The sequence below is a fragment of the Mycobacterium uberis genome (assembly GCF_003408705.1).
In the GTDB taxonomy this organism is placed as follows: Bacteria; Actinomycetota; Actinomycetes; order Mycobacteriales; family Mycobacteriaceae; genus Mycobacterium; species Mycobacterium uberis.
On sequence record NZ_QAYL01000012.1, the window covers coordinates 57,672 to 110,197 of the forward strand.

Sequence of the window (52,526 nt, forward strand, 5' to 3'; positions counted from 1 at the left end):
AGACTTTCCCGCGCCGTTGGCCTCGGTGACGATCGAAACTGACCTAGCGGCAGGACTACCTCGCGTAACGAGTGGTATCCGCGAATCTCCGCCGTCTGCAATATGCAACCGACTGTATGACCATATGCTGTCAATGTGTCTCGGCTGACGCTAGGTGGTGTGCTTAGTCGGTATCGGCTTCGTCGAGAAGCTGTACCTCTGCTAGACATAGATTCTGTCTGCAATTCGCGCAGCACGATGTTGTCGATGAGGTCCTGGTTTCGAAGGTCAGTAACGGACCGACGTTGGTGCTCGATTTAAACTGTCCTTTAACGGTGGATGGCGGATGCCAAGATCGGCGGTGCCACCGTTGTCAAGCAAGCTGGTCACGAGTTTGTCCTATCGATCTCTGGCTTGATGGGAGCGCCTGGTAACGAGTTTTTGGATGTTCACGGCGTTGGAGTCAGGCACTACGGCGATCGTCAACACCTATGTCAGCGTCGTGGGGTGGCGTTGCTGGGCCGGTGTGTACATTCACGGCCAAGGTGACGGTGCGATAATGAAGCGCAAGACGCCGTATTGTAGGGCGTGTGCGCTGGATAGTTGACGCGATGAACGTGATCGGGACTCGCTCGGACGGCTGGTGGAAGGACCGCCAAGGTGCAATAGTTCAGCTGGTAGATAAGCTTGAGCGTTGGGCGTCGACCAAAGGGGACGACGTGGCAGTAGTGTTTGAGGGGCCACTGTTGCCCCGCATTCGCTCATCGGTGATCGTGATCGCATACGCGCCAAAGGCATTTCCCAACTCTGCCGATGACGAGATCGTCCGGTTGGTGCAAGCTGACCTCGAACCTAAAGGAATCCGTGTCGTGACATCGGACCGCGCATTGATTGATCGGATCCAGAAGGCGGGCGCATCGGCCTATCCAGCGACACGTTTCCGTAAACGCATCGACTCGCTCGGCTAGGTGTGCTTTAGCATACCCGACAGAAGGCACTGTGCCGTAGGCGGTTTCGACACCGGTTTATGCACTCAACATCGGGATTTGATAGTGCGTATATTATACAAATCCCGCAAAAGCTTTACACCACCCGCCAGGCGATTGCGCCGAAGGTGTGGTTGGACAAAAGTGGCCCAAGTGAGACGCGTTAGACTACCCGCGATGACCGACTTCTGTTACCGTGCGAATGGCGGACCTGAACACCTTCCGTATCCTCGATACTCAAATTCCTTGTTCTGAATGAGCTTCGCGTTCGTTTATGCACTATTGGTGTCACGGTGGGTGGCCCGTTGAAGGCGAGCAGTCCATGAGACAGCGGCATTTGGTGGATTCAGCGCAAAATTATTGTCATGTGTGCGACTAGGTTTCCCGAAGCATGAATAGCATATCTCAGATCTGAGAGCGTCGACTCTTGGGACTCACGTTCGACGGAATCGTTTCTTGGGGTAGCTCTTCTTCAGGTGTCACACCGCATCCGGTGCAGCGCTGATCTTCACTACCGGCCCATCAGCCGGCGAACAGATAGGCATCTATCGGAGGTGAGCCTCATCTACCGTGCGAGCTTTGGCAGCATCCGGCCTGTTGTCCGACGAGCTGCGCAACATCGCTCCCGACGTTGGTATCAACGTCGGGTGTTAGCGCAATAAGGCAAACGCGGTTACGAACATGAGCACCAGCACCGATAGCCCGACAATGTGCACCTGGTGGCGGAGAGTGATGTGTGTGGGGATTGAGTGAGCATTCCGTTAATGATCGTTGGCGTTGTATGGCGATCACGTAAGAGCATGACGATACGCCAGTTGTCAATCTGGTGGGAATCAGCACCGTTGGTTCATTGGAGCCATGTAGGTTCTTGACCGTCAACATAGCACCAATGCCCAGCAACGCAACAGAGGCCCGGGTTCATGTCAGCGCGGTCCGTTCCGGCTGTAGTCTGGGATTTGGCCGACCGATCGTTGTTACCCGGCTCAATCCAGGCTGGAGGCCAGCTTGAAGCAGCAGGGCAATGGCAGGCCGTGGCGTATGGCGTGATCCGCCTGTTGCCAGCGCAATAGCCTCATTCCGCTGGTGAGACTGGCCAGTACCGCGAATCTCACGCCAAGGAAATGGCGCGTGTCTGGGACGGTTAGTGCCGGAACAAGCGAAACCGAGGCGACCACCGCGGCCAGTAGTCCCAGGCCCTATTGGCTGCTCGGCCAGGAAAGTGCGCTCGTTAGTCAGAGTGAACCGACAGTCAGGCTTGATCTCTGCTTCGCCGTTAGTGTGCTGTTCGGCCGGCAGGCGTGGTGGTGTTATCGGACACAAGTTACCTCGCCGGGTTTGTCAGGGGCTGGCATTGGCCGTCGACAAAGTTGACTCAACGGGATGACTTGCCAAGCCGTGTTCGCCGGAGGTCGGCATCGATGTGTGTTCGACCGCGATGACACCACGGGTTTGGCCGACTATGCCCCTGAACTAGCCGAACTAGATAGAGTCCATCACTGAAGTGTGCGAGCTGGGTAAGTCGTCCTGCTTCGCCACCGGCATTGACCCAGGATTCGCCAACGATCTGCTTCCTATGACGTTGATGGGTGCTTGTGCTCGGAGGCCCGTCGGGTCCGGACCCTGAACTGCTGTCCTACACCAACTACGAAGGCGATTACGAGACCGAGATATGTATCGGTTGTGAGCTTGAATCCACCTCGATTCTAGAACACCGAGACGTGTTGATCTTCGCGTGGGGTGCTACAATATTCAATACTCACTTAAGTTGCTGGCGTCGTATTCGATGAAATTGTCATCGTAGGGGACAGACGGGTGACTGTCATCGATCACACCACCGTGAGGGGCATGATCAAGCTCGACTACGTTGCCGCCGTCTGGTTCACCGTTACTGGCATCTACTAGGGGGAGATCTGCACTCAATTGGAACACGTCGACCGCACCAGGCACGATGTGGCCCTGGACTAGCCATCGGGCCACGATGACGATGTTTACCGGGTGAAGGGTCGACGGGACTCCAAGCATTTTTCAGGGGATAATGCTTCGGTTCGCCAACGTACCGGGCTGTGACCCGACCACTGCTGGGTGTCTGTCGACCAGGATGTGGGTGTTCAATGCGGTCCCGGCGGTCAACGAGTTGCAGCTAGGTTGGGTCACCCCGCTCGACCTTTCGTTGATCCCCGGTGGCGGTATGATTCGCTGACGTCGCGATATTGCCCGGCCGCCAGTGCGGTGTGACGTAACTTATGCCTGTGAGCTACTCGGAAAGCTCTCACAGTCGCCGGTAATCACCGTCGTTGCTGGCTCGTCTGGGCACTTTGGCTGGCGTGACATCATCATCGGCCGCCCCGTAGATGTCGCGAAGTTCGTAAAATGCGTCGCCCTCGGCCTACGGTGTGTCGGCTGCGTAGAGTGCGGGCAGAATCCCCTCGTCGATCTTCTGCCACGGGAGCAACGTGAAACACCATAATATTTTGTATAAACGCTCTATTGGTGCAGGCCTTTGCCGGCCGTACGAGGGTCCGCTGATCTGTAAGCTGGTCTTGGGCAAGCCGGGATGCGCGGCGTTGGATATGCTTCCCCAGCCCGCCTTGCTTCTGCAGTGATCCAGCTTACGGGCGAACATCAAGACTGCTCTATCGACTCAAAACACTAGCGGCGCTGCGAGATTTGGGAGCATTGGCTGAGGAGAAGTTCGAGACTGAGAAGCGTCGAATCCTGGCTAGCGGTTAACCCCGCTTGCCGTGAGCATGCATATCGGTACGACGATACGTCGGGACAGCTGGCATTATGCGCGCTTGCGGCTAGAATGGGCTCTAGCACCCGCGCGCTACCCACTCTTCGTAGTGGATGATCTCGTCACCTACCGTGGTGCTCTTACCGTGGCCAGTGTGGACAATGGTATGTGCAGGCAGCACGCCAAGCCGCCTTGAGATGGACTGCAAAATTGTCTGGAAATCGGAGAACGAACGTCCGGTAGCGCCCGGCCCTCCGGAGAATAAGGTATCGCCGCTAAACACTACACCCGTTCCGCGACCCAATTCAGGAGCATACCAGCACACCGATCCAGGGGAGTGGCCCGGGGTGTGTAGCGCTTGCAACTCGGTGCCGGCGACACGCACCGTATATCCATCGAAAACAGTGCGAAAGTCCTTGTTTGGATGCGTTATTTGCCACAGGATGTTATCGCCGGGGTGAAGCAGTACGGGCGCGTCGAGCGCCTCGCCAAGCTCGGGGGCCACTGTGATGTGATCGTTGTGGCCGTGGGTGCACACTACTGCAACTACGTTGCGGCCATCAACTGCTGCCACGATCGGTGCCGCGGTGTGGGCGGCGTCAAAAACTACGACTTCGGTGTCGTCACCGACAATCCAGATGTTGTTATCGACTTCCCAACTGCCACCGTCGAGTTCGAAGGTCCCGTGGGTGACCACCCGTTCAATCACAGCACCACCACCGAACGCAGCACCTTACCGTCGTGCATCTTGTGGAATGCTTTTTCGACGTCGCCCAGCCCGATGCGTTCGGAAACGAACTTGTCCAATGGAAGCCGGCCCTGCAGATAGAGGTTAATTAGGGTAGGGAAGTCGCGTTCGGGTAGACAATCGCCGTACCATGATGACTTCAGCGAGCCGCCATGAGAGAAGAAGTCTAGTAGCGGCATTGTTAAGCGCATGTCGGGTGTTGGGACACCCACCAGAACAGCGGTTCCGGCAAGATCGCGAGCGTAAAAGGCCTGCGTCCAGGTTTCAGGCCGGCCGACCGCGTCGATCACCACGTCGACGCCGAAACCGTCGGTGAGGTCCTGGATGGCTTTGACGACCTCAAATTTGCGGGCGTTAACGGTGTGGGTGGCGCCAAACGTACGAGCCCACTCCAATTTCATGTCATCGATGTCAACCGCGATGATTCGCTTGGCACCAACCAGCGCGGCGCCTGCGATCGCCGCATCTCCCACGCCGCCGCAGCCGATTACCGCGACGGTGTCGTCTCGGCTCACGGCGGCGGTATTTATCGTGGCGCCTAACCCGGCCATTACCCCGCAGCCCAGCAGGCCGGCGACCGCCGGATCGGTAGCGGGATCGACTTTGGTGCATTGGCCGGAGTGCACCAGCGTCTTGTCGGCGAGGGCTCCGATGCCCAGCGCCGGGGTAAGTTCGGTGCCGTCGGTCAGCGTCATTTTCTGTCTGGCGTTGAACGTGTCAAAGCAGTAGCTTGGCCTGCCGCGTTTACAGGCTCGGCACTGCCCGCACACGGCGCGCCAGTTCAGGATCACGAAGTCGCCCGGTTCGACTGCGGTCACGCCCGGTCCGATGGCCTCGACGGTGCCGGCGGCCTCGTGGCCGAGCAGGAACGGGTACTCGTCCTTGATGTCACCTTCACGGTAGGTCAGGTCGGTGTGGCACACCCCGCACGCGATGACGTCGACCACAGCCTCCCCGGGCCCGGGATCGGGGACGACGATGGACACCAATTCGACGGGTTTCCCCTTCTTTCGCGAAATCACGCCGCGCACTGTCTGACTCATGGCGTCCAACCTACGGTGTAGCGTCGCTGAGCATGACGGCACCCGAAACTGCCTCCGAAACCACTGAAGCATTCACCGAACGGATAGTTGCGGCCATCGACAGCGCCAGTCTGGTGCTGCTCATGAGCGTCGGACATCAGACCGGTTTGCTGGACGTGATGGCCAGACTACCGCCCGCCACCAGCACCCAGATTGCCGACGCCTCCGGGCTCAACGAGCGCTACGTCCGAGAGTGGCTAGGTGGCATGACCACCGGAAATGTCGTCGAATACGACGCTGATACCGCGACCTACTTGTTACCAGCCCACCGCGCGGCCGTGCTGACGCGGACGGCTGGGCCAGATAATCTCGCTCTGATGGCTCAATTCATTCCGCTGCTCAGCGGGGTCGAGCAGCAGGTCATCGGGTGTTTCAGCGACGGCGGAGGCGTCCCCTACAGCGAATTTCCGCGCTTCCATTCGTTGATGGCCGAGATGAGCGGTGCGGTGTTCGATGCAGCACTCGTCGATGTGGTGCTCCCGTTGGTTGACGGCCTTCCCGAACGGTTGCGGTCAGGAGCCGACATCGCAGATTTCGGTTGCGGTAGTGGTCACGCGGTCAACGTCATGGCCCGGGCTTTCCCTGCGAGCCGGTTTACTGGTCTCGACTTTTCCGATGAGGCTATTGCAGTCGGCACCGCAGAGGCGGCTCGCCTAGGTCTGAAAAACGCGACTTTTGAGAGCCGCAATGTGGCCCAGCTAGATAAGACTGACGTCTATGATGTTATCGTTGTTTTCGACGCCATCCACGACCAGGGGCAGCCGGCCCGGGTGTTGGAAAACATCTATCGTGCACTGCGGTCCAGCGGCGTGCTGCTGATGGCTGACATCAAGGCGTCAAGCCAGCTCGAGGACAACGTTGGCGTCCCGATGAGCACCTACCTGTACACGACCTCGTTGATGCACTGCATGACAGTGTCGCTGGCACTTAAGGGTGCCGGGTTGGGTGCGGTATGGGGGAGGCAGCTGGCAATCGCGATGCTTGCCGACGCCGGATTTGACGATGTTCAGGTGGTCGAGATCGAGTCCGACCCAATCAACAACTATTATATCGCTAGAAAGTGACCTGCCTAAACCTAATGACCGCTCTGGACGCAATTGACGACTGGCCGGTTTCCGTTGCTGCCGCCGCGGTGATTGGATCTGCTGGCGTGCTGGCCGCTCACGGCGACACTGAACAGGTGTTCGCGCTGGCCTCGGTTACTAAACCACTGGTGGCCCGCGCTGCGCAAATCGCGGTCGAGGAAGGGGTCATCGACCTCGATACCGCGGCTGGTCCGCCTGAGTCGACGGTCCGCCATCTGCTGGCGCATGCGTCGGGCTTGGCAATGCACTCCCAGTGCGTGATGGCCTCGCCTGGCACCTATCGTACCTATTCGAACTACGGCTTTCGGGTTCTGGCCGAGACTGTGCAGCGGGAGTCGGGGATCGAATTCGGCCGTTACCTTAACGAGGCGGTGTTCGAACCACTGGCGATGGCAGCCACCAAGCTGGAAAATGGAGCATGGGCTGCCGGGTTTGGGGCGACTTCGACGGTAGCGGATATGGCTGCATTCGCTAGTGACTTGCTTCGTCCCGTGACGGTTTCGGCGCAAATGCACACCGACGCGACGTTTGTGCAATTTCCCGGCTTGGAGGGCGTGCTGCCCGGGTACGGTATGCAGCGGCCCAACGATTGGGGGCTGGGTTTTGAGATCAAGGATTCGAAATCACCGCATTGGACCGGTGCCCTCAACTCGGTCCGAACATACGGCCATTTCGGCCGATCAGGTGGCTTTATCTGGGCAGATCCCGAGGTGGAGCTGGCGCTGGTAGTTCTCACGGACCGCTATTTCGGCGAGTGGGCGCTGCAGCTGTGGCCGAAGATTTCCGATGCCGTGATATCTGAATACGCCTGATAGAGATTGTAGACTAGCGTAACACAGGTCTCACAAGGCACAATCAACACGCAAGACACACAAATACTTGGCAAGCATCCTGTTCGTCGGGTTCACCAGGTCGTTGGGGAAGACGTCCCTCGTGGAACCGAAGGAGTAGCAGATGCGTGCGTCGAATCAATTCGCCGACGCCACGGCGGGCGTGGTTTATGTCCACGCCTCACCCGCGGCGGTATGCCCGCATGTCGAGTGGGCGTTGTCGTCGACCCTGCAGGCCAAGGCAAGCCTGGTGTGGACGCCGCAGCCGGCGATGCCCGGGCAACTGCGTGCGGTCACTAACTGGATCGGACCAGTGGGCACCGGCGCCCGGTTGGCCAATGCGTTGCGCTCGTGGTCGGTGCTGCGGTTCGAAGTTACCGAGGATCCCAGCCCTGGAGTCGATGGTCAGCGGTTTAGCCACACCCCACAGCTGGGGTTGTGGAGCGGGTCTATGAGCGCCAACGGCGACATCATGGTTGGGGAGATGCGACTGCGGGCAATGATGGCTCACGGCGCCGACACACTTGCTGCCGAACTGGATTCGGTGCTGGGAACGGCGTGGGATGAAGCGCTTGAAGTGTATCGCGACGGTGGCGATGCCGGTGAGGTGACCTTGCTTAGCCGTGGGGTTGGCTAACGGCATGGTGATCGCAAGTGTGGCAGAGCCGTGTATGGCGGGTCGCCACCATTATGTTTGCTGGTGACGAAGGATCTGCAGCGCACCGGTGACCACGGAGATCTCGGCGGGCAGCATATACGCGAAAGCGCCGTTGACATAGACATTGATACCGGGGTATTCGAGGTCGATTGACTGGGTGCGCGCCGTACTGACCGTGTTCAGCTTGATACGGGATGCCTCGCTTCACCATGGTGCTGTCGCGTAAGCCATCGCTGTGGTCGGCGTTGGGCTAGATTAGCAGCTCCCCACCGTAACTGGGGGTATTGGCGAAGACCGCAAGCGTGATCTCGCTGTCAACCTTATTGGGTTTCCGTCGAGGGCCAACCGATACGGCAAGAGTCGCAGTTGCGGTAGTTCAGCAACTATGGTCAGGTAATAGCGCAATCGCCCGTGTGGCCAGCGTATTCGGTTATCGCCATCGGTCACCATGGAATCGAATCTGGCGGCCGCTACAGTGCCGAACTACTTGTCCAATTTTTTTTCCGGCCCTCGCTGCACTGAATCCGGTCCAGGTCAACGTTTTCCGTTCAACCGTCGACGATGATGTCGGCAGCGACTTAGGGATCCTTTGTGGAAAGCTGAATTAACGATCAGGGTCACGACCGGATCCAGTCGGGATTATGCTCAGCGGAATGTCGTTGCTCGCCAACACCTGTAGTGCGTTCGAGATGACGCCGTTACCGCCCACCACCGCGACCGCGTCGGTGCCTTTCTCCAGTGTTACGTCGACTAGATGCTGCGCATCTTCGGCGTCATCGCCGATGATTTTCACGACCTCCATGCTGTGCAGCTGCAGCCGGGCAATCGCGCGTTACGCAGCTGTTATTGCACTGCCATGTCCTGAGAGGGGATTAGTCGGCACGGTCACTTGGGCGATTTTGCGCTGGCGTAATTGGGTCACGGAATCAGCTTGCCGGGATTGAGCATTCCGTTTTGATCCCGTGTCTCCTCGACCGCGCGCAACACCCGCATACCCAGACTGCCCACCTCATCGCGCATACAAGGCCGGTGGTCGGTGCCGGTCGCATGGTGGTAGGTTACAGTTCCGTCGGTGGCCATGATCCTATCCGAAGTGGCCTTCTTGACGGCACGCCACTGCTTTCCGCCGCCCGGCGATGATCATGAACTATAACGAAGCGCCGCTGGTATACGCACACGTGCTACACGTGACACATCACCAGAATCGGTATGCCCGATGCGATTAACGAGGTGGTCAGCACTTCGGCGACAGTGGCCTTCAAGCGCGGTAATGAATGTTGGATCGTTCGGTGGCGGTCTCGAGCGTCTCGCAGACCGCGCCCGCGGCTAGCAGAACGTTGCATAGGCATGGTGTGGCGAATCTGCTGCGCTCTCCGGTTTGTACAGGCCCCTCGCTCAGTAATGTGCCGTCATTAGCTTGCCGCACCGCGCGCGTCTTAGCACGTATGCTTTCGGCATGTTTCTTTGTGTCTTCGGACACGATGATTACCAAGCAGCTGCCGGCGATTTGGCTTTTGTCGATCGACTCGGTAATGGCGAGATTGACCACCGTCTGGACCTCATCGAGAGGCTGGACGACGGCTGGGCCGGTGTTGGTTTGGGCTACCACTCGCAGGGTCACAGTCCTGGTTGCGAAGTTGGAAAAGGACCACGTCTTGTAAGGGGAACGTTTTCCGCACCCGGCGGACTCGCAACTGGACTCGGGTTATGACGCCGAAGGTATCCGCCGGAGCTGATCAGTAGTTGTTGCAGATCGGTAACCGCGGTCGATTCGGGCACGCGGCCCGGGTCCAGCGTGCTAGCCACGGCATGTCCAGCTGAGTCCTGCCTGGACGACCGGGCCGCCGCGAAGTCTCTGATGGTGGCGAACTAAAGCTCTGTGGAAAGTGTCCGAGCGAGAAATTGTGTTCGCCGAGCAGACGTTCGGCCTCCGGTCCGGTTACGCCGGTGCCCAACTCGGCCGTGTCGGGCACCTCGTTGAGGGTGAGGAACTGATTGAAGCGCCGCAAATCTGAGGAAACCACGGCATCGAACGCGCCGCAGAATGGATCGAGCTCCTTGACGCCGTTGGTTCCACCTCCGAATGACATGATGGCGGTACCGTACTCGGAGCAGTAACGCAAAATGGTAGCGACGGTGTTTTCACATCTGGGGTCACCGGACAGCAACACAGGGTCGAGTGCGTTTTAGACCATTGCTTCTTGTCGCTGCAACATGTCCGGGGTTGACTTGCCGCCGGCACGCAACAGTCGGTCGGGATCGGAAGTGCGGTATTAGCCGGTGCCCGTGATCGTGGCTAGCGCATAGTGATCGGCTTCTGGTAATGCGCCTTCCGGTAATGTGCTTAGGGGCAGCTGCACCTGGTCGGGCTCGAGCTCGGTTTCTTCTCGCTCCGCGAGGTTCAGGGCCTGCTTCAGCAAAGACTGGATCCGCTTGGACAGTGATGTAGCTGCGGTCCAGCCTCCCCAATTACACATATGCTGTCAGTTAGTACTGTTCCATTGGAGACTGTGGAGCGGATACCGCTGGCAGTGGTCAACTGTGTCGTCAATTTCGGCGTGGACCAGGTGACCTTTGCCAAGTTAGCACGGCGCGTGGGCGTGAGCCGGTCAACGGTGTACCGACGATAGCCTGATACTCGGTCGCTCGTGGTGGCGCTACTGGCCAAGCGCATCACCGGCGTGCTGCGCGATGTACTACTGTTCGTCGACGATCGTTAATTGCTTGTATACCAGATCATTACGGTCGACAACCTGTTGCATCAAGACGCACTGGTGATGTGCTCGGAGTTGGTGCTGATCTACATCACCGAATGCATCGGTGTCAGTCAGTAGATGTTGATCGACGTTCTTGCAGACCGGTTGCAGGCGGCCCAATGGCACGGCAGCGTGATCCCTTGCAGATGGTTACAGTGGTGTTGCTGATTGCCCAGTCGACCATTCAGTCGAAACAGATCGTTCGTCCGACTCTTGACCGGCTAGCTGGCCGTCGAACGTGCCTACTCACTGAGTGGATACCTATCCTGACGACTAACCCAACGATGATCAACGCTGCGCGTCGCGCTGTCGAGTTGCAGACACTCGCCAACGGTGAGCCGTTGGATGTCAACGTGCTCTGAGGAGACATCACTGTCGTTGGGGTTGCCCTAGATGCCGCGTCGTGTGGCCTGCGGGTAGCGCTGGCAGAAAGACATGATTTGGTGTTTGGCACTAGCTGCTAGAGCTTCAAACTAGTTCATGGCGGTCTGCGCTACCTGACGATCGGCAACGTGGGAACCACTCGGCGCAGTGTCATCGATCGTGGAATACCGGTTGACGCGCAACGCCCTTCATCTCGTTCACGCGACGCCGCAGCTGGTTTCGTTGTTGCCGTCGACGGGTCACACCACGCGGGCGCTAGTGCATGCTGGATTCTTCGCTGGTGATACGCTGTGGATGCTTGAGGATGTACTACTACTATTAATGTTACCGCGATATCGTGCTAAGTGATGGACTTGTACAGTGGATTGCTGGCCTATGAAGGGCAGTTGATCGATGGCGCCTGAACTTGTCATCGCGGCTGCACTCTGCAGATCATCGGTGCCTCGGTACAGCTGACTTACCGGCGTGCCGTACAGTCGCTCGAGGTGTCGGTTGTTGCTGTCGTCAACGTCGCCAGGGTGTGGGCGGGCGAGATCGACCCGTCGTTGAAGTTGCAGCCTCGTCGTGGGATCCATCTTGTCTTCGATGTCCGCTTGCTTGCCAACCCGGCTGCGGCGCTGACGATTCTGATTCCTGGTGAGCTCAACCGTTTCGTATTTGCCATGCTTGTACAAGCTAAATCGAATCTACCTTGGGTTGACCGACGGGAGCTACTACAGGACCGATTCCCGATGTACCCGGATCGTCTTCAGAGGGGATCACGTTTCTGTTGAATACCGTGAACACCACGTTAGAGTGGGGCGCTATGGACCGCGGATGCCATCGGTTCTTACGCTGGTTTTGCGGCCGCTGATCGACACTGACGAGAGGCGCACCGTAGGTGTGTCGTGTGACCATACCGTGGTCGAGTTGCCCTCTGGCGTGATCAGTGTGATCGGCAGCGAGCTTACCGAATACCGTTGCATGGCACAGGAAGTCACCGGGTCAGGCTATCAGCTTGCGGCGCCTGCCCATCGTAAATTGTAGAAGGCGCATTTTACGGTTGATCGGAGCATCGACCAATCCCAGGACGCGCTGTTAGCTGCAATAGCGTTTGGGCGCTGGTGTGGTCGGGGTCGTTGGTGTAACGTCATGGAGCTGAGGCGCCCAACGTCATTGTGCGCGTAGCCGACTGAGCTAGTCGTCGACGGGTATCGACGTGATCCGAGTGAAGTTCGAATACGTGGTGACCCATGAGTGTGCATTGGGTGCCAATGGTATCCGTAACCGGCTGACTCGGATCGGTCTGATGCCGCGTGGTCGTGAGCAGGTTGTCGGTGTGGCCGACGATTTCCTATTCATGCTCAGCTAGAATGACAGGTGTTTTTAACGGCGTCTCGTTCGCATAAAACTTGGAGTACAGGACTCTACACCGCGTGATGTAAACCGCAAAAGCGATGTATCGCTTTTGCGGTTTACATCACGCGGTGTTTACAGCGGAATATTTTTGTGGTGGCCGCGACGCGCAGGCGCCTGAGCCAGTGCCTCGGTGAGCTTGCTGCGGGTATGTGCTGGGTCGATCTTCTCGTCGACCACACCGATGTCAATGGCATTGTCTACGCCACCGGCGATGCGCTCATGCTCGGCAGTCAACTCGTCGTGTAGCGCCTCTCGTTCGTGGTCCGGTGCTGCGGCTAGCTTGCGTTTGTGCAGGATGCCGACGGCCGCCTTGGCGCCCATAACCGCCACCTCGGTATCCGGCCACGCGAACACTTTTGTCGCATTCAACGAGCGAGAGTTCATCGCAATGTAGGCTCCGCCGTAGGTCTTTCGGGTGACTAGCGTCACACGCGGAACGGTGCACTCGGCGAATGCGTGTAGCAGTTTAGCACCGCGACGCACCACCCCGCCCCATTCCTGGTCGACACCAGGCAGATAGCCGGGAACATCGACGATGACCACCAGTGGGATCCCAAATGCGTCGCAGAGTCGTACGAACCGTGCTGCCTTCTCGGCGCTTTCGGAGTTCAAACAACCGCCCAGCCGTAGCGGGTTGTTGGCTAGCACGCCAACAGTGCGGCCGGACAGCCGGCCCAGCCCGACCACCATGGACGGTGCCCAGTTGCCCTGGAATTCGTCGAAGGGTATATTTTCGTCCAGGATGGCGGTCACGATTGGATGTACGTCGTAAGCCCGCCGGGGCGATTCGGGCAACAACGCATGGATATCGGTGTCACCGGCTTCGGCCTTACTACGGTCAAAATGCCCTTGCTGGCAGAATAATTCGACTAGCCGGCGGCCGCGCCCATAGGCGTCGAGTTCATCGTTGGCGACGATGTGGCATACGCCGGACTTTTTGTGATGGGTCTCTGGGCCACCGAGCGAGGCCATGTCCACGTCCTCGCCGGTGACGCTGCGCACCACGTCGGGCCCAGTGACAAACACTCGGCCTTCCGGCGCCATGACGACGACGTCGGTTAGCGCTGGCCCGTAGGCGGCGCCGCCGGCAGCGAAACCGACGACCACCGAGATCTGCGGAATGTATCCGGATGCGCGGGTCATGGCCTCAAACACCTGTCCGACCGCGTGCAGTGCCCGCACGCCCTCGGCTAGTCGGGCACCGCCCGAGTGCCAGATGCCCACGATGGGGCTCTGATCCTCAATAGCAGTGTCGTAGGCGTTGACGATGTGCGCGCAGCCTTCGATGCCCATCGCACCGCCCATAACGGTGCCGTCGGTGCAGAACGCGATGGTGCGTACACCGTTTACCGTGCCTGTCGCGGCGAATACGCCGGACCGGTCACGCTCGTGCAGCGGCTCGACGTGACCCTCGTCGAAGAAATTGCTCAGACGTAACAGCGGGTCACGGGGGTCAAGAGACTCGTCCACCACCTCTGGGGCCGTGATTGCCATCGCAGTTCTCCTGTGTAAGTGGTGTTCGGGTCAGTAACGGCCAAAAGCGATCGCGACGTTGTGACCGCCGAATCCGAACGAGTTGTTGACCGCATACCGATAATTACCCGGCCGTGGCTTACTCGCCACTACGTCCAAGTCAATACCTGGATCGAGGTTTACCAAATTCAGTGTCGGTGGGATCACCTGGTTCCGCAACGCGAGCACAGTCAAGATTGATTCCACTGCGCCGACTGCACCTACCGAGTGGCCGAGGGCGGATTTGGGTGCGTATACCGCCGGCCGGTTATTGCCGAAGGCGTTGTTGATGGCTTTGGCTTCGGCCAGGTCACCGACCTGGGTGCCGGTGGCATGGGCGTTGACGTGGTCGATGTCGCTTGGACTGAGGCCTGCGAGACTAACCGCACGGGCGATCGCATGTCCGGCGCGTTCCCCGTTGGGATCTGGTGCCACCATGTGGAAGCCGTCCGAGGTCATGCTGGCACCCATGATCCGGGCCAGGATGTTGGCGCCACGCGCCTTCGCACTGCCCTCGGTCTCGATCAACATGAGCGCGCCGGCCTCGCCAAACACGAAGCCGTCGCGATCTCGGTCGAACGGGCGACACGCACCGGCGGGGTCGTCGTTCTTGGTGGACATCACGATGCGCATCTGGGAGAACCCGGCGATCGGCACGGCTTCGATCTTTGTTTCCACGCCGCCACAGATCGCCGCGTCGGCTTCGCCGAGCACGATCTGTTGCCAGGCATGGGCGATGGCTTCGGAACCGGATGCACACGCCGATACCGGTGTCATCACCCCGGCCTTGGCGTGGTACTCCAGCCCGACGGCAGCGGCTGCACCGTTGGGCATGTACTTCTGCACGGCCAGGGGCGAGACTGCTTTCATTCCGCGAGCACGCATGTCGTCGTAGCTGAAGACCAGCTCTTCGGCCGAGCCCAAACCGGTGCCGATGGAGACCATCAACCGATTGGTGTCCAGCTCGGGCGAGCCGGCATTCTCCCACAACCGCCGGCTTAGCACGGTGGACATTCTCTGTAAATAACCCATCCTACGCAGCTCGACGCGGGTCAGCTGGTGATCGAATTCCTCCAGCAGATGTCCACCGATGCGAACCGGTAGGTCGAACTCCTCGACGAACGGGTCATCGAGCATACGAATTCCACTTTGGTTGTCGAGTAACAGCTTCCATGTGGTCTCCGCGTCTGTTGCCAGCGCAGTCGTCATCGCAATGCCGGTGACGACCACATCGGGAAAAGCTTTCCCTGTAACCAGCTTCGGCGATGTGGTCATGGGTCTAGCGACTATTCCTTCCCGTGCTTTAGTAGCGCCCAAAAGCGAGTGTCACATTGTGGCCACCGAACCCAAAGGAGTTATTGATCGCGTAGCGGTAGTCGCCGTAGCGAGGTTCACCTGCGACAATGTCTAGGTCGATCTCGGGATCTGGGGTTTCATAGTTCAGTGTGGGTGGGATGACACCGTCGCGAAGGGTCAGCACTGTCAGGACGGACTCAAGCGCTCCGACTGCGCCGATGGAGTGTCCCAGTGCGGACTTTGGCGCATACACCGCAGCCTGCTCGCAACCGGCGACTCGGATGGCGTTGGCCTCCGCGCTGTCGCCGATCGGTGTCGCTGTCCCGTGCGCGTTGACGTGGTCCACGTCCTTCGCCGACAAGCCCGCCAGTTCCAGCGACCGGGTCATGGCCCGCCCGGCCCGCACGCCGTCGGCCGCGGGCGCCACCATGTGGAAGGCGTCCGAGGTGATGCCCGCACCAAGCAGCCGAGCCAGCGGCTTGACGCCGCGGGCTTTGGCGTGCTCCTCGGTCTCGATGAGCATCAGGGCTCCGGCTTCGCCGAACACAAACCCGTCACGGTTCTTGTCGAACGGGCGCGATGCTCCTTCGGGCTCGTCGTTGCGGGTCGACATGGCCCGCATCATCGAGAACGCTGCGATAGGCAGCGCCTCGATTGGGCCCTCGACACCGCCACAGACGGCGACGTCGGCATCTCCCATGACAATCTGGCGCCAGGCGTGCGCAATCGCCTCGGAGCCCGATGAGCAGGCTGACACCGGTGTCATTACCCCGGCGCGTGCTCCAAGCTGCAGCCCGATGGTCGCTGCAGCGCCGTTGGGCATGATCATCTGAACGGCGAGCGGGGAAACCTTACGGGGCCCGCCCGCATTCATGAGATCGTAGCTTTCCACGATTCGCTCGGCACCACCCAAACCGGTGCCGACCACAACGGTGAACCGGTCGGGATCGACTTCCGGGCTGCCGGCAGACTCCCACAATCGACCGCTGAGCAGCTTGCCCATCCGCTGGACGTAGGCCATGCGCCGCATGTCCAGGCGACTCATGTGACTATCGACTGACTCCTTGAGGTGGCCGCCGATCTTAACCGGCAGGTCCCACTTGGTGATGTACTCATCTTCGAGTGCGTGAATGCCGCTTTCGCCGGCCAACAGACCCTTCCACGTGCTCTCGATATCCGGCGAAATCGACGTCGTCGCTGTGACGGCAGTCACCACAACGCCGGGGAAACCGCCATTAGCAGTGGAAGGTTTGGTCACTTGCTTTCTGCTTCCAGCCTTGCCTGAACATTCGCGGCGGCCTCGGGGTTCTCCGACACGATCTTGGCGCGCAGCGCCTCGGCGGCCTCGGGATTCTCCTCCTCGAGTTTCTGGATGTAGGCGACAACGTCACCAACGGTACGCAGACCGGCGAGGTCTTCGTCGGGGATCTTGACGCCGTATTTGTCCTCGGTCTGGACGGCGATCTCGACCATCGACAGCGAGTCAATGTCCAGGTCGTCCACGAACGACTTATCCGGGGTAACTTCGGACGGCTCGATACCGGTCACCTCTTCGATGATCTCGGCAATACCGGCAATAATTTCTTCCTGAGTGACAGCCACAATCTGCTTCCCTTCGTAATGTGTTGTGTGTACATTGGATTAATTTGCTGTTTAGATATGTGTGATTGTTCTGGTTTTGCAAATAGCCAAGTCAGCGGTTAGAGGTTCGCCAACTTGTCCAGGTCTGTTGGCGACTTGACGGCGCACGTCGTAACTCCCCGGAGCTCGCGTTTGGCGATTCCGGTGAGAGTGCCTGCGGGCGGGAGCTCTACGATCGCCGTGACGTTGTGCTCACGCAGCGTCGCGTTGCACAGATCCCAGCGCACCGGATGAGTCAGCTGAGAAATCAGGGTCTCCATCCCGGCCGCTGCCGACGCGACCGGTTTTCCGTCGCGGTTGGACAGCAGCGTCGCGATGGGCTCGGCGATCGTGATGGCAGCCGCCGCCTCGGCGAAGCCATCAAGGGCCGCGGCCATGAACTCGGTGTGGAATGCTCCGGCCACACCCAGTGTGCGTACCCGAGCCCTGGCTGGCGGGTCTTCGGCGAGTTTTTCCAGCGCGGTCAGTCGACCGGCGGCGACAATCTGATCGGCGGCATTGCGGTTCGCGGGGACCAGGCCAAACTCATCGAGGCGATTCAGCACGTCGGCTTCGTCACCCCCGAGCACGGCAGACATGCCGGTCGGTTCGATGGCACACGCCTTGGCCATCTCGGCGCCGCGGGTGGCAGCTAGTGCTACTGCATCGTCGGCGGCGATCACACCGGCGATCGAATACCCGGCGATCTCGCCGACAGAGTGTCCGGCCATGATGAGAGCCTCGGGAGAATTCTCAAACGAGGTACGCTTGGCCACCTCTTGATAAGCCAGCAGTGTGGTCGCAACAATCAACGGCTGAGCGAGGGCAGTATTGGTGATCTCCTCGGTTGAGGCGGTGGTTCCCAGACGGGCAAGATCTAGGCCACTCGCCTTAGACCAGGTTGCTATCTGGTCCGCGGCGCCAGGCAGTTCTAGCCACGGCGACAGCATTCCCTCGGTCTGCGAGCTCTGTCCGGGTGCAAGTAATGCAATCACGTGTCTAAGAGAACACTGTGAAGACGGTTTTGCGGGGTGTAATAGATTATGAACCTCATCATAGGTTTTTGTTAAAAACCTACAAAACGGCTCGGTAAGCTACCGGTTTGATATCACCCTGTGACATGCGATCTGGATAACTATCCTCCTGGTAATGTCGCGGTATCTTGCATGACCTGCAGTTGAACCTGGGGCAGGGTCTTGTGGCCGGCGTTTGAGTGATGCGTCGAGTAGTTGAGCTGTCCCACCGTCGTGGCCACTCGCAACACATATGCATCGCGTGGCAGGGTGGGATCGCGGCCGGTGAAATCTGTGATGCGCTTGAGCCGATACCGCACAGTGTTTGGATGAACGAACAACTTGCGGGCGCAGGCCTCAATTGCGCCGCCGCAATCCAGATACGCGTTGAGTGTCTCGATGAGCGTCGACCCGACATCGGCCAATGGCCGCATTACGTCGGTATGCAACGCCACGATCGCCGATGTATCCCCCATCAAGGCGCGTTCGGGCAGGAGTTCTCTGGCCTGCACAGGCCGGGGCGCTCCACTCCATCCGGCAACGGCGTTCATCCCGGAAATTGCCTCGCTTGCGCTGTGGTGGGCGGCAGTCAGCATCGGTGCTGTCGGTCCGATGACTACCGGACCGTCGGAGAACGCGTGCAGCAGGTCACTGAAAAACTTGTCGGTCGGCGCTAACTGGCCGGAGATGATCGCCACCAACCAGGTACCGTGTATGTCGGTCAACGCCGCGTGACCATGTCGGATCGCAGTATCACGCACTTCCTGACTGGCTCGTTCGCTGCTGACCTTGCCGTTTGAGTCGTCGTGGCCTGGCGCCGGGGTGCCGACCACAACCGTCGCTGGCGCGGTCGTGTCCCAGTTTAACGCGGCCGCGCGAGACAACAGCTCAGGTCCAGTGTCGCCGCGCACCACCGCGTCGACGACGCTGGCTTCCATTCGGCTGTCCCAGGTGCCGCGCGCTTCAGCCGCGTCGGCATACGCCGTAGCGGCGGTGAACGCCAGGTCGCGGCTGTACTTCAAGATGCCCACGGTGAGCGTCGTCAACTGCTCTTCGGAACGGGCCAGCAGCGGTACAACTTCTTCGAAGAACTCCATGGTGACTCGTACCATGTCCACAGTGTGGCGTAACGCGATTCTTCGAGTCAGATCTTGGGGCACCAGTTCGAACGCCTGCGCGGTGTAGCTCACGTCGCTGTGCGGGTCTTGCATCCACTCGACGAAGTTGACCACCGCTGTCTGCACCACTAGCGCCACGCTGGCACGCTGAGACGCTTCCAGGTCGGCGAAGAACGGCAACCGTTCTTGCATTGCCGTGACCGCTTCAGTGGCTAGCCGACCTGAGTACTGCTTCAACCGTCGCAGCAGCGAATCGGGCACGGTGTCCAGTAATTCCAGCGGCGACCTACGAGACGCTACAGGCACAAACTGATTGTCATTCACGCCTAAAAGCTACGCCAGGTTTCTGGAAGTTTCCCTCAAAGTAATGCTCGGCTCTATGCTGGTGTTTTACCGTGTGCTGGGATGGTTAAGTTTCCGGTCCCGGATCAAACACTTGCTCTAGGGCGGCGTGAACGTCGTCGATCTTGTATTGGCGTGCAGCAGCGACCGGCACCGCCGGGTCGATCTCTCCATCGCGTGCCAGCGCCTCCAACACCGCGACCACTTGCGATTCGGCGTCGGTGTTGAAATAGCGCCGGGCTGCCGGCCGGGTATCAGAAAAGCCGAACCCGTCAGTGCCCAGCGTAACATAGGTGCCCGGCACCCACGGCCGGATCTGTTCGGGCACCGCGCGCATCCAATCCGACACCGCGATTACCGGTCCAGCAAAGTCTGCGAGGACCTGGGTTACGTAGGGGACACCGGCCGGCTGGTCGGGGTAACGTAGCTTGGCCGTATCGACGGATACTCCGTCGCGATTCAGCTCGCTCCAACTGGTCACCGACCACACATCAGTGGCGACATCCCACTGGGTAGACAATATCTTGGCGGCTTTCAGCGCCGCGGGCATGGCCACTCCAGAGGCCAAGATATGCGCCTTGTGGGACAGTCGCTCTGTAGCGGTGTGGTAGCGGTAGATACCGCGCAGCACGCCTTCGGGATCAAAGTTATCTGGTTCGGGCGGGTGTGGGTATGGCTCGTTGTAGACGGCTACATAGAAGAACACGTTCTCCGGGTCCTCCCCAAACATCCGGGCCAGCCCGCTTTCCACGATGTAGGCGATTTCGTAGGCAAACGCGGGGTCATAGGCGACGACTGCCGGATTGGTGGCCGCCAACAGCAGCGAGTGGCCGTCGGCGTGTTGCAGCCCTTCACCGGTCAACGTGGTGCGTCCCGCGGTGGCCCCGAGTAGGAAGCCGCGTGCCATTTGGTCAGCTGCGGCCCATAGGCCGTCACCGGTGCGTTGGAAGCCGAACATCGAATAGAAGATGTAGATCGGGATCATCGGTTGGTTGTGCGTCGAATATGATGTGCCGACCGCGGTGAAACACGCTACCGATCCGGCTTCGTTAATGCCTTCATGTAAGATCTGCCCGACTTTGCTTTCCTTGTACGCCAACATCAGCTGGGCGTCGACGGCGGTGTATAGTTGGCCACTGCGGTTATAGATCTTCAACGACGGAAACCATGAGTCCATACCGAAGGTGCGCGCTTCGTCGGGAATGATTGGAACAATTCGCGGGCCGATTTCTTTATCCCGCAGCACTTCTTTAAATGTACGCACGATCGCCATGGTGGTGGCGATTTCTTGTTGTCCTGATCCCTTCTTAAGCGGAGCGTAGATGTCGCGGCTGGGAAGCGTTAGCGCATTCGATTTGGTTCGGCGCTCAGGCAGGAACCCCCCCAGGACGCGGCGCCGGTCGATCAGATAGCGGATCTCGGGGGCGTCGGGGCCGGGGTGATAATACGGCGGCAGGTAGGGATTTTCCTCTAGTTGGGCATCCGAAATCGGAATCCGTTGAGTGTCGCGAAACTCCTTAAGACCCTGTAGAGTCAGTTTTTTCATTTGGTGAGTGGCGTTGCGGCCCTCGAAATGCTTGCCCAGTGCATAGCCTTTGATGGTTTTGGCCAGGATCACCGTTGGCTGCCCCTTGTGGTCGACGGCGGCGCGGTAGGCGGCGTAAACTTTGCGGTAGTCGTGACCGCCCCGCTTGAGATTCCAGATTTCCTGGTCCGTCATATGTTCCACCAGGGCTTTGGTGCGTGGGTCGCGTCCGAAGAAGTGATCACGGACAAAGCGGCCGTTGTTGGCTTTATACGTTTGGTAGTCCCCATCAAGCGTGACGTTCATCAAGTTAACCAGGACACCGTCCCGATCAGCATGTAACAGTGCGTCCCATTCGCGGCCCCACACCACTTTGATGACGTTCCATCCGGCTCCGCGGAAGAACGACTCCAGCTCCTGGATGATCTTACCGTTGCCGCGCACCGGACCGTCGAGACGCTGAAGGTTGCAGTTGATGACGAAAGTCAGGTTGTCCAGGCCCTCGAGGGCTGCGACATGCGCGAGCCCGCGACTTTCGGGCTCGTCCATTTCACCGTCACCCAAAAAGCACCACACGTGCTGGTCGGAGGTGTCCTTGATGCCCCGGTCATGCAGATAGTGGTTGAACCGTGCCTGGTAAATGGCGTTGAGCGGGCCCAGGCCCATCGATACAGTGGGGAATTCCCAGAAGTCGGGCATCAGCCGCGGGTGCGGGTAGGATGGCAACCCGCCGCCGGGATGACTGTGTTCCTGGCGGAAACCATCAAGCTGATCCGCGCTGAGTCGACCCTCGAGGAAGGCGCGCGCGTAGATTCCGGGGGATGCGTGACCCTGGATAAGCACCTGATCTCCGCCGCCGGGATGCGATTTGCCTCGGAAAAAGTGGTTGAACCCGACCTCGTAGAGTGCTGCGGATGATGCGTAGGTCGAGATATGACCACCGACACCCGTACCCGGTCGTTGTGCGCGGTGCACCATAATCGCCGCGTTCCATCTGATCCAGGCGCGGTAACGACGTTCGATGTCCTCGTCGCCAGGGAACCACGGCTCGAGCTCGGTTGGGATGGTGTTGACGTAGTCGGTCGATGTCAGCGCCGGGATTGCCACCCGCTGCTCGTCGGCTCGTTCCAATAGCCGCAGCATCAGATATCGCGCCCGCGACGGCCCCGAGCGCTCCAGCAGTGCGTCAAAGGATTCCAGCCACTCCGACGTCTCCTCAGGGTCGGTATCGGGCAGATACGACGCGACACCTTCGCGGATCACCTGAATGCGGTCGGGTTCACTTGCGCTGCTCGGGGCTTTGGTCAGATCCGGGCGCGCGAACTCGGTTGTCAACGCACTACTCCTGTAGTTGGCGGGATACTGGCTAGGATGATGCTGTTGGGTTTATCTCGATCATCGCTCCATTATCGTGCCGCACCGGCATTTTGGGCCGTTAGCCGCTGGCCGATCGTCCTTTGAAGATCCCTCGAGTTAGGTGCGTGACGAGACCGTTGTCGACTTGAACCTGATGCGTCGTGGGCGCGGTGGGACTCGTGAACCGGCAATGTCACAGGCTGTGCTCACCGTACGGCGCGCCATTCCACGCAGGCGCTTGGGGGGACGGTCCTCATCTAGGCCTAAAGCGAGTTGCGTTGTTGCTCGGCTGTAGCGTGGCGGCCTTGATAGGCATTGTGGGCTGTACTGTCGTGACTGATGGGACAAGCAACACCGGACACCCGGACACCATGGTCGCTTCGGTCTATCCTTGCCTCCGTGTCCGCATCAGCGGTTAGTTCTAGTATCCGAGAGTCGCAGCGGCAACAATTGCTTACCACCACGTGCTTACCACCACGGCAATTCGCAGCGCATGTGATTCGCTTATTGCCCCCAGCAGCTCCGCAATAGACAAGGTGAACGCTTTTGTCGGGTCGTTCAATCAGGGCCACAACACCAGTTCTAACCGAAGGGCCGGCCATAGACGCGCTGAACAACAGCGCTTCGACGGTGGTAAGCGGTCTCACCAAAGCGTTGTCATCGCAGCTGCGTGATGCGCTCAACGCGTATCTCAATACCGCACGTACCGATGGCTAAAGCCATCGGTACGTGCGCCCTGACGTTGGAGTTCAACAGGTGGGTCGATCGGCTTAACGACACCAAGACCAAAGCATTGAAACTGTGCATGGCTTCGTTCTGAGGTAGCCGCCCGGGCCGAGGTCGGCTTGTGCAACGATAGTGCCCGTAGTAACGGCATGCAGATCAGTTTCGCGGATAGTTCTTAAAGGAGGCTCTACGGTGGTCGCGGCGGATCACGCCCCGAGCTTCGCTCGCAAACTGGGCATCCAACGGGGCCAAGTTGTCCAAGAGTGGGGCTGGGACGAAGACACCGACGACGGCATCCGTGCAGCGGTTGAAGAGGCGTGTGGTGGCGAATTGCTTGACGAAGATACCGACGAGGTGGTTGATGTCGCCTTGCTGTGGTGGCGGGACGGAGACGGGGATCTGGTGGACACCCTAATGGACGCGATCACCCCGCTCGCTGAAGACGGAGTGATCTGGGTGCTAACCCCTAAGACAGGAAAGCCCGGTTACGTATTACCTGCTGAGATCGCAGAGGCGGCCCCTACCGCCGGCCTGATGCCGACCTCGTCAGTCAACCTGGGTGACTGGAGTGCTAGCCGGTTAGTGCAGCCGAAGTCGCGGGCCGGGAAGCGCTGATGCTGAGCGTCGGAGCCACCGCTCCCGACTTCACGCTGCGCGATCAGAATCAGCAGTTCGTCACGCTCAGCGGCTATCGCGGGGTCAAGAATGTGTTGCTGGTGTTTTTTCCGCTGGCATTTACCGGGATCTGCCAGGGTGAGCTGGGCCAGTTGCGCGATTACCTGCCTGAGTTCGAAAACGACGACAGCGTGGCGTTGACCATTTCGGTTGGACCACCGCCCACACACAAGATCTGGGCGACCCAGAGCGGATTCCTATTTCCGGTGTTGTCGGACTTCTGGCCACATGGTGCGGTAAGCCAACACTACGGCGTCTTCAACGACACCGCAGGCTATGCCAACCGCGGTACCTTCGTCGTCGATCGGTCGGGGATCATTCGGTTCGCCGAGATGAAGCAGCCCGGTGAGGCTCGCGACCAGCGGCTGTGGACTCAGGCCTTAGCGGTACTGAGGGCTTGACGTTTTGGGCGGTTGACCTCCGGACGTGTAGCCTGCGGCGGGCAAGGGGCGCGTAGCTCAGTGGTAGAGCTCTGGTTTTACACACCAGCGGTCGGCGGTTCGATACCGTCCGCGCCCACGAGCGAAGCAACAGGCAGAGGTTGGTGGTTCGACTTTGGGATATGAAGCCTGCCAAACCCTCGTGAAGCCGGGAACAGGCCAGTGAGTATACGCAGAAATCAGAAATCTTCGCCGATAATGGTCCTGCCTCGGGACACCTGGGTCGTTGCCACATAAGACGGAACTCCGCTTCGCCCTTCATTACGTGGTTCATCGTTTCGGGTACGGACTACCGCTGCATTTGGGTTCGGCATGTATCCGACGAAGTAGGAGAGTTCGGACGGCGGTGCAACATGATTGGTGTTGTGTTCGAGGATGCCTGACAGCCACCGATACTTCCGGTTTGGCCACAGCCTCCTCATCAAACGTGGTCATCGGTCGATCTGATCATCGTCTTGAGTCGCTGGGTAATGGTTCTGCCCACACCCGGCGAGGCGTTCCTCATCAGCGTCCACAGCACGTTGGCGATGTTTATTCAAGTAAGTTAGGTAGATTGAGCACTCCCGACTCCGCGCCACTGATTGCCAAGCGAGCTAATCGGATCATCGAGCCAGGCTTTGTCGCTGACAAGCTTAAAAATTTGCCAGTAGAAGTCCTGAACGCGCTCGATTTGAAGCAACCCGTGCTCGCCGAGTGCGGTCTCTTCGGTAATCGCCGATAGATCTCGATCATGGAAGCCGGGGCGTGGTTGCTTCTCGGATCTGGATGATGAACTGTTGTCACCAAGGTCGGCGTCGGACGATGGAGTAGGTATATCGGCATCTGATTGACGATAATCGACGAGTTTACGTAGCCCATGCTTGCGGGGTTACTCAGCGGTTGCCGGTAGCACGCGACCGACCCATCCTGCCGGACGTCAGCACGTCGTCGTACACGTGACCGTAGACCTGCAGCGTGATTGCCGGGTCATGGCCCAGTCACTCGGCCGTTGTCGACTGTGTGGTGCCTCCGTCGAGCAGCCTTGTGGCGGTGGTGTGCCGGACATCGTGCAGTTGGATCACCAGCACTCCAGCTACCATGCAGTGAGTGGCGAAGGCCTTGAAGTATGTCTCGGGTCGTATGGCGGAGTCGTCGGCGTGAACTGCCATCAGATCTGTATCAGGTAAGCTCCCGCCGAGCGTCAGGTGCTCCTCGGCTTGCCGGGTCTTGAACAATCGCGGCATGGTGAGCACGTCACACGGTGTTGGCAGCGTCCGTGCCGACCGCGTTGACGGCGGCGCTCCCGTTACTGTGCTGTCGTAGACGACCATCCTGCCCTGAGCGGCGGTAGATCGTCCCAGCGTCGAGTCAACATCAGCCCACCGCAGTTTCAGAACCTCTGATCGGCGCAGCCCGGCCAACGTCAGTAGCCAGCACGCTGCCAGCCACATGTGGGTGGAACGTTGTGTCCTGCTCCGACGTCTACGTGGACATCTCGGCGGCTATGGTCTTGGGTCTAGTGGTACTCGGTCAGCGTGTTGGGTCGCATGTTTCGGTGACTGTCGGGCCATTCCGTTAGGAACACGCCGACGGTAGTTTTCTACCCTCGGGGCAGTGGATGATCGTGTGTTGCGACAGAAGGCCTGGCGCATTTGCGTATATCCGAGGTTGGTGCGCAGGCTAAACCTCTGACAATGGAGAATAGAGGATGACGAAGCATCCGACCTTCTGTCAACTCTCGTTGACGTTGTGCTGCCGCTTCCAAGCCTTATGAGTTCAGCCTCTATTTGGCCTGCTACTTTGGGCAACCGAGTTTTGCGGCGGTGAAGTGCGCATCGGAAAGCGAACAATTAGTGCGTGGCTGGGCAAGGGAACCCGCTCTAGTCAGGGTAACTCTCAGTACGTCACCGAGAAATTGAATATGCTCACCGAGATGGGCTTCATCGCCGTAGGCGGCACATCGTGGGAGAGAAATAGTACCGTGTTTTGTTGCCTGGGTCAGTTCCAGCCATTAGTTAAAGGTGATCGCAACGTCGGAGTCGCTAGAGCGAGAGCCGGACTACTTCACCGACCCGGCACTGCGGGGCCGAACTGATGGAGCGCGACAAATATAGAAAATATAGAGACAAATAGATTTGTCGCTGTTATGGCGAGGCGGTGATGGCGGCGACAGTAACCCCTCGACCACATACGGCCTCAGTCGCTTGGTGGGCCGAATACGCCCGAGAACTCTACCGCTGCTTGCCGGACCTGCAATGCGATCAAGTTGAGGCTGCGCCTACAAAGCGGCAGTATCCGACATACTCGCTGCCCTGGTGTGCAGAAGAACCGGGCAGAACTCGAGAGGCTAGAGGTTAGCAGGAATGTCCGGCAGGGTGATCCGCTTGGTGAGTAGGTACGAAGCGAGCTAGCGAGCGTATGTCTCAGGTAACACGCCCGGCTCCGGCATCCGCTGCGTAATCGACTTGACACTCGGGATCGTCTCAAAGACTGCTGCGAGTGGATCTGCCGCCTTCGGCCAGGTGTATGGTGAGGCCGACGGTCAGCAACGTCACCAGTACTGTGGTTCGACAACAACCACCTCGTTAACGGGTTCGGGCATCCGCCCTAGACGCAGTGTTGCTTGTCCTCGCCGACATCTAAATACGGCTGTTGGGCAAATCTGACCTGGGCGAAACGACTTCTCGATTCGATTGTTCGATACTGTGAGCCACCGCGTACGCTGGGGCGGATCTTCGCGGAAAACAACCATTAGGTGGAAAACAACCATTAGGTAGTGCGTCTCAACGGTCTGGTTGGTCAACGTGGTCGCGGTGTATCAACGCTCACGTTCGAAGGCGTCTACGGCATTCTGTCTAAACTGGCCGATCGTCTGTGTCAGCAGGGGGACCGCCTCTAAGTTGGCATTCTTGGTAGCTCACGAGCTCGTCCACAGACTGTTTCCTATAGTGGCAGGCCAATCAGCTGCCAGGTGGCAGAATTGCAACCGGATTGCTGCAAGCTCAGGATCGCCCATAGTCTATACACTGTAGAAAGCCAGTCGGTCCCGTCCGACTCGAACACCTGAGGTGCTACGCGGGTTTGGTGGGCATTTTCGCGCTGTTAAGAGCTAGCTTTGTTGCAGGAGAAGGCCGAGTGTCCGTTACTTCGAACGAATCCTCACTTAACTCCATGCGGGAGCTCAATTAGGACGCTAGCCATTCGCAGCAACCTCGCCTCTGGCGTGCAGGTTATTGATTGCGTGCGACTGCTAGTGGGTCTAAGGTGGAGGCCTGCTACCGGTTGATTGCGTCCAACACAGCCCTTCGTCGTTAGGTGGAAGATGTCGACGCGACGATCCTGCCGTGTCACTGGAGTCTTGGGCACCTCGTGTGGTTGTTCGCCGAAGCTTCGCGGTAGCAGTCCGGCTTGCTGCTTAAGCTCTTAAGGTATATTAGTCCCGCCAGCGCTGCCCGAGGGCCTTTGCCGCGGTGGACACCTTCATCACTATATAACGCTCACGGTTCCTGACCGGGGATGAAGAAGTAGTCATGCTCGTAGAACGACTGTGCCTCGTCGTCGATCGCATCGACGACGATAAGCTGCTCGCCGCCGATCTCGGATGCGGCGACGGCTTTCCCCAGTACATTCAGGAGCATATCTTTATCCATGCAGTGCCACTGCATAATTGCTAGACGAGCAATCAGGCGCCCGGCTATGGTTCCTGACACACCGTCATCTTTGCGTACGACCTCGGTGGACCAGATGGCGAAAGAGGCATAGACTTTCTGCTCCCCAGGCAGAGTCCACACGTACACGTGCGCTACTCTGCTGCCATTCGCGCGGCAGGCCTGCTTGACTAGCCAGGTATTGAGCGATTTGTTGCTGCAGTCGAACCCCTTTAGAGTCTGGCTATTGTCCGGTCGTGCGGACTTGAACACGCACCAGCGTCTCGTTAACGATCATAGATCTACGTGTTACTACCACCCGCCGCGGCGCAACGTCAGCAACGTTCAGCGGGGACATGAGCTTGTCGAGTTGTTCGGGCTTCATCACCGTTAACGACTCCTACTGCCGGACGTTCTCGGCGTGTTGCATCGTAGCTTTCCGGACGAACTCTGAGATCGGCTCATGTACAGCATTGGCGGCTGGCTGAATGCGGTCCACCGCTGTTTGCTCCGCGCGATGCGCTTCGTTTGACTGCTACGGTGCCACTTTACTTTCCATCGAACGATGGTACGTACATTGCTAAAGCAAATCTATGCCGGCATCGAGTCGGCGCTATCTTTATAGCGCCACGAGTGTGCCAAGATGGAGTATGGCACCGAGTGAAACGTGGTCGATGGCCTTGCCCAGGTTTACACACTAGCGGTTGGTGGTTCGATACTGTCCATGCCCGCCAATCTTTGCGCAGACAGACGGCGGTATTGGTGGGGCCCGTTGTCGGTGTTGAGTCGGTATGGCAATGTCGGGGGAGTGGACGAGCAATCTGGTTTTCAGAGCGGCAGGACGGTACCGAAACAAACAGCAGGGCGAGTACCGTCCGTCGGACCATTGTCGTCTGAGCAACAGCCGGCGACCAAGGCGGATCTGTATGCCGCAGTGGATGCGTTGCGCGCCGATATGCGCGAACTGCTAGAGAACGTTCGCATGTTGATTCAGACGGCTGATAGCCGGGTAACTGATCTGGAGCAGGCTCAGGGTGAGGTCGGGCAAAAGCTATCCGAGGATTGGTGATCCCGTACAGGCTTTTCCCGGTGAAGCCGTTTCGCATCCACGTTCCTGATGACGTTTTCGATGATTTTACACTTCACGCCTAGTGCGCACTCGATAACCTCAGGCTGAGTGTGTAGATGACTGGAGCCGGGGATACATCCGTGACATGGAAGTTTACTGGGTCGACGGACATGACTGGTGGTCTTGGGAGGCCACGCTCAACAGCTTTGACCAGTTCATTATCGAAATCTGCGGGCTGGAAATTCGTTTCATCCACCAACGGTCCCGGCATGAGGATGCCTTTTCGCTCGCTGCTGATTACCTGGGGTTGGTCGGGTTCGATTGTGGAGTTTCATAAAGTGGTCGAGCAGTTCACCGATCCGACAGCGCATGGTGGACGCGCCGAGAACGCATCCCACGTTATCTGTCCATCGTTGCCTGGGTGCGACCGTTCTGGCAAGCCTGCCTGCACCAGATGGGGGTTTCGAAAAGATTGAGGAGGCTTGGGAGATGCCTATGGTGCATACCGCTACAGCGACTGGGGCGCAACCGTTATACAACGCAGCTGGGCTATAACTGCGGGCACTGTGTGGTCATTCATCTGCACATCCTGATCGATCTCCCTGACGGAGACGCTCACCAGCCCAACCACCGAGGAGTAGCAGATCCTGGCCGGATTAGCGGAGAACCGCCGCACCGGCACCTGTTATTCCAAGCAGCAGTCGACCCGACTTTAGACATTGGTCTATGTGCTCCTCGATTTGCTGTTGGCACAATTGGTGTGGATCGTCGAGAAATTTTGGGCGTGGATGGACTGCGATGGAAATCCAGAAAACGTGCTCAGCGGAGATGAGCTCCTCGACAACGTAATGATTCATTGGGTGACCGGTACCAGGGCTTCAACAGTCCGCTTGTACTGAGAGAGTTACCATGCCTTCCAAACACCGGGTTAAGTCAAATTGCCAACGGACACCTAGGCCTTATCCCAAAGGGGATCCTGCGCCCGTTGAATAATTAATTCTAACTATTCTATCACTTCATACGCTAGATAACCATGCCGCGCAGCGGTTAGTTTGTTGCATTTGAACGGCCGGAGCTGTTTGTCGAGTACATCCGCGCGTTCTTGGGCACGCAGCGCTAAAATACTGCTGCTTGTTCGCGAAGTTCTTTGCGCCCACACGGCAGACTCGTATCGTCGGCGTGTTGGCTGGCTGCCTAGCTGATCTGGTGTTAGGTGACTCGCAACGCGATCATCCGGTCGCGGTGTTCGGTTGAGCGGCCGCTAAGTTGGAGTTAGTCACCTACTGCGACAGTAGGATTGCCGACGGGGTACACGTGGGTTTGTTGGTTGAGATAGTCAACTGGCTGGGTATGGCGCTGCAGTGCAGCGCTGGATGTCGTGGTCGGTTCTGGTCGATCGTTGCCACCACTACGGCCAGCGGGGTGTCACTAGGGGAACCTCTCTGGCATACACCGGCTTGGTAATGTCGCGGCTGCTGGATTGCGATGATATCTAAAGCTGCGCAGGCTGCTGCCATCGCTGTACGGGCGTGATCCGGCCCGGCTGAACGGCACGGGTCTAGTATGTACGGCACTTAAATCGATAGCGGAGAACACATCAGGCGCCGCGGTGGTGTCGCTGCTGTGGGTGAACGGCGGGCGGCTTTCCTGGGGGTTTGGTCTACCGAGTGGTCAACACCTCGGATTCGAGAATTGGTTACCGATCGCCCAGGTGTATCTAATTCGTTTGTGCCGCAGAGCACTTAGATAAATTGCCCAACCATGTTAGCGAATGAGTGATCGCGATGTCGGTGACGGTGTGCGCACCGGTAGTCGGCAGATCACCGTTGGATACGATGCGTGCCTGGTGCTGTGACGCGGCCCGGTATCCCAATCTCAACGCGCGCGTTGTTAAGGCGGCCTTCGTCGGGACACTCGGCGTGCGGCTGGGTGGACCCACCCAGTACTACCATGAACTGCAGATTCAGCCCACTCTCGGCGATGACCCGCAGGCAGGCGTCGCCAACACGCTCCGCGCGGTTGTGTTGTCGCGTGCGGTCCAGGTGGGGGTGGCTCTACTGACTGGGCTGTCGATTTACCGTCGGCGACTGTAGCGGTTTGCGAGTTTTTCTTCAACGGTTATCGGAACTGGTGGGCCCGGCGCCAGCTGCTTCTGCTTCTGCTGGCGTCGGGCGCAGATCTCTGCGTAGGCGAAATATCCCAATCCAATCGGCGCGAGGATGCCAAACGAGATCCACTGGATGCCATAGGAAAGAAACGGTCCCGCGTCGAGATGCGGTATGCTGATCACACCGAGCCCGCCGGGTTGATCGTCGATCAACTGCAGGTAGGATCCGGCCAACGGGACTTTTGTCAACCCTGCGACCTGTTCGATGTTAATCGAATATACTTGCTGGAAGCCGTCTCTGAAAAACGGTTCTTTGTTTTTCACGGTCGGTTCGGAGTCGCGCAGCCGGGCCGTGATGCTCACGTTCTCCGCAGGTGGGCGGGGGATTGGCGGCACGTGCGAGCCTGGTTCGGGACGCACGTAACCGCGATCGACCAGGACGGTCGGTCCACCGTCGACGACAAATGGTGCCAGCACCTCGAAGGCTTGGTCTTCATCAACCACCCGCAACCGGGCCAGTATTTGCACGTCCGGAAGATAGTGCCCGGTCGCTATAACCCGGCGCCACTGCTCCTTCGGTGCCGACGAATTCTGCTGTGGTAGTAAAGTTTTCAGCAATACCGGCGGCGTGTTAAGAGAGTATCCGATTTGGTTGTTTTCCCGTGATGCCCTGGTGTTCTTGCCTAGCTGCCAGGGTGCGAGCACCACAAAACACAGGTAGGTAAACGCGGTAACCACCAAGACCAGTGCGATCCAGCCTGGCCGCAGCAAGAACGCCAAACAGCGCATCAACCGTGTCCGTTCTGCGCGAGTCGTTCATTGAGCCAATCATGCAGGCCTGGCAAGGCAGCCTCGATGACGGCGAAAGTCTCTTCGAAATCGTCATATTCGCCGTAGTAGGGATCCTCGACGTCGAGGGCATAAGTACCACAGCTTGGGTCGAATGATCGCAGCATCCGTATCCGGCTGTCCTCGACCCCCAGCTGTTGTAATATCCGAACGTGGTTGCGGCCTAAGGCAATCACCAGATCGGCTGATAGGTGGTCGACATCGACTTGGACAGCACAGTGGTCGGTGGGGTAGCCATGTGTGCGCAGGATCCGGGTAACGCGTGTGTCGGCGCCTTCGCCCACATGCCAGTTGCTGGTACCCGCACTGGTCACCCGCACCGCATCGCCTAGACCGCGCCGCTGGAGCTGGTAAGCGAACATTTTCTCGGCCATTGGCGAACGGCAGATGTTGCCGGTACAGATGAACGTCACGTGCAGCGTAGCCAAAACAGACACCCAGTGCCCTCCGTAGCTCGTTCATGGTGTCGATACCGTACGCGCCAACGACGACCCTCGTAAATACTGGTCAAACTTGAAATGGGCAAGAATGCACCGAGCCATCGGTTCTAGGCTGTTTATCACTCAGCCCCGGGTGCAATACTCGGCTCGGTAGGCTACAATCGTATCCCTAGCTTGTTCACGCTGCAACAGCTCGCTCAGCAACGATACGTGAGTGTGATCGGGGATTGGTCTATATGGCCGTGCTGGTCATGTGACCATTGTCCTTGCTAGGAGCACCCGGGTGTGACGGTGTTCATGACAGGCCCCTAAGGCGACCAACTAGTGTTTTATGGGTGGCGAGTCTGGATCACAGCGTGGCGATTCGCCTTGCGCCGGCGCGCTATCGAGGTGATCAGGATGTCACGCCGGGCATGTTGAATTTCGCCGTCAACGTCCGTCATAACCAACTGCCGTATCGGGTGGTACAACGGCTGGCTGAGTGGCTGCCGGGTCTGGCCCGCTACCTGAGTGCCGACTATGTGCACCAGAGCCAAGATGTGGTCGCTGACCGTCATTGTCGAGTCCGCGATGAGGTGATGCCGCTGGCCTGGGTGGCGGAAGTGGTCGTGTTGTTACCCAGCCTGTGGCCGGTGCGGGCGGTGATCGTTGTGTCCGCATTCACCGAGCCGGTCGTTACGTTGACTACGGCCGGAGTGCCTGTGCACTATGTCGTGCTCGAGTTGCCGTTCGCTCTGAACGCACCCGAGGATGTTAACTTTGTTGTGGTAGGCAATCCGACCAGTCCCATCCCGGTGCTGCACGCCTGTGAGCAGCTGCTCGCGTTGAGCCGGCTCGGGCGGATTCTGGTGGTCGACGAGGCGTTCGCTGATTTGCTTACCGGCGGGGTGGAATCGTTGGCCGGTGACTCGCTGCCCGATGTGCTGGTGTTGCATGGTCTGACCAAGACGTGGTCGTTGCTGGGATTGCGTGTATGCTATACTTTGGGTTCGCTAGAACTGATGGTGCGGTTGACCACCCTACGGGTACATTGCCTGATAGGTATACTGCAGCAGACAGCTATCGCGGTCTGTTGTGCTGCGGCTGGTGCTGTGCGGTTGGTGGTTTTGAGCGCCGGAATGGCGGCCGGTTTACAATTGCTGGCTCCCAACGTCGTCTATGGTGCGATCCCGTTTGTACTGTTTAGCATGTCTAACACAGAATTGATACGAAAATTACTGCAGAACAAGGGAATTGCAGTTCGTCGGTGTGACACGTTCGTTGACCTCGACGAGCGGTATCTAAGGGCGGTTGTGCGCCCGGAGTGGCCATTGTTGTTCCAAGCCATTTTCGAGGTATTCGCCTATGCGGACAACCGGAGATTCTGATGAGTGTGCGGCTGGCCGACGTCATCGACGTGTTGGACCAGGCTTACCCTCCGCGGCTTGCCCAGTCTTGGGATTCCGTCGGTCTGGTATGCGGTGATCCCGAGGAGGTGTTAGAGTCGGTAACCATCGCGGTCGACGTTACGTCCACGGTCATCAATGAAGTCCCCGATGCCAGCCTGCTATTGGCCCATCATCCATTGTTGTTACGCGGAGTCGACACAGTGGCGGCCAACACGCCAAAGGGTGCGCTGGTACACCGTTTGATCCGTTCCGGGCGTTCATTGTTCACTGCGCACACCAACGCGGATTCGGCATCACCCGGTGTGTCAGACGCGCTAGCACACGCCCTTGGCCTCACAGTCGACGCAGTACTCGATCCCTTGCCTGGTGCGGCAGATCTCGACAAGTGGGTTATCTATGTGCCGCTCGAGTATGTAGCAGCTGTGCAGGCGGCGGTGTTTGAGGCTGGCGCCGGCCACATCGGCGACTATTCACATTGCAGCTGGAGGGTCACCGGCACCGGGCAGTTCTTGCCGCATGATGGAGCGTCGCCCGCGGTGGGCAGCATTGGTGTCGTCGAGCGGGTGGCCGAAGACCGTGTTGAGGTTGTCGCACCCGCGCACGCGCGGGCTGCTGTGTTGTCGGCGATGCGTGCCGTGCATCCCTACGAAGAGCCGGCGTTCGACATCCTTGCGTTGGTGCCCCCGCTTAGCGATGTCGGCTTGGGCCGTATTGGAACGTTGCCGCGACCAGAATCGCTACGTGCTTTTGTCTCCAGGGTTGGTGCTGCATTGCCGCAGACATCCTTAGGTGTGCGGGCCACTGGAGACCCCGACATGCTGGTATCGCGAGTCGCGGTGTGTGGCGGCGCTGGAGACTCGTTGCTGAGCCTCGCTGCCGCCGCGGATGTTCAAGCGTACGTCACGGCCGACCTGCGGCATCATCCAGCCGACGAACATCGGCGGGCTTCAAACATGGCACTGATAAACGTCGCGCATTGGGCAAGCGAATTCCCGTGGTGTAGTAAGGCCGCTGACGTGCTGCGATCCTATTTTGGTGCGACACTGTCGGTGCGGGTGTGCTCTGTCTGCACCGACCCGTGGAATCTAGAAGCAGGATTGAATGAAAGATATAAGCGATAGTTAGAGAGGTAAATCATGAGAGTCAAAGTAAAAAACAACTTTTTCTGCTAAAGCTGTCGAAACTGGATGCTGAGTTGTAGCGGATCGTGCACTGGGTCACCCATTTACTACAGTGGTAGGTCTGTGAGCGGATGCAGGTGGAGCATGCTGCTGTCAGTGATCAGCTGGCCGCTATGCGAATTGCGGCGGAGAATTTAGACGCCCAGGTGTTGTGACTTAAGTTGGAGATCGACGCGGCGCGACAGCGTGAAAACCGGGATCGGTCGCTGCTCAAGTTGGGGGCGATGGACACTAGGCAGTTGTCAGATCTACAACATGAACTGGAGACGTTGCAACGCCTTCAGGCCAGTTTGGACGATTCCTTGCTGAAGGTTATGGAGCGCCGCGAGGAGCTGCAGGCTCAACTGACTGCCGAGCTAGGGATAGTGGAGGAGATGCAGGCTAATCTGGACGGTGTTCAGCGGGCACTCGACGCTGCCATTGCCAAGATTGACCGGGCCCGCCAGCAACATTCTTCACGACGTGACGTGTTGACTGCGGAACTGGACCCTGGACTCTCCGTAGTGTATGAACGACAGCGTACCGAGGAAAGGCCGGGTGCCGGACAATTACACGGACAACGGTGTGGCTCCTATCGGATCGAGATCGGCTGCGGCGAGCTGGCCTGCATCTCGACGGCCGCCGACGACGAAGTAGTGAGATGTCCGGAGTGTGAAGTATTCCTGTTGCGGATCAAAGGATTCGATCAGTGAAAGTTATCATCGAGGCCGACGGTGGGTCGCGAGGAAACCCCGGACCAGCTGGATACGGCGTGGTGGTGTGGACCGCGGACCGTTCGACTGTGCTGACGGAGATTAAACAGACAATCGGCAAAGCGACGAACAACGTTGCTGAGTACCGGGCACTGATAGCAGGTTTGAGCGATGCCGTGAAAATGGGTGTTATCGAGGCCGCGGTCTTGATGGATTCCAAACTGGTTGTGGAACAGATGTCGGGCCGGTGGAAAGTCAAGCATCCCGACTTGATTGAGTTATACGCACAAGCGCAAACGCTAGCGTCGCAGCTAACGCGCGTCAGCTATACATGGATTCCGCGCAACAGGAACTCGTATGCTGATCGGCTAGCCAACGAGGCGATGGACGCTGCGGTTTGTCCTGACGGCCGGATAGAGAAAGCCGCTATGCCGTTTGCTCAGGCCGAGAAAACCGTTGTGACGGAATCACAGACAGTGCCCGGCTGGACGACCGCGCATGGTATGCCCACCCGGCTATTGTTGCTGCGACACGGTCAGACCGAGCTATCGGTGCAATGTCGCTATTCGGGACGTGGTAACCTGGCATTAAATGGCTTAGGTCGGCGGCAAGCTCAGGCTGCGGCGCGGTACTTCGCTCAGTGCGGCGGCATCGCTGCAGTGATCTCCTCGCCGTTGCAGCGGGCTTACGATACTGCGGCAATGGCAGCTGAACTGCTGGGTGTCAATGTGACGGTTGATGATGATCTAATCGAAACTGACTTCGGCGCCTGGGAGGGGTTGACGTTCGCCGAGGCTGCTGTGCGCGATCCGGAGTTGCATCGTCGCTGGCTGCACGACACCGCCGTGTTGCCGCCGGGCGGTGAAAGCTTCGATGATGTGCTGGCCCGAGTGTGCTTGGCGCGTGAACGGATCATCGCCGGATATCAGGGCGAAACGGTGCTGGTGGTGTCACACGTTACGCCGATAAAGATGTTGTTGCGGCTCGCGTTGGATGTCGGGGCCGGCATACTGTATCGGCTGCATCTTGACGTAGGCTCGTTGAGCATCGCCGAGTTCTACCCCGATGGCGCGTCTTCGGTGCGGTTGATAAACCAAACCGACTACTTCTGAAGCGTGTCAAAACGACCTCGAAACGGCTTAATCAACAGTCAGTTTGTGAATTGGTCGCCCTGGATCCACGGATTGCGTGTATGGGCAAGGGGGTCGAAGTAGTCACTCCGGTTCCCATGTCGATTGATTTGTCAGGTAATCGCGCCGACACCGATGCGATGCAATCGATCAGGGGCTTGCCGAGCATGTACGACCAGGCGGGTGTGACCGGGAGCTTCGCCAGCGTGAGGTCCATGGTACTGCCGCGACTGTGTACTGACTGCTCGGCGATGTACCCGTCGCGGAAGAGGGTCGACTTGTTGACGTGTGGGTCGAGCAGCTTTAATTAATCCGCTGATAATTGCGATCGTTGGCCTACGAGGCGTAGTCATTAACTGTGCACTGCGGACGGTAGCAACCGTACACTTTGAAGGCTTAGTGTCGCTGATCCAACTGTTGTTGTGCACGTTTGAGCCCTTCGGCCGCTGCACGAGTTAGAACACACGCTGCCATATCAGAGCTGGCGACTGGGTGGTCGGTAAAATTGTGCGCCATAAAGTAGCGGATGTCCTTGCTGGGTAGTCGGATCGATGTCCTGCAGCACCACAAAATCTATCGGTGCAACGGATTCCGGCTGTATTGAGGCCATACTGCCGGGCACAGTAGAAAAGAACGCGATCATTACCGCGAGGAGCGTAGCGATCTTGCAGTCAATGCTGATCGGATAGGGCATGGGTCGTCTTGATGACTGGATCTACAAATAGGCAAATCATCCCGCTGTCAATCTAACCAGTTCGAGTCGTTCGGTAGTGAACAACTTTCGCAAAGCGCTAGCGCATATGACATAACCGGCGGTTTTTCGGGCTCTGAGCGACGTAATCGGATGGTCTTCGGAACGTCGATACCGCTGCGTCCTAATTGTCTTGAAAAATGGGTAGTTATATGCTTGCGGTGTTCGAGTGGCTGGCGAGACAGCAACTGACGTTTTCAACTAGCGCGGGACCGGGTACCAACGAAACGTGTGTGCCTGGGTGGATGACCTGGCTTCCAGTGTATCCGTGGGTATCGCGACGACGGACCCGGGCTTGATCTCGAAAGTCGCCTTGGTGTGCACTTTACCGTGTTCTCGGGTGTAGAGCTCAGTGAATGCGAAGTGACTAGCGGATCGAACTGTTGGCTTGCTCGATGAACCCATCAGCTGGTCAGCCTGACCTGGCCCTGGCACCTCGCAACGAGTACCGTGTTCGTCGCGGACGAGTTGGCCGGGCGGCCGCGGCTCGTGCCGGTCTGAAGGGCCCGGTACCGAGTCGAGGAAAGTCCGGACTTCACAGAGCAGGGTGATTGCTAACAGCAATCCGAGGTGACTCGCGGGATAGTGCCACAGAAAACAAACCGCCACCCTCGTGGTGGTAAGGGTGAAACGGTGCGGTAAGAGCGCACCAGCATCCTGGGTGACCGGGGTGGCTTGGTAAACCCCACCCGAAGCAAGGCCAAGAAGGCCGCACCACAAGTGCGGCCGCGCAGGCGTTCGAGGGCTGCTCGCCCGAGCTTGCGGGTAGGCCGCTCGAGGCACCCGGCAACGGTGTGTCCAGATGGATGGTCGTCGCCGCGCCGCCGTTGGCTGTGCCGCGGCGGCGGGGAACAGAATCCGGCTTACAGGCCAACTCGTCCGCCTTGCTTTTGGTTCGATGGCCCTTCTCAACGCCGTGCTCTGTGGACCGCCTTGTCAAGTTTACGCAGCGCGGCGTCGAGTCACTCACGGCAACGGTCGGCCAAGTCGGCCTCCAACTGGAAAAGTAGACTATAAAGTATTAAACTTCCCTTGTCGGCGACATGCGTGGCTTCGGTCTGGTGAGTCAGATGCTCGCAGCTAACCGCGCTGTCTTGGTGATCACCTAGCAGAATTCGGATTCGGATAGCTTTGGCCTGTTGCGCAGTGCGGTTCGTTCCGGTCACTGCCGCGGTGTAGTGGAGTCACTTAGGCATTCGATGCAGTGCTTTGTCGGCTTAGACCCCAACTTTCGCGGCCTTGCGGACTTGTTTGTAGGCCGTGTCAATGGTAGCCGGTGTCGGTTCCTCGCTGACTGGACCGGCCGGGATGTCGGTCACCGCCGAATCGAGGGTGTCGAGCAAAAGGAAGTATCGCTGCGACCGCATAGCTACCAGATACCGTCACAGCCCGGCCTGATAGCGGCGCTGCGCGCCCTCGACCAGACGTTCCCTTACCGGTTCCACGGACTCGCTCCGATGTCAGCTGGTCTAATCGGTGCTGGTAGCTCTTCTCCAAAACTTAGGCATCACGTACTATGCCCAAAATACTGGCAAGCTCGAGCAGTTCATTGAGGGTCGACGCGAAGTAGGACAATCCGAACGAATCCTGAGAGTCCTGCAAGCAAGCTGCGGGTCTTCCGGGTAGTTGTCCGCATCCCGATGCACGGCGTCGTAAGTATTGGTGCGCACGGCGTGATCCCACGCCAGCCGCTCGTTAACTTGCTGGGCTACGGCTCGGTTTACTGGGCCGTATGCGGCTGCGTACCGTGCATTTGCGACGTCGTGCCAAGTGCCTACGCCAACTTGGAGCCGTGAGCGGCGGGTGCCGGCACCGGCATCGAGCAGTCGATTGCTCAGCCGATCCAACAGCTCGGAATTGGTATTCCCATTGACGAGTTCCAGCTTCCAGTCGCACCACTGTTGTTTGGTCGGGTTCCAGCCGGAGCTTGCCTAACTTCCGGCAGACTACGCGGTGAAATAGCCGTTGCTGAATTCCGCCAGCGCGGTGCCATTGATGTTGTACAGGACTTGGCTTTCCCGTTGGGGGTGATTCGCTCGATGGGCTCCACCGGGCCGGTAGCGAACAATCGCCAGCATCACATCCAGCAACTTGGCTGGCACAGTATTACCGGAAGTGGCCACGGGCACTCGGATCTCTGGAGGAGCATCGGGTCTGGCTGGCAACTTCAGGTGCCAACCCGCGTTGAGGCCCCAGTGTGGCGCCGCAGGGTGACCTTATTATGTGCCAGGTCTCACGTTGGCGTATCGAAGTAGGTCGCATCCAGCGATTACGTTTGAGGGTGCTATGGCGCAATTGTAGACGGACGTAGACAGGTACCCATAGCGTGTCATATCACTCGAGCGTGTGCCGGCACTGGCGTATCGTCCGGCAGCGGCGGACCATAGCCCGCTGGCAACGGCCTACTGGTCGGTGATGGAAGACCTTGTCGATCAAGGACTTCGGCGAGGTCGCGTGGATCCAGGGCTAACGCTTCAAAAGCAGTGTTCCTCGGCCGGGAAAACCGCGTTAGCCACTTCTTTTGCGTACTGTGTTGCGGCACGGCGCAACTGGCCAGCGATATCGGTATACTGCTTGACGAAGCGTGTCGCTTTAGCGCTGCTCAAACCGGCCATGTCTTGCCAGACCAGGACCTGGGCGTCGCAGTTCGGACCGGCTCCGATCCCGATCGTCGGAATGGTTAGTTTACCGGTGATCTGAGTGGCCAACTCGACCGGTATCATCTCCATGACGACGGAAAATGCTCCAGCCTCGGCAACGGCGACGGCATCCGCGACAGTTTGTTCGGCGGCGTCACCACGGCCCTGCACCCGGAAGCCGCCGAGGTTGTTGACACTTTGCGGCGTGAACCCGATGTGCGCCATCACTGGAATGCCCGCCGCGGTCAGGCACGCTATCTGCTCGGCTACCCGCTGGCCGCCTTCGAGTTTTACGGCGTGCGCACCACCCTCTTTCATAAATCGGATAGCGACGGCTAGCGCGGCAGTGGGGCCGGGCTCGTAGCTGCCGAATGGCAGGTCGGCGACGACCAGGGCGTACTGCGCACCTCGCACTACGCCGCGAACCAGCGGGATCAGCTCGTCGACCGAAACCGGCACCGTGGTGTCGTAGCCGTACACCACGTTGGCCGCTGAATCACCCACCAGTAGCACCGGGATACCGGCCTCGTCGAAAACCCTGGCGGTCGAAAAGTCGTAGGCCGTAAGCATGGCCCACTTGTGGCCTTCGGCCTTCATTTTCTGCAGGTGCTGGATACGGATCTTGGTGCGCTGCATTGATTGGGTGGAGGGTGCAGAGGAATTAGCCCCATAAATATTCTGCTCAGACATCTCTGTCCTTTGTGTTGATCGGATCGATCCTCGTGGCCCTGAAGAGTCCGGATGGATAGGGCCCCTGGGTTTGTCTGACCGTGACAGTCTGCCATCTCCTTTGCGTAGTTGCGCCACCTGACCCTGTGATACAGGCCATCGGCGCATGCAGCTGCTTAATGGACTGGATGCCAGCCTTTTGTTCTGGACACCTACTTGCAGCCCATGCATATCTGTTTAGATGATGGAGTTTGGACGCTTAGATAGACATAGATAATGTCGGGCGGCTACACTTTTGGTCGGCTGCCCGATGCACCAATCGCTGCGCATCAAGGCCGATGCCGGAGTTTCGCGAACGGCTCGCCAACAGTGTGCTGGACCTTGACTACATGGTCTGGGTGGATGACTCGAACTTCCATGTGGACCGTCGTCTGCAGTGTATCGGGTTGCCCCCCTAGGCAGGAGGGTGGGCCGAACTTTCGGAAATTTGTGTCCATATTGCGTTGCGGCCATTGGGATCGCCGTCGACCGTTGTGGGAGATGTGGGTGATCGAAGGTGCGGTCGGTACCGACGGAGGCAACGTGGCAATGATGACCAAGGTGCATCACGTTGGCGTGGACGGGATGACCGGCGTCAACCTGATGTAGTTACTATGTGCCACCGAAGCCGATGTGCCATTACCCGGACCCGGTAGATGGCGTCGGCGACGCCAGTGGATGGCAGATCGTCGCGGGCGGGCTCTTGCAATTGTACGTTATCTGTGATCGTAATGGTGGTCCAGGCCCGCGACGGCTTGACCATGGCGCATCCGTTTCACAACGCCCCGAACGTCGTTCATGTGCGTATCAGCGGCCGCCGCAACATCGCTTACACCGAACTGGATCTTGAGGACATAAAGACGGTCAAGAACCGCTTCGGCGTCAAGGTCAACAATATGGTGATAGCGCTGGTTTCGAGGGTGTTTCGACGATATTTTTGGGCGAGCACAACGTGTTGCCCGATTCGTCACCGGTGGCAATGGTGTCAATTTCCGTGCATGGTGAATTTGATCGGCCTGTACGCAATCAGGTTTCAGATATGTTTTCCAGCTTGCAGACCCAGGCTAAAGACTGAACGCTGTAGCACAAGCGAATTCCTTTGCCAAATGAACTATGTCAGCTATCAGTGCCACCTTGTTGTAGAATTGGCCGCAGTTTGCTGCACCAGCGGTATTTGAGGTGACGATGCGGCTCTACGCCCGAACTCGATTGACCGATAGCCTGCCAGTGTATAGCTTTGTGCTCTCCAGTATGCTCGGTATCCAGCTGCTAGTGTGCTTGCTGGGCTGCGAGGTCAAGGTGATGTATCCGTTGGGGCCGATCTTTCACGGCGTGGACCTCAACATCACCGTGATGTTACTGAAAGGTAACTTATGATATCGGGCTCATCTTGTGTCTGGAACTACTGTCAGACGTATGGGAGATGGTCGACGAGTTTGGCACCGGTTTAGCGGAGCTGCTCGCAGCCATCAAGTAGTTATATTGGTGATGGCCACTCACCAGGAACCGGAACCCTCTCTGGCAGCATAGGTGAGTATGGCCCTGTCTAGTCGCGACAAAATCGCGCGCATGCTGCTGACCTGGACCGTGATCGCGGCCGTCGCACTGGTTCTCGCCGGCTGCGTCCGCGTTGTCGGCGGGCATGCTCTGATGGCTGGGCCGAAGCTAGGCGAGCCGGTGGCGTGGGCACTGTGTCGTCCTAGCAACCCCGCGGTGAAACTCCCCGGCGGTGCGTTGTGCGGGAAGCTCGCCGTGCCGGTCGATTATGGCCACCGCAATGGCGAGGTGGCATCGTTGGCGATGATTCGCTTTCCCGCGACTGGCGACAAGCTGGGCTCGCTAGTCATCAACCCCGGGGGTCCCGGCGAGTCCGGTATCGAGGCCGCGTTGGGTGTTGTTCAGACTTTACCGAAGCGGGTTCGCGAACGCTTTGATCTGGTCGGGTTCGACCCCCGTGGGGTGGGGTCATCGCGGCCTGCAGTCTGGTGCAACTCCGATGCTGATAACGATCGGTTGCGAGCCGAGTCGCAAGTCGATTACAGTCCGGCGGGTGTGGCGCACATCGAGGACGAGACCAAGCAATTCGTCGGTCGTTGTACCACCAAGCTGGGCAAGACATTCCTGGAAAACATCGGGACGGTCAACGTTGCCAAAGACCTCGATGTCATCCGTGCGGCGCTGGGTGACGACAAGCTGACCTACCTCGGCTACTCATACGGCACCCGGATCGGTGCGGCCTATGCTGAGGCCTATCCGCAGAACGTGCGGTCCATGATTCTTGATGGCGCCGTTGACCCCAACGCTGATCCCATCGAGGTGGATCTGCGCCAGGCCAAAGGATTCCAAGACGCGTTCAACGACTATGCTGCCGACTGTGCGAAGAAACCGTCCTGCCCGCTGGGCACCGCCCCGGCCAAAGCCGTCGACGTCTACCACGCTCTGGTCAACCCGCTGGTAGACCCGAGCAATCTTAGGGTCAGCAGGCCCGCCCCGACGAAGGACCCGCGCGGGTTGAGTTACAGCGACGCCATCGTGGGCACCATCATGGCGCTGTACTCACCGACGTTGTGGCACCACCTCACCGACGGTCTGTCCGAGCTGGTTGATCATCGCGGAGATACCTTGCTCGCTTTGGCTGATATGTATATGCGTCGCGACTTGCACGGCCATTACACCAACGCCACCGATGTGCGGGTGGCAGTCAATTGCGTTGATCAGCCTCCGATTACGGACCGGGTCAAGGTCATTGACGAAGATCGCCGCTCACGGGAGGTTGCCCCCTTCATGAGCTACGGGCAGTTCACTGGTCACGCACCTCTTGGCACCTGCGCGTTCTGGCCGGTACCACCGACCAGCAAGCCACATGTCGTCTCGGCACCTGGCTTGGCGCCGACGGTAGTGGTGTCAACCACCCATGATCCGGCGACACCGTATAAGGCCGGGGTGGATTTGGCGAAGCAGCTTCGGGGTTCGTTACTTACCTTCGATGGAACCCAGCACACGGTGGTTTTCCAAGGCTACAGTTGCATTGACGACTACGTGACGGAGTATCTGATCGGCGGCACCACTCCGCCGAGTGGGACGAAATGCTGACGTCTGATGACAACAGATTAAGTGACCAACACGTGACTTTTTCACACTGCCGCGGGTATCCGAGGATGCAACGATGGCATCTATGCCGCCCCTGAAATCGTTAAGCTCGGCGCTGCTTTCATTGGGGCTGTTGTTACAACCGGCAATAGCACTGCCGGCCGCTAACGCCAGTCCAGAGCAGACCCCGAGCCCGGTGCCGGCCGCGGTGCAGCAGCAGAACTGGGGCAACTGCGGCGTGTTCCTGCCCGACACTAGTGGCATCCCCTCGGCACGGTGTGCAAAGGTGTCGGTGCCGGTCGACTACAACAGTCCTGGTGGGGCGTACGCCGAGTTGGCGGTGATCCGTGTTCCGGCGACTGGCCAACGAATTGGGTCGCTGCTGTTCAATCCTGGAGGACCCGGGGCGTCTGCGGTCGACATGGTTGCCGCAATGACATCAGGGCTACGATGGACTGATATTGGCCGTCACTTTGACCTGGTGGGATTCGATCCGCGAGGAGTTGGCCACTCAACCCCGACGCTTCGGTGCCGCACCGACGCTGAGTTCGATGCGTACCGGACCGAACCGATGGTTGACTACAGTCCGGCAGGTGTGGCGCATATCGAGCAAGTTTATAAGCAGTTCGCCCAACAGTGTGTTGCCCGGGTCGGCACTGAATTCTTGGCGAACGTGGGCACCGCTTCTGCCGCGCGTGACATGGATCTAGTCCGTCAGTCTCTGGGCGACGAACGGATCAACTATCTCGGCTACAGCTACGGTACTGAATTGGGCATCGCTTATCTTGAGCGGTTCAGCGATCATGTGCGGGCGATGGTGCTAGACGGCGCCATTGACCCGACCGCCGGCCTAATCCAGGAAGGCATCCAGCAAATGGCGGGGTTCCAAACTGCGTTCACCGACTATGCCGCGGACTGCGCTCGCTCAGCGGCTTGTCCGCTGGGCACTGACCCTAGACAATGGGTCAACCGGTACCACGCTCTGACCGACCCGTTGGTCACCAAGCCGGGTCGTACGTCGGATCCACGCGGCCTCGGTTACGCTGATGCGATCACCGGTACTATCAATGCGCTCTATACCCCTGCGCACTGGAAATATCTGACCAGTGGCCTGCTCGGGTTGCAGCGCAACACCGACGCCGGTGACCTGTTGTTGCTCGCCGATGACTACTACGGCCGCGATGATAATGGACACTACACCAACGACCAGGACGCGTTCAACGCGATCCGCTGCGTAGACGCACCGGCACCAACGGATTCGGCGAGCTGGGTATCAGCCGATCAGCAGATCCGTCAGGTCGCCCCGTTCCTCAGCTACGGGCACTTCACCGGCAACGCCCCCCGCGATATCTGTGCACTGTGGCCGGTACCGGCGACATCGACGCCACATCCCGCGAAGCCGGTCGCATCGGGCAAGGTCGTCGTGGTCTCCACAACGCACGATCCGGCTACACCGTATCAGGCCGGGGTTGATCTGGCTCGCGAGCTGAGCAGCCCGCTGATCACCTACGACGGAACCCAACACACCGCGGTATTCAATGGCAGCCAGTGCGTGGATACTGCGATAGTAAATTATCTCGTGGACAAGACATTGCCACCGGTGTCCCTGCAATGTCAGTCCTGAGAGGATGTCTAGAAGTGGCTCGGTCGTGGTCGTGAGCCCACTGACCGGCAGCGCCGGGTGCCGGGCTGGGCAAACAGGTAACCAAATTGTTCAAAGGCTCCGATTACCTATGGTTCGCCGCGGATCTGCGCCGACCTGACTGATAAAGGTTGGCAGTTCAGTGTGAACACAATGGTCGAGTCGATGTGTCCGAAATGGCCCTGCAAAGTCGAAAATCAAGGCGGCGCAACAGGCTGGCCTAAGGTACCGAAATTCCCGAACCTAGCTCAAGTGTGACTTCACCGAGGCGCCGCCATAACTCTACCGACTTACTACCTTACTCGTCGAGTATGAGAAAATCACGGTCATCCAGCCGGGAGACCCGGATATAAGTAACCTTCAGCTGTCTCACGGGAAGCCAAGTGGGCTTGTGGCTAGTCGTAGTCGCTTCGGTCCAAGACGGCGGCACCGCGTTACTAATCATCACATTGGTGTGGACTGACGGTGGCTACATAGGGCGACTCGTGGAATGGGCGAAATCTATTTTACTGTTGGACGGTCCAGGTCGTCAAGCGCATCGACGACGCCTCCAAATTTGCTGTGACTCCACGTCGTTGGGTTGTCGAACTAAATTTCGGGTGGATAAAACCACACGAGTACTTTTCGTGAGTCAACGTTCCGGATGCGCATCAACGATCACAGAACGCCAGGGTGTAGAGTCCGGTTGCGACTTCTGCGCAGTGGAACTGTAGCTTACGCTGTGTCAAGCGTTTTACCGGATTCGTATTTTAGGGCATACTACCGCCGCCTGTTGGCGTGTCGCTCTTTCGTGTTTGGCGTAACCCTTGATGTGATAGCAAGGGATACTAGTGAGGAGCATGTGCGGTCGCACAGCCAGGGAATAGGGCAACGCCGACGCTGTGGGCGAGTCTTCGTATGTCGCTGGCGTGAGCAGAACCGGACCGGGTGGTAATTATATAATTGAAGGGGTTGTTCGTGCTAGACGCACACCACCTCGTCGGCAAAATCGGGTTTGACCCTTGTCGGTTGAGCCTGATTTTACGGGTGCAGGTTGCTGGGGTACAGGTTGATGTTGGTGTGCAATCCGTAACGCTAAGGGCCTGGTCTGATGACGTATAGTTAGTAGCAGTTGCGTAATGTGCGGGTTATGGATCGGCAGAAGGAATTTGTCCTGCGCACACTCGAGGAGCGGGACATCCGTTTTGTGCGCCTGTGGTTCACCGATGTGCTCGGTTACCTAAAGTCGGTCGCGATTGCTCCTGCCGAGTTAGAGGGCGCTTTCGAGGAAGGCATCGGCTTCGACGGATCCTCGATCGAGGGCTTCGCGCGGGTCTCGGAATCCGACACCGTGGCACACCCGGATCCGTCGACTTTCCAAGTCCTGCCCTGGGCTACTGCCACCGGCCACCATCACTCGGCGCGGATGTTCTGCGACATCACCATGCCGGACGGCTCGCCATCGTGGGCGGATCCGCGACACGTTTTGCAGCGTCAGCTGACGAAGGCCAGCGACCTTGGTTTTTCCTGTTACGTCCATCCCGAAATCGAATTCTTCCTTCTCAAGGCGGGACCTGAGGACGGGTCAATGCCCATTCCCGTCGACAACGCCGGTTATTTCGACCAAGCAGTGCACGACTTCGCATCGAACTTTCGCTGGCACGCAATCGAGGCCCTGGAATTCATGGGTATTTCGGTAGAGTTCAGCCACCACGAAGGCGCGCCCGGTCAGCAGGAGATCGACCTGCGTTTTGCTGACGCACTGTCGATGGCCGATAATGTGATGACTTTCCGTTACGTCATCAAAGAAGTCGCGATTGAAAACGGCGCGCGGGCGTCCTTCATGCCCAAGCCGTTCGTGCAGCACCCTGGCTCAGCGATGCACACCCATATGAGCCTGTTCGAAGGGGACACCAACGCCTTCCACAGCGACGACGATCCATTGCAATTGTCGGATGTGGGCAAGTCGTTCATTGCGGGGATCCTCGAGCATGCCTCCGAAATTAGCGCGGTCACTAATCAGTGGGTCAACTCCTACAAACGGTTGGTGATTGGCGGTGAAGCTCCCACCGCTGCCTCATGGGGGGCAGCCAACCGGTCTGCTCTGGTGCGGGTGCCGATGTACACGCCGCACAAGACGTCATCGCGGCGGGTCGAGGTACGCAGTCCCGATTCAGCGTGCAACCCCTACCTGACGTTTGCTGTGCTGCTGGCTGCCGGCTTGCGTGGGTTGGAGAAGGGTTACGTGTTGGGGCCACAGGCAGAGGACAACGTTTGGGATCTCACGTCCGAAGAGCGGCGCACGATGGGATACCGTGAGCTGCCAACCAGTCTTGACAGTGCGCTTCGCGCCATGGAGGCTTCCGAACTCGTCGCGGAAGCCCTGGGGGAGAATGTTTTTGACTTTTTTTTGCGTAATAAGCGTGCAGAATGGGCAAACTACCGCAGCCATGTCACGCCCTATGAGCTGAAAACTTACCTGTCGTTGTAGTGCAGATTTTCTCCGGTTGATTCGACCGGGGGTCTGTTGCGTTACCGTCGTGGTCATGATCAAACCCGCGACGGAGCGTCCCAGGCTGCCCGGCGTTGGTCGGCTCGGGTTGCTTGACCCCCTTGCCGCGGAGAATCTCGCATTACTGGGTTGGTATGACCACGATGACCGGGCACATGTGGACCTGTTGTGGTCGTTGTCGCGCGCACCCGATGCCGATGCTGTGCTGCGCGCCATGGTCCGGCTGTTCGAGAACCCAAACACCGGCTGGAACGAGCTCAATGCGGCTTTACTCACTGATCGCAGTCTGCGCGGGCGGCTCTTTGCGGTGTTGGGCTCGTCGCTGGCGTTAGGCGATCACCTGGCCGTCCATCCGCAGTCTTGGAAGTTGTTGCGGGGCAGGGTCAGATTGCCGTCCCGCGACCAGCTACACCAGGTGTTCGACGAATGCGTTAGCGAGGTCGGGGACCAAACTTTGGCTGTCCCAGGCCCGGTGGTGTCTCGATTGCGTACGTTATACTATGATCAGCTGCTGGTGTTGGCCGCGCTCGATCTGGCCGCAACGGTTGAAGATGAGCCAGTGCTGCCATTCATCGTGGTCGCTGCCCAGCTGGCCGATACCGCGGACGCTGCGATGGCTGCTGCGCTGGAGGTAGCCAAGAAGACCGTTTGCGGTGATCGCAAGCCACCGCGACTAGCAGTCATCGCTATGGGCAAATGGGGTGCCCGCGAACTGAACTACGTTAGCGACGTCGATATCATCTTCGTCGCCGAGCACGCCGACTCGCTCACCACTCGCGTGGCCAGTGAAATGATGCAGGTGGCTTCGGCGGCGTTCTTCCCGGTCGATGCTGGGCTACGGCCGGAGGGTCGTAGCGGTGAGCTGGTCCGTACGGTTGAGTCGCACATCGCCTATTACCAACGCTGGGCGAAAACCTGGGAGTTCCAGGCGTTACTGAAAGCCCGCGCGGCGGTTGGTGATGCGGAGCTGGGTGAGCGTTATCTGGCTGCGTTGATGCCGATGGTCTGGGTCGCCTGCGAGCGTGCGGATTTCGTGGCTGAGGTGCAGGCTATGCGCCGGCGCGTGGAACAGCTGGTACCCGCAAATGTCCGCGGCCGCGAGCTCAAACTTGGAAGTGGCGGATTGCGGGACGTGGAGTTTGCCGTGCAGCTGCTGCAGCTGGTGCACGGCCGTAGCGACGAGTCGCTACATGTGCTTTCCACGGTGGATGCCTTAGCGGCGTTGAGTGAGGGCGGCTATATCGGCCGTGAGGATGCGGCAAACCTGACTGCCTCCTATGAATTTCTCCGGCTGCTCGAGCACCGACTGCAGCTGCAACGGCTCAAACGCACTCATCTGCTACCCCAGGATGACGATGAAGAGGCTGTGCGCTGGCTGGCCCGCGCAGCGCACATCCGTCCGGATGGCCGGCACGACGCTGCGGGGGTTCTGCGTGAGGAGCTCAAGCACCAGAACCTACGGGTGTTGCAGCTGCATGCCAAGCTTTTTTATCAGCCGCTGTTGGAGTCGATCAGGCCGGCCGGCCTGGAGATCGGTCACGGCCTGACCTTCCAGGCAGCCGAGTGGCAGTTGGCTGCGCTGGGTTACGAGGGCCCACAGATTGCGTTGAAGCATATGTCGGCACTGGTAAACCAAAGTGGGCGGCGGGGTCGGGTGCAGTCGGTGCTTTTACCTTGGCTGCTCAACTGGATGTCTTATGCGCCCGACCCCGACAGCGGGCTGTTGGCCTACCGACGCCTGTCCGAGGCACTGGCGGCTGAAACTTGGTACTTATCCACGCTGCGCGACAAGCCAGCGGTGGCTAGGCGGCTTATGCATGTGCTTGGTACTTCCGTGTATGTACCGGACCTGCTGATGCGTGCACCTGAGGTCATTCAGCGTTATGGAGACGGGCTAGCGGGTCCGAAGCTGCTGGAGGCCGAGCCCGCTGTGGTAGCTCGTGCGCTGATCACTTCGGCGGGCCGTCACGCTGACCCGATGCGGGCTATCGCTGCCGCGCGTAGCCTACGGCGTCGTGAGTTAGCTCGGGTCGGTTCTGCGGACCTCCTAGGTTTGTTGGAGGTCACTGAAGTGTGCAAGGCACTGACGTCGGTGTGGGTGGCGGTGCTGCAATCCGCTTTGGATGCAGTGATCCGGGCTCACCTGCCGGACGACGGCAAGGCGCCGGCGGTCATCGCGGTCATCGGTATGGGCCGATTGGGCGGCGCTGAACTGGGCTACGGGTCTGATGCCGACGTGATGTTCGTCTGCGAGCCTGTTGCTGAGGTCGAGGATACACAGGCGTTGCGGTGGTCGGGAACGATCGCTGAACAGGTTTGTAGACTGCTAGGGACCCCTAGTGTCGACCCACCGTTGGACGTTGATGCCAATCTACGGCCGGAGGGGCGCAACGGGCCGCTGGTCCGCACGTTGGGAGCCTATGCTGCCTACTACGCGCAGTGGGCTCAGCCGTGGGAGATTCAGGCTCTGCTCCGCGCACACGCGGTAGCCGGAGACACGGATTTGGGTCAGCGATTCCTGCTGATGGCTGATAAGATACGTTATCCACCCGACGGTGTATCGGTTGAAGTGGTGAACGAAATTCGCCGGATGAAGGCTCGCGTTGAGGCCGAGCGGTTACCGCGCGGTGCTGACCCCAACACGCACACCAAGCTGGGTCGTGGGGGACTGGCCGACATCGAATGGACCGTGCAGCTGATGCAATTGCGGCACGCGCACGAGCTGCCGGCTCTGCACAACACCTCGACGTTGGAATCCTTGGACGCCATCGCGGCGGCTAACCTGGTCTCCGAAGCAGACGTGGACCTGCTGCGGCAAGCGTGGCTAACCGCTACCCGGGCCCGCAATGCGCTGGTACTGGTCCGGGGTAAGTCCACTGACCAACTGCCAGGTCTTGGACGCCAGCTCAACGCGGTCGCTGTCGCTGCCGGTTGGCCAGGCGGAGATGGTGGCGAATTTTTGGACAACTACCTGCGGGTGACGCGACGCGCAAAGGCGGTTGTGCACAAGGTGTTTGGGAGTTAAATCATGGAGACTGGTCCGGTTGGCTGCCATCGAGGTGTTAAGTGAAGAGGAGCTACACCGGGTTACAGTGATTGTATGTGCCATTGACCGAAGCCGTTTGGGGTCTCATCGACGCGACTATTCGGACCCAGGCTGACGAGGACCTCATCGGCCAGGCGCGAAGAGCGATTCAAATCGTGACAGAATCCCTGCTCAGTCAGCTAGTGCGACCAGTGGGAGTGAGGTATCGCGTTGACGGCCGTCCGTTGCCATTGTGGGTAACGTCGCGACCGGTAAGTGCAACCCCGTCACCCCACCGGTGGTCATCCATCATGATGGCGACGGGCACTGCTGAAGTGAGTTGTCCTGAGCGCGGTCTACGAGGGGTTGTCCGGCCTGGTGTACGGTGGGGTCTGTGCCTTGGTGCTTGACCACGTGTTCGGCGAGATAGCAAGCCAGGGCTGGGTTAAACCGCTGTTCACCGTTAAGTACCTGCGCGGCAATCTGCTTGGCGCGCTGTGCGCCGAGGCGTTCGTTGGCCATGCCGAAGAAATCACAGCCTATGTACGCGGCTATCTTTCGGATATTGCAGGGATAATTGTCGAGGCGGAAAAGGCATGTATTGAGCCAGCATGGGTGCGAGAAGCCGAATAAAGTTCTACGTCAGCAGCGCGTTCTTGAACACCTGGGAGATCGTAGAGGTCGCCAAGGCCACCGACGACCTTGGCTACGACGGCATTGAGATCCCGGACCATGTGATCAACCTGAGTACCCTAAGTACTCCGTATCCCTACAATTAAGAACGGGCAACGACGATGGCAGCCTTTCACCGACTGGGGTGACCGCCGGGTTCTCGTCGGCGCGGTGTCCCAGGTAACTACTCGGTCGCGGTTCGTCATCACCGTCTGCATTCCCGCGATGCGCAATCCTTATTTGTTATTTGGTCGCCAAAGCCATTGGTAACGCGGCATTCCTTGGGGTCCGGGCAGAATGGAGCTTGGCATTGGCGTTGGTTGGCGCTAAGAGTAATCCGCCGTGCTGGGTGAGCGGTTCGCTGCTCGTGGTAAACGCACCGACGGAATAATCCTTGCCTTGATGTGGATGCTACAGCAACCGGGCTGGACACAATTCAACGGCAAATTCTATCGTACGCCGCACCTGGAGATGCAGCCAACCTCGTTGTCGATACCGATTTATATCGGGGGCTCAGTGAGACCGCATTGCACCGTGCTGCGCGCCACGACGGTTGGATTGGTGACTCCATCAGGACCGATCGTGCGATCGCAGCCGCCGGTCGGCTACGGGAATTTCGGATTGAAAAAGGTTTGTCGCTAGACGATTTCATCATCCTGACGCCACTCACTGAGGTGGTTACCACTGCCGACTACCGGTGCGCCGAGTATGCTGACATCATCGACACTTTCACCATGCCATGGATATTCTATGTCAGGCTGGT

At 58.8% G+C, this 52,526-nt stretch carries 41 protein-coding genes, 1 tRNA gene, 1 other RNA gene and 13 pseudogenes (1 of these 56 only partly in view); 32 read left to right on the forward strand and 24 right to left on the reverse strand.

Going from position 1 to position 52,526, the window contains the following annotated elements; translation table 11 throughout:
* Nucleotides 1-104: pseudogene (locus MUBE_RS08260) on the reverse strand (AAA family ATPase) (it extends 1,082 nt beyond the left edge of the window).
* 320 nt (nucleotides 105-424) lie between these two features.
* Here MUBE_RS08260 and MUBE_RS15790 point away from each other — a divergent pair.
* A complete protein-coding gene (locus tag MUBE_RS15790) occupies nucleotides 425-586 on the forward strand; it encodes a hypothetical protein (RefSeq protein WP_165849777.1) in 162 nt (53 codons plus the stop codon).
* On the forward strand, nucleotides 570-947 hold the full coding sequence (locus MUBE_RS08270) for an NYN domain-containing protein (RefSeq protein WP_207801680.1): 378 nt from the start codon (nucleotides 570-572) through the stop codon (nucleotides 945-947). Before MUBE_RS15790 ends, MUBE_RS08270 begins: the two co-directional genes overlap by 17 nt.
* A gap of 1,034 nt (nucleotides 948-1,981) precedes the next feature.
* On the opposite strand, the pseudogene MUBE_RS17785 reads toward MUBE_RS08270, so the two are convergent.
* Nucleotides 1,982-2,261: pseudogene (locus MUBE_RS17785) on the reverse strand (YidH family protein); the annotation flags it as partial.
* 115 nt (nucleotides 2,262-2,376) lie between these two features.
* On the opposite strand from MUBE_RS17785, the pseudogene MUBE_RS17790 reads away from it, so the two are divergent.
* Nucleotides 2,377-3,165, forward strand: a pseudogene (locus MUBE_RS17790) (dihydrodipicolinate reductase); the annotation flags it as partial.
* Between the two features lie 69 nt (nucleotides 3,166-3,234).
* Here MUBE_RS17790 and MUBE_RS19420 read toward each other — a convergent pair.
* The 3 genes and pseudogenes from MUBE_RS19420 to MUBE_RS08305 form a co-directional block, all read right to left on the reverse strand.
* Nucleotides 3,235-3,597: pseudogene (locus MUBE_RS19420) on the reverse strand (Rossmann-fold NAD(P)-binding domain-containing protein); the annotation flags it as partial.
* A gap of 181 nt (nucleotides 3,598-3,778) precedes the next feature.
* A complete protein-coding gene (locus tag MUBE_RS08300; RefSeq protein WP_116540173.1) occupies nucleotides 3,779-4,408 on the reverse strand; it encodes an MBL fold metallo-hydrolase in 630 nt (209 codons plus the stop codon).
* Nucleotides 4,405-5,490, reverse strand: coding sequence for an S-(hydroxymethyl)mycothiol dehydrogenase (locus tag MUBE_RS08305; protein WP_116540174.1), 1,086 nt, complete (start codon nucleotides 5,488-5,490; stop codon nucleotides 4,405-4,407). The genes MUBE_RS08300 and MUBE_RS08305 overlap by 4 nt, the downstream gene beginning before the upstream one ends.
* Before the next feature lie 32 nt (nucleotides 5,491-5,522).
* Between MUBE_RS08305 and MUBE_RS08310 the strand changes: the two genes are divergently transcribed.
* From MUBE_RS08310 to MUBE_RS08320, 3 genes are all read left to right on the forward strand, one after another.
* Nucleotides 5,523-6,593 (forward strand): class I SAM-dependent methyltransferase, encoded by a 1,071-nt coding sequence (locus MUBE_RS08310; RefSeq protein WP_116540175.1) that lies wholly within the window; start codon nucleotides 5,523-5,525, stop codon nucleotides 6,591-6,593.
* 14 nt (nucleotides 6,594-6,607) lie between these two features.
* Nucleotides 6,608-7,426, forward strand: a complete 819-nt coding sequence (locus tag MUBE_RS08315) for a serine hydrolase domain-containing protein (RefSeq protein WP_116540176.1) — start codon at nucleotides 6,608-6,610, stop codon at nucleotides 7,424-7,426.
* A gap of 142 nt (nucleotides 7,427-7,568) precedes the next feature.
* Nucleotides 7,569-8,081, forward strand: coding sequence for a DUF3145 domain-containing protein (locus MUBE_RS08320; RefSeq protein ID WP_116540177.1), 513 nt, complete (start codon nucleotides 7,569-7,571; stop codon nucleotides 8,079-8,081).
* 51 nt (nucleotides 8,082-8,132) lie between these two features.
* Here the strand turns inward: MUBE_RS08320 and MUBE_RS08325 are convergent.
* Both MUBE_RS08325 and MUBE_RS16340 read right to left on the reverse strand, forming a co-directional pair.
* Nucleotides 8,133-9,024, reverse strand: a pseudogene (locus MUBE_RS08325) (diacylglycerol kinase).
* Nucleotides 9,021-10,579, reverse strand: a pseudogene (locus MUBE_RS16340) (FAD-binding oxidoreductase). Before MUBE_RS16340 ends, MUBE_RS08325 begins: the two co-directional pseudogenes overlap by 4 nt.
* Here MUBE_RS16340 and MUBE_RS19425 point away from each other — a divergent pair.
* Nucleotides 10,580-11,128 (forward strand): annotated as a pseudogene (locus tag MUBE_RS19425) (TetR/AcrR family transcriptional regulator).
* Between the two features lie 14 nt (nucleotides 11,129-11,142).
* Nucleotides 11,143-12,593 (forward strand): annotated as a pseudogene (locus tag MUBE_RS08340) (FAD-dependent oxidoreductase).
* 119 nt (nucleotides 12,594-12,712) lie between these two features.
* Here the strand turns inward: MUBE_RS08340 and MUBE_RS08345 are convergent.
* From MUBE_RS08345 to aceE, 7 genes are all read right to left on the reverse strand, one after another.
* A complete protein-coding gene (locus MUBE_RS08345) occupies nucleotides 12,713-14,134 on the reverse strand; it encodes an acyl-CoA carboxylase subunit beta (RefSeq protein ID WP_116540178.1) in 1,422 nt (473 codons plus the stop codon).
* Between the two features lie 30 nt (nucleotides 14,135-14,164).
* Nucleotides 14,165-15,427: a 3-oxoacyl-ACP synthase KasB gene (kasB, locus tag MUBE_RS08350; RefSeq protein WP_116540179.1), complete on the reverse strand. Its 1,263-nt coding sequence runs from the start codon at nucleotides 15,425-15,427 to the stop codon at nucleotides 14,165-14,167.
* A gap of 28 nt (nucleotides 15,428-15,455) precedes the next feature.
* The gene (gene kasA, locus MUBE_RS08355; RefSeq protein ID WP_116540180.1) at nucleotides 15,456-16,706 is read right to left on the reverse strand and encodes a 3-oxoacyl-ACP synthase KasA; all 1,251 of its coding nucleotides are present in this window, start codon (nucleotides 16,704-16,706) and stop codon (nucleotides 15,456-15,458) included.
* Nucleotides 16,703-17,050: a meromycolate extension acyl carrier protein AcpM gene (acpM, locus tag MUBE_RS08360; RefSeq protein WP_116540181.1), complete on the reverse strand. Its 348-nt coding sequence runs from the start codon at nucleotides 17,048-17,050 to the stop codon at nucleotides 16,703-16,705. Before acpM ends, kasA begins: the two co-directional genes overlap by 4 nt.
* A gap of 98 nt (nucleotides 17,051-17,148) precedes the next feature.
* Complete coding sequence (locus MUBE_RS08365) at nucleotides 17,149-18,063, reverse strand: ACP S-malonyltransferase (RefSeq protein ID WP_116540182.1); 915 nt, start codon at nucleotides 18,061-18,063, stop codon at nucleotides 17,149-17,151.
* A 140-nt stretch (nucleotides 18,064-18,203) separates the two neighbouring features.
* Entirely contained in the window at nucleotides 18,204-19,523 is a 1,320-nt protein-coding gene (locus tag MUBE_RS08370) for a PucR family transcriptional regulator (RefSeq protein WP_116540183.1), read from the reverse strand.
* 85 nt (nucleotides 19,524-19,608) lie between these two features.
* On the reverse strand, nucleotides 19,609-22,401 hold the full coding sequence (aceE, locus tag MUBE_RS08375; protein WP_116540184.1) for a pyruvate dehydrogenase (acetyl-transferring), homodimeric type: 2,793 nt from the start codon (nucleotides 22,399-22,401) through the stop codon (nucleotides 19,609-19,611).
* A gap of 567 nt (nucleotides 22,402-22,968) precedes the next feature.
* Between aceE and MUBE_RS17805 the strand changes: the two genes are divergently transcribed.
* The 5 genes from MUBE_RS17805 to MUBE_RS15820 all read left to right on the forward strand — a co-directional run bounded on the left by MUBE_RS17805 (nucleotide 22,969) and on the right by MUBE_RS15820 (nucleotide 24,984).
* A complete protein-coding gene (locus MUBE_RS17805) occupies nucleotides 22,969-23,139 on the forward strand; it encodes a hypothetical protein (protein WP_243632941.1) in 171 nt (56 codons plus the stop codon).
* 201 nt (nucleotides 23,140-23,340) lie between these two features.
* Nucleotides 23,341-23,763 carry a DUF3052 domain-containing protein gene (locus tag MUBE_RS08385; RefSeq protein WP_116540185.1) on the forward strand — a complete coding sequence of 141 codons (423 nt, stop codon included), beginning with the start codon at nucleotides 23,341-23,343 and terminating at the stop codon, nucleotides 23,761-23,763.
* Nucleotides 23,763-24,224, forward strand: coding sequence for a peroxiredoxin (locus tag MUBE_RS08390; RefSeq protein WP_116540186.1), 462 nt, complete (start codon nucleotides 23,763-23,765; stop codon nucleotides 24,222-24,224). The genes MUBE_RS08385 and MUBE_RS08390 overlap by 1 nt, the downstream gene beginning before the upstream one ends.
* Nucleotides 24,225-24,270: 46 nt before the next feature.
* Nucleotides 24,271-24,342, forward strand: a tRNA-Val gene (locus MUBE_RS08395).
* Nucleotides 24,343-24,816: 474 nt separating this feature from the next.
* Nucleotides 24,817-24,984: a hypothetical protein gene (locus MUBE_RS15820; RefSeq protein WP_165849782.1), complete on the forward strand. Its 168-nt coding sequence runs from the start codon at nucleotides 24,817-24,819 to the stop codon at nucleotides 24,982-24,984.
* 256 nt (nucleotides 24,985-25,240) lie between these two features.
* Here the strand turns inward: MUBE_RS15820 and MUBE_RS08405 are convergent, their stop codons facing one another.
* Nucleotides 25,241-25,693 carry a site-specific integrase gene (locus MUBE_RS08405; RefSeq protein WP_243632942.1) on the reverse strand — a complete coding sequence of 151 codons (453 nt, stop codon included), beginning with the start codon at nucleotides 25,691-25,693 and terminating at the stop codon, nucleotides 25,241-25,243.
* A 737-nt stretch (nucleotides 25,694-26,430) separates the two neighbouring features.
* Here MUBE_RS08405 and MUBE_RS20205 point away from each other — a divergent pair.
* Nucleotides 26,431-26,637, forward strand: coding sequence for a hypothetical protein (locus MUBE_RS20205; RefSeq protein ID WP_116540203.1), 207 nt, complete (start codon nucleotides 26,431-26,433; stop codon nucleotides 26,635-26,637).
* 1,102 nt (nucleotides 26,638-27,739) lie between these two features.
* Here MUBE_RS20205 and MUBE_RS17810 read toward each other — a convergent pair.
* A complete protein-coding gene (locus tag MUBE_RS17810) occupies nucleotides 27,740-28,039 on the reverse strand; it encodes a hypothetical protein (RefSeq protein WP_243632943.1) in 300 nt (99 codons plus the stop codon).
* A 94-nt stretch (nucleotides 28,040-28,133) separates the two neighbouring features.
* Nucleotides 28,134-28,277: a hypothetical protein gene (locus MUBE_RS17815; RefSeq protein WP_243632944.1), complete on the reverse strand. Its 144-nt coding sequence runs from the start codon at nucleotides 28,275-28,277 to the stop codon at nucleotides 28,134-28,136.
* A gap of 390 nt (nucleotides 28,278-28,667) precedes the next feature.
* On the opposite strand from MUBE_RS17815, the gene MUBE_RS17820 reads away from it, so the two are divergent.
* The 4 genes and pseudogenes from MUBE_RS17820 to MUBE_RS08435 all read left to right on the forward strand — a co-directional run bounded on the left by MUBE_RS17820 (nucleotide 28,668) and on the right by MUBE_RS08435 (nucleotide 31,051).
* The gene (locus tag MUBE_RS17820; RefSeq protein WP_243632945.1) at nucleotides 28,668-28,958 is read left to right on the forward strand and encodes a hypothetical protein; all 291 of its coding nucleotides are present in this window, start codon (nucleotides 28,668-28,670) and stop codon (nucleotides 28,956-28,958) included.
* Nucleotides 28,959-28,978: 20 nt separating this feature from the next.
* Nucleotides 28,979-30,078: pseudogene (locus MUBE_RS08430) on the forward strand (epoxide hydrolase N-terminal domain-containing protein).
* 11 nt (nucleotides 30,079-30,089) lie between these two features.
* Nucleotides 30,090-30,212 carry a hypothetical protein gene (locus tag MUBE_RS20210; protein ID WP_424399061.1) on the forward strand — a complete coding sequence of 41 codons (123 nt, stop codon included), beginning with the start codon at nucleotides 30,090-30,092 and terminating at the stop codon, nucleotides 30,210-30,212.
* A gap of 12 nt (nucleotides 30,213-30,224) precedes the next feature.
* Nucleotides 30,225-31,051, forward strand: a pseudogene (locus tag MUBE_RS08435) (cobalamin biosynthesis protein).
* Here the strand turns inward: MUBE_RS08435 and MUBE_RS08440 are convergent.
* Both MUBE_RS08440 and MUBE_RS08445 read right to left on the reverse strand, forming a co-directional pair.
* Nucleotides 31,033-31,854, reverse strand: a complete 822-nt coding sequence (locus tag MUBE_RS08440; protein ID WP_116540188.1) for an SURF1 family cytochrome oxidase biogenesis protein — start codon at nucleotides 31,852-31,854, stop codon at nucleotides 31,033-31,035. The pseudogene MUBE_RS08435 and the gene MUBE_RS08440 overlap by 19 nt on opposite strands.
* A complete protein-coding gene (locus MUBE_RS08445) occupies nucleotides 31,854-32,342 on the reverse strand; it encodes a low molecular weight protein-tyrosine-phosphatase (protein ID WP_424399063.1) in 489 nt (162 codons plus the stop codon). Before MUBE_RS08445 ends, MUBE_RS08440 begins: the two co-directional genes overlap by 1 nt.
* A 347-nt stretch (nucleotides 32,343-32,689) precedes the next feature.
* Here MUBE_RS08445 and MUBE_RS08450 point away from each other — a divergent pair, with 347 nt between their 5' ends.
* From MUBE_RS08450 to MUBE_RS08465, 4 genes and pseudogenes are all read left to right on the forward strand, one after another.
* Nucleotides 32,690-33,721, forward strand: a complete 1,032-nt coding sequence (locus MUBE_RS08450; protein ID WP_424399062.1) for an aminotransferase class I/II-fold pyridoxal phosphate-dependent enzyme — start codon at nucleotides 32,690-32,692, stop codon at nucleotides 33,719-33,721.
* On the forward strand, nucleotides 33,721-34,863 hold the full coding sequence (locus MUBE_RS08455; RefSeq protein WP_116540189.1) for a Nif3-like dinuclear metal center hexameric protein: 1,143 nt from the start codon (nucleotides 33,721-33,723) through the stop codon (nucleotides 34,861-34,863). Before MUBE_RS08450 ends, MUBE_RS08455 begins: the two co-directional genes overlap by 1 nt.
* Nucleotides 34,860-35,615, forward strand: a pseudogene (locus MUBE_RS08460) (zinc ribbon domain-containing protein). The gene MUBE_RS08455 and the pseudogene MUBE_RS08460 overlap by 4 nt, the downstream one beginning before the upstream one ends.
* Nucleotides 35,612-36,727, forward strand: coding sequence for a bifunctional RNase H/acid phosphatase (locus MUBE_RS08465; protein WP_116540190.1), 1,116 nt, complete (start codon nucleotides 35,612-35,614; stop codon nucleotides 36,725-36,727). The pseudogene MUBE_RS08460 and the gene MUBE_RS08465 overlap by 4 nt, the downstream one beginning before the upstream one ends.
* Nucleotides 36,728-37,220: 493 nt before the next feature.
* Here the strand turns inward: MUBE_RS08465 and MUBE_RS08475 are convergent, their stop codons facing one another.
* Nucleotides 37,221-37,439 carry a hypothetical protein gene (locus tag MUBE_RS08475; RefSeq protein WP_116540192.1) on the reverse strand — a complete coding sequence of 73 codons (219 nt, stop codon included), beginning with the start codon at nucleotides 37,437-37,439 and terminating at the stop codon, nucleotides 37,221-37,223.
* 521 nt (nucleotides 37,440-37,960) lie between these two features.
* Between MUBE_RS08475 and rnpB the strand changes: the two genes are divergently transcribed.
* Nucleotides 37,961-38,378, forward strand: an RNA gene (gene rnpB, locus MUBE_RS08480) — RNase P RNA component class A.
* Between the two features lie 80 nt (nucleotides 38,379-38,458).
* Here the strand turns inward: rnpB and MUBE_RS08485 are convergent.
* The 4 genes from MUBE_RS08485 to panB all read right to left on the reverse strand — a co-directional run bounded on the left by MUBE_RS08485 (nucleotide 38,459) and on the right by panB (nucleotide 40,825).
* On the reverse strand, nucleotides 38,459-38,662 hold the full coding sequence (locus MUBE_RS08485) for a hypothetical protein (protein ID WP_116540193.1): 204 nt from the start codon (nucleotides 38,660-38,662) through the stop codon (nucleotides 38,459-38,461).
* A 51-nt stretch (nucleotides 38,663-38,713) separates the two neighbouring features.
* Nucleotides 38,714-38,863, reverse strand: a complete 150-nt coding sequence (locus MUBE_RS15825; protein ID WP_165849783.1) for an iron-containing alcohol dehydrogenase — start codon at nucleotides 38,861-38,863, stop codon at nucleotides 38,714-38,716.
* Nucleotides 38,864-39,442: 579 nt separating this feature from the next.
* Nucleotides 39,443-39,661, reverse strand: a complete 219-nt coding sequence (locus MUBE_RS08490) for a hypothetical protein (protein ID WP_133297086.1) — start codon at nucleotides 39,659-39,661, stop codon at nucleotides 39,443-39,445.
* A 309-nt stretch (nucleotides 39,662-39,970) separates the two neighbouring features.
* Nucleotides 39,971-40,825, reverse strand: coding sequence for a 3-methyl-2-oxobutanoate hydroxymethyltransferase (gene panB / locus MUBE_RS08495; protein WP_116540195.1), 855 nt, complete (start codon nucleotides 40,823-40,825; stop codon nucleotides 39,971-39,973).
* 381 nt (nucleotides 40,826-41,206) lie between these two features.
* Here panB and MUBE_RS17825 point away from each other — a divergent pair, with 381 nt between their 5' ends.
* The 9 genes and pseudogenes from MUBE_RS17825 to MUBE_RS17845 all read left to right on the forward strand — a co-directional run.
* Nucleotides 41,207-41,452 (forward strand): wax ester/triacylglycerol synthase domain-containing protein, encoded by a 246-nt coding sequence (locus MUBE_RS17825; RefSeq protein ID WP_243632946.1) that lies wholly within the window; start codon nucleotides 41,207-41,209, stop codon nucleotides 41,450-41,452.
* Between the two features lie 152 nt (nucleotides 41,453-41,604).
* A complete protein-coding gene (locus tag MUBE_RS17830) occupies nucleotides 41,605-42,021 on the forward strand; it encodes a wax ester/triacylglycerol synthase domain-containing protein (RefSeq protein ID WP_243632949.1) in 417 nt (138 codons plus the stop codon).
* Nucleotides 42,022-42,028: 7 nt separating this feature from the next.
* Nucleotides 42,029-42,220 carry a WS/DGAT domain-containing protein gene (locus tag MUBE_RS17835; protein WP_243632947.1) on the forward strand — a complete coding sequence of 64 codons (192 nt, stop codon included), beginning with the start codon at nucleotides 42,029-42,031 and terminating at the stop codon, nucleotides 42,218-42,220.
* Between the two features lie 153 nt (nucleotides 42,221-42,373).
* A complete protein-coding gene (locus tag MUBE_RS08505) occupies nucleotides 42,374-43,936 on the forward strand; it encodes an alpha/beta hydrolase (protein WP_116540196.1) in 1,563 nt (520 codons plus the stop codon).
* 73 nt (nucleotides 43,937-44,009) lie between these two features.
* The gene (locus MUBE_RS08510; protein WP_116540197.1) at nucleotides 44,010-45,557 is read left to right on the forward strand and encodes an alpha/beta hydrolase; all 1,548 of its coding nucleotides are present in this window, start codon (nucleotides 44,010-44,012) and stop codon (nucleotides 45,555-45,557) included.
* Nucleotides 45,558-46,704: 1,147 nt separating this feature from the next.
* Entirely contained in the window at nucleotides 46,705-48,045 is a 1,341-nt protein-coding gene (gene glnA / locus MUBE_RS08515) for a type I glutamate--ammonia ligase (RefSeq protein ID WP_116540198.1), read from the forward strand.
* Between the two features lie 49 nt (nucleotides 48,046-48,094).
* Complete coding sequence (locus tag MUBE_RS08520; RefSeq protein ID WP_116540199.1) at nucleotides 48,095-51,091, forward strand: bifunctional [glutamine synthetase] adenylyltransferase/[glutamine synthetase]-adenylyl-L-tyrosine phosphorylase; 2,997 nt, start codon at nucleotides 48,095-48,097, stop codon at nucleotides 51,089-51,091.
* Between the two features lie 19 nt (nucleotides 51,092-51,110).
* Nucleotides 51,111-51,724 (forward strand): annotated as a pseudogene (locus MUBE_RS20215) (hotdog family protein).
* Nucleotides 51,721-52,526: pseudogene (locus MUBE_RS17845) on the forward strand (LLM class flavin-dependent oxidoreductase); the annotation flags it as partial. The pseudogenes MUBE_RS20215 and MUBE_RS17845, both read left to right, overlap by 4 nt.

Coding starts and splice junctions, on each gene's coding strand:
- MUBE_RS08405 (WP_243632942.1), bottom strand. CDS start 25,693: ATGTGGCTGGCAGCGTGCTGGCTACTGACGTTGGCCGGGCTGCGCCGA.
- MUBE_RS15790 (WP_165849777.1), top strand. CDS start 425: ATGTTCACGGCGTTGGAGTCAGGCACTACGGCGATCGTCAACACCTAT.
- MUBE_RS08475 (WP_116540192.1), bottom strand. CDS start 37,439: ATGCCCTATCCGATCAGCATTGACTGCAAGATCGCTACGCTCCTCGCG.
- MUBE_RS17825 (WP_243632946.1), top strand. CDS start 41,207: ATGACTCGAACTTCCATGTGGACCGTCGTCTGCAGTGTATCGGGTTGC.
- MUBE_RS08320 (WP_116540177.1), top strand. CDS start 7,569: ATGCGTGCGTCGAATCAATTCGCCGACGCCACGGCGGGCGTGGTTTAT.
- MUBE_RS08390 (WP_116540186.1), top strand. CDS start 23,763: ATGCTGAGCGTCGGAGCCACCGCTCCCGACTTCACGCTGCGCGATCAG.
- MUBE_RS08440 (WP_116540188.1), bottom strand. CDS start 31,854: ATGCGCTGTTTGGCGTTCTTGCTGCGGCCAGGCTGGATCGCACTGGTC.
- MUBE_RS17830 (WP_243632949.1), top strand. CDS start 41,605: ATGGCGCATCCGTTTCACAACGCCCCGAACGTCGTTCATGTGCGTATC.
- MUBE_RS08315 (WP_116540176.1), top strand. CDS start 6,608: ATGACCGCTCTGGACGCAATTGACGACTGGCCGGTTTCCGTTGCTGCC.
- MUBE_RS08345 (WP_116540178.1), bottom strand. CDS start 14,134: ATGGCAATCACGGCCCCAGAGGTGGTGGACGAGTCTCTTGACCCCCGT.
- MUBE_RS08310 (WP_116540175.1), top strand. CDS start 5,523: ATGACGGCACCCGAAACTGCCTCCGAAACCACTGAAGCATTCACCGAA.
- kasB (WP_116540179.1), bottom strand. CDS start 15,427: ATGACCACATCGCCGAAGCTGGTTACAGGGAAAGCTTTTCCCGATGTG.
- glnA (WP_116540198.1), top strand. CDS start 46,705: ATGGATCGGCAGAAGGAATTTGTCCTGCGCACACTCGAGGAGCGGGAC.
- MUBE_RS08455 (WP_116540189.1), top strand. CDS start 33,721: ATGAGTGTGCGGCTGGCCGACGTCATCGACGTGTTGGACCAGGCTTAC.
- panB (WP_116540195.1), bottom strand. CDS start 40,825: ATGTCTGAGCAGAATATTTATGGGGCTAATTCCTCTGCACCCTCCACC.
- MUBE_RS15825 (WP_165849783.1), bottom strand. CDS start 38,863: ATGCGGTCGCAGCGATACTTCCTTTTGCTCGACACCCTCGATTCGGCG.
- MUBE_RS08510 (WP_116540197.1), top strand. CDS start 44,010: ATGGCATCTATGCCGCCCCTGAAATCGTTAAGCTCGGCGCTGCTTTCA.
- MUBE_RS08305 (WP_116540174.1), bottom strand. CDS start 5,490: ATGAGTCAGACAGTGCGCGGCGTGATTTCGCGAAAGAAGGGGAAACCC.
- MUBE_RS17835 (WP_243632947.1), top strand. CDS start 42,029: ATGCGGCTCTACGCCCGAACTCGATTGACCGATAGCCTGCCAGTGTAT.